Genomic DNA, 54,074 nt, shown 5'->3' on the forward strand with positions numbered 1-54,074 from the left:
AACATCCTACATCCCGCGAACGGCCAGCCGATCATCGTGCCGTCGCAGGACATCGTGCTCGGCCTCTATTACGTGTCGATCATGCGCGAAGGCCTGCCCGGCGAGGGCAAGATCTTCGGCGACATGGCCGAGCTCGAGCATGCGCTGCACTCGAAGGTCATCCACCTCCACACCAAGATCAAGTACCGGTGGGAGGGCATCGACGAGGAAGGCAACATCACCAAGCGCTGGATCGAGACCACCGCGGGCCGCGTCATGCTCGGCACGCTGCTGCCGAAGAACCAGCGGATTTCGTACGACATCATCAACAAGCTGATGACGAAGCGCGAAATCTCCGGCGTGATCGACCAGGTCTACCGTCACTGCGGTCAGAAGGAGACTGTGATCTTCTGCGACCGCATCATGGCGCTCGGCTTCTACAACGCGTTCAAGGCCGGCATCTCGTTCGGCAAGGACGACATGGTGGTCCCGCACTCGAAGTGGAAGATCGTCGAGACCACCCGTACGCTGGCGAAGGATTTCGAGCAGCAGTACAATGACGGCCTGATCACCCATGGCGAGAAGTACAACAAGGTGGTCGACGCCTGGTCGAAGGCCAGCGAAGAGATCGCGAAAGCGATGATGAAGGAGATTTCCGTCACCAAGAAGAATGCCCAGGGTGCGGATGCCGACATCAACTCGATCTACATGATGGCGCATTCGGGCGCGCGCGGTTCGCCGGCCCAGATGCGTCAGCTCGCCGGCATGCGCGGCCTGATGGCCAAGCCGTCGGGCGAGATCATCGAAACGCCGATCATTTCCAACTTCAAGGAAGGTCTGTCGGTGCTCGAATACTTCAACTCGACCCACGGCGCCCGCAAGGGTCTCGCGGACACCGCGTTGAAGACCGCGAACTCCGGTTACCTGACCCGCCGTCTGGTCGACGTGGCGCAGGACTGCATCATCACGCAGGACGATTGCGGCACCAAGCTCGGCATCAAGATGCGCGCCATCGTCGATGCCGGCACGGTCGTCGCATCGCTGGCGTCGCGTATCCTCGGCCGCACCACGGGCGAGGACCTGCGCGATCCCGCGACCAACAAGGTCGTGGTCAAGCGCGGCACGCTGATGGAAGAGGCGCATGTCGACGCCATCCAGCAGGCCGGCATCCAGGAGGTGAAGATCCGCTCGGCGCTGACCTGCGAACTGGTCAACGGCATCTGCGGCAAGTGCTACGGCCGCGATCTGGCCCGCGGCACGCCGGTCAACCACGGCGAGGCGGTCGGCGTCATCGCCGCCCAGTCGATCGGTGAACCCGGCACGCAGCTGACGATGCGTACGTTCCACATCGGCGGCGCGGCGCAGATCAACGAGCAGTCGTTCGTCGAGTCGAATTTCGACGGCAAGGTGACGATCAGGAACAAGGCCATCGCCCGCAACAGCGAAGGCTTCCTGGTCGCGATGGTCCGCAACATGGTCGTTGCGATCGTCGATGCCGACGGAACCGAGCGTGCGACCCACCGCATTCAGTACGGCGCGCGCATGCACGTCGACGAGGGCGATGCGGTCAAGCGTGGCCAACGCATCGCGGAATGGGATCCGTACAGCCGTCCGGTGCTCACCGAAGTCGAAGGCACCATCGGGTTCGAGGACCTGGTCGAAGGCCAGTCGATCTCGGAAACGCTGGACGAATCCACCGGTATCGCCAAGCGCGTCGTCATCGACTGGCGCGCGTCGCGGGGCGGAGCGGATCTGCGCCCGGCGATCGTCGTCAAGGGCAAGGACGGCAAGGTGCTGAAGCTGGCACGTGGCGGCGATGCCCGCTACATGCTGTCGGTCGACGGCATTCTGTCGGTCGACGTCGGCGCCAAGGTCAAGGCCGGCGACATCCTGGCGCGTATCTCGACCGAGAGCGCCAAGACCCGCGACATCACCGGCGGTCTGCCGCGGGTGGCCGAGCTGTTCGAGGCCCGTAAGCCAAAGGACGCGGCGATCATCGCGGAAATCGCGGGCACCATCCGCTTCGGCCGCGACTACAAGAACAAGCGCCGCATCTCGATCGAGCCGATGGACAAGACCGAAGAGACCAGGGAGTACCTGATCCCCAAGGGCAAGCACATCCATCTGCAGGACGGCGACATCGTCGAAAAGGGCGATTTCATCGTCGAAGGCAATCCGGCGCCGCACGACATCCTGGCGATCAAGGGCATCGAGGAACTCGCTGCCTATCTGGTCAACGAAATCCAGGAAGTCTACCGGCTGCAGGGCGTGCTCATCAACGACAAGCACATCGAGGTGATTGTCCGTCAGATGCTGCAGAAGGTCGAAGTCACCGACCAGGGCGACACCGACATGATCTCGGGCGAGCAGGTCGACAAGATCGAGTTCGACGCGCTCAACGTGAAGGCCAAGGAAGAGGGCAAGAAGCCCGCCACGGGAACGCCGGTTCTGCTCGGCATCACCAAGGCGAGCCTGCAGACCCGCTCGTTCTTCTCGGCGGCCTCGTTCCAGGAGACGACCCGCGTGCTCACCGAAGCCGCTGTCAACGGCAAGGTGGACCCGCTGGAAGGCCTCAAGGAGAACGTCATTGTCGGCCGGCTGATCCCGGCAGGCACCGGCGCATCGATGGCCAAGATCCGCGAAGTCGCGGTCAAGCGCGACAAGATGATCCTCGACGAGCGCGAGAAGCAGTCGGCGGCGATCGTGCCGACTGCGCCGGAAGCGGAGCCGCTGGCGCTGCCACCGGCGGAGTAAGGGTTCAGTTTCCGAATCGAAAGAAAAAGCCGGCTGCGAAGCCGGCTTTTGCTTTTTCGGTGGCTGTCCCGCGCTTCACCCATCAGGGTGGACGTGCTACCGAGTTGAGGCGTGCTGCTGACCATGCTGACGGTGCTTTCGATTCCCCATGAACGCATCATTTGATCCCGAGCGCCTGATCGATCGCATCTATGAGGCGGGACTGATTCCCTCGCTCTGGCCGGCGCTGCTGGGCGAGCTCGGCGCAGCGGTCGGCGGCAACGGCGGCTTTCTGTTCGGCGTTCGGGACGGCTACACCAGCGCGGTCAATTCGGCCGAGTACGACGAACTGATGCCGGTTTTCCTGCAGGACAGATGGAGCGAACGCGATCCGACTTTGCCGCGCGCCATCGCGCTCAATCACGCGGGCTTCGTCACCGACCACGACTTGCTCTCGGAGCAGGAGATCGCGACCGACGAAGTCTATTGCAACTTTTTCCGCAGGCACGGCATCGGCTACCGGGCCGGAACGCTGATCCCGATGCCGATCGGCGACTCGATCGCCGTCGTCCTGCCGCGGCATCAGGATCGCGGCCCGGTACCGCGGGAGATCGTCCATCTGCTCGATGGACTGCGGCCGCATCTGGCGCGGGCTTCGCTGGCGGCGAACCGCCTGGGCTTCGAGCGGGCATTGGCCCAGGTCGATGCGTTGCAGGCGCTGGGCCTGCCGGGTGCGATGCTGCGCGGCTCCGGGCGGGTGCTCGCGGCCAATGGCCTGTTCGATGCGCTGATGCCGTCGCTGTTTCAGGATCGCGCCCAGCGCGTGACCATGATGGACGGTGGGGCGGACGCGTTGCTGGCCGAAGCGCTCGGCTCGCTGTCGCTGGCAAACAGCCGGACCGTGAAATCCATTCCGGTTGCCGCCAGCGCGGGTCACGTGCCGATGGTTCTGCATGTCATTCCCGTGCGCGGTTCGGCTCGCGACATTTTCACCCAGGCTTCGGCGCTATTGGTGGTAACGCCGGTCGACCGCGCCGCGGTGCCGGCCGCGGAGGTCCTGCAGGGCCTGTTCGACCTGACGCCGGCGGAGGCGCGGGTGGCGCGGGGCATCGGCCAGGCCGAAACTGTCGACACGCTTGCGGAAGCGACCGGCGTCAACCGGGAGACGGTGCGCAGCCAGCTCAAGGCTGTGCTCTCCAAGACCGGCCTTTCCCGCCAGCAGGAACTGGTCAGCCTGCTGGCTGGCAAGGCGTTCCCCGGCTGAGCGACCGCGCCCAAGGGTTGCGGCGACTGACTCGTTTAAACCTTACGGTGGCCGCATAAGGCTTCCGCAAGAATACGGTGCGAAGACAGCGGGTCGGCGCAAGGCGGCCATTTTGCTGCTTTCTTTCATTGCTGCGTTGCGAGGGCCTGCTTTGTTCATCTTTCCTTCAGAGTGAAAAGCGCTTTTGCTAATGTGGTTTAGACCGGCTGCTTCCCGAAGGCAGGGGGGCCGGGGGGCGACGGAAAAGACATGTTGGACCTTGCAATCGTAGGCGGCGGCCCTGGCGGGCTGATGAGCGCCTGGTATTTGAAGAAAAAACTCGGCGATCTCTGCCGCGTCACCATCTACGAGGCATCCGACCGCGTCGGCGGCAAGATCCTCTCTCGCAAATTCGATTCGGCGCCGGCGCTGTATGAGGCGGGCGTCGCCGAGATCTACGATTATTCGATGACGGGTCCGGATCCGCTTCGGGAACTGATCCAGCATTTCGGCCTGCAAACGATCCCGATGGATGCCGAGCAGGTGCATCTCGACGGTGAACTGCTCGGTGACGTGCCGGGCATGCGCCGCAAGTACGGTGAGAAGACCGCAGCCGCGATCGAGGCGTTCCGCAAGCGCTGTTCCGACCTGGTGTCGCCGATCGAATATTACGAAGGCGTCGGCGCGCACGACAACGAGCATCCTTGGGCCTACATGACCTGCGAGCAAGTGCTCGACCAGGAAGTTTCAGATCCAACGGCGAAGCGCTTCCTCAAGGTGATGGCGCGCTCCGATATCGCGACCGAGGCCCACAACACCAACGGGCTGAATGCGCTGAAGAACTTCGTGATGGATATCGACGGCTATATCGGCCTGTATTCGATCCAGAACGGCAACGAGCAATTGATCGAGTGCCTGCGTTCGGAAGTCGATGCCGATATACAGCTCAATCATCGCGTGCTCAAGGTCGGCAAGACCGACCAGGGCCGCTATCAGCTCAACATGATGAACGGGAAGGGGCCCGAGGTCAGGGATTTCGACCTCGTATTGATGTGCCTGCCGCATTCCTGGCTCGCCACCATGCGCTGGGACGGCGAGGAACTGCGCAAGTCCATGGTCAAGCACGTCGCCTATTTCGACCGGCCGGCGCATTATCTGCGGGTTTCGATCCTGTTCGACGAACCGTTCTGGGGTGACAAGATTCCCGGCGCCTGGTTCATGTCGGAAGCGTTCGGCGGCTGCTGCGTCTACAACGAGGGCGCCCGTCACGACGTCGGCAAGCACGGCGTGCTCAACTGGCTGATCGCAGGCTCCGATGCGCTGGCGTTTGCCAATCTCAGCGACCAGGAACTGATCGACGCCGCGCTGAAATCGCTGCCGGCTGCGTTCGGCAACGCCCGCGACCATTTCATGGAAGGCAAGATCCACCGCTGGCTGTCGTCGGTCAACGCACTGCCCGGCGGCCTGCCGGTGCGCGACGTCATGACCAACCATCGGCCGGAGCCGAAGGAGCATCCCGGGATCGTGGTGGTCGGCGACTATCTGTTCGATTCGACGCTGAACGGTCTGCTCGACTCCTCCGACGCCGCCACGGATATCATCCTCACCGAGATGATCCGGTTGCGCCGCGCCCAGGCGCAAGCGGGCCAGGCGTCGTCCGACAAGATCGACCGCAGCTATTTCGAGAACTACCGTGGCCTTGGCCCCTACAGCGAGGTCTGGAGTCAATTCACCGATCCGGCCTATCTGATGAACCTGATCAAGATCGTCTGGAACCGGGCGAGGGGCTACAAGATGCTGGTGGCCGGTTCCGCCAGCGGCGAACTGGTCGGCGCGCTGCGCGAGCGCGGCATCGACGCCTGGGGCATCGAAAACAACAAGGCGATTCACGCCAAAGCGCCGAAGACGCTGAAGAAGTACAACAAGCTCGGCTCCATCGTCGACATGCCGTTCAAGGACGACGAATTCGATTTCGTGTTCGAGACCAGCCTGTGTCACGTCGCCGAAAAGCAGGTGCCGCGCGCGGTGCGCGAACTCAACCGCGTCGTGAAGACCGGGCTGGTGTTCGGCTCGGTCACCTCGGACATGGCGCCGGCGCTGATCGACCGTTACGACCTGCTGCGGGGCGTGAAGAAGCTCGGCACCTGGTGGGAATGGTCCGAACTGTTCTTCGGCAACGGTTTTGATCTGTCGATGCACCGCCGTGATTGCACCGACGCGGTGTGGGCGGCGACGCTGGCCGCCAACAAGGGGCCGGGACAGTGGTATGCCGACGCCGACAGCCTGCGCTATTCGTTCTTTGACAAGGTCGAAACGGACGATTGAGGTCCGACCTGTTGTATTCAAGGCGCGCACGGCCCTGAACAATCAGGGCCAGCCGCCCAAACGTTTGCCGAATTGATCCCGATCGCCTAAAATCCGCGGCGGCAGCCCCACTGCCGCCTCGATTGCGGTCATGCCGGCCGTGCAAGCATCGGTTGGTTTCATGGCGCCCAAGCCTCCCCCGGATGAGCCAAATTCCGCGCCGGCGGACGACCCCGAGCTTGCGAAGAAACTCGCAGCCGGCACCGCGGCTGCGCCACCGGCGGGCGGCAAGCCGGTCGCGGCAGTTCCCGATAAGGACGACACCGACGACGACGAGGACGAACTGGAACTTGACGACGATGATGATGACGAGGACCTCGTCGTCTTCACCGCCAAGGAAGCCGCCGGTGCGATGGCCACGATCTACGGCTTCGTGCGGCCGCATCTCGGCAATTACCGCAAGCTGATCGCCTTCGTGACCTTCGGCGTCCTGGTCGAGACGCTGTTCAACGTCATCATGCCGCTGAGCCTGAAATTCCTGATCGACGACGCGCTCGGCGAGGAGGATTTTCAGGCACTCTACAAGATCCTCGGCGTGCTCGCGGTCGCGGGCATCATCACCTCGATCATCGCGGTCTGGTACGAGCGCTGGGATGCGCGGCTGGCGGCGAGCATCATTGCCGACGTGCGCGGCCGGCTGTTCGAGCACGTCCAGAACCTGCCGGCCTCGTATTTTGCCCGCACCAAGCGCGGCGAAATCCTCTCGCGCTTCTCCATCGACCTGGCGGCGTTCGAAGGATCGATCAAGACCTTCGCCAACAGCGCCGCCTTGCCTTTCCTGGAATTGATCGCCGGCATCATCCTGATGCTGTTCCTGAACTGGCAGCTCGCGGCCGTCGCCTTGCTGGTATTTCCGATCACGCTGATCGGCCCGCGGATCCTGACGCCGAAGGCGGTCCAGGCGAACTACGAGCAGAAGCTCAACGAATCGGCGCTGCTCGGCACGGTGCAGGAAAACGTGGCGGCGCAGGCGGTGGTCAAGGCGTTCAGCCTGCAGCGCCGCACGCTGGGCTGGTTCACCATGCGCAACCAGGAAGTGCGCATCAAGACCGCGTCCGCCGTATTCCTCTCGACCATGGTGGAGCGCACGGTCACCATTTCGGTGCTGCTGCTGCACCTCGTGGTGCTGGCGATCGGCGCCTATCTTGCTACCAAGGGCCAGATCACGATCGGCACCTTCGTCACCTTCGAGAGCGCGTTCTGGGAGGTGTCCTACAACATCGCCCATCTGATGCATTTCATCCCGGTGTCGATCCAGTCGGCGGCGGCGGTGCGGCACATGCAGGAACTGCTCGACGAGCCGACGCGCGGCGCCGATCGCCCGGGCGCGCCCGAGATGCCGCCGATCGCCAACGACATCGCCTTCGAGCGCGTGACCTTCGCCTATGAAGGCAGCTCGACGCCGGTGCTCGACAATTTCAGCCTCAAGATCGGCGTGGGAAAGCGGATCGCGATCGTCGGTCCCAGCGGCTCGGGCAAGAGCACGCTGCTCAATCTGATCCTGCGGCTTTACGTGCCGGACGAGGGGCGGGTGGCCATCGACGGCGTCGATATCCGCCGCGTGACGCGCGAGTCCCTGCGCCGGGGCATGGCGGTCGTGTTCCAGGAGAACATGCTGTTCAACATGTCGATCCGGGAGAACATCCGGCTCGGCAAGGAGGGTGCCAGCGACGAGGAAGTCGTGGCGGCCGCGCGCAAGGCGGAGATTCACAGCTACATCATGAGCCTGCCGCAGAAATACGACACGCCGGTCGGCGAGCGCGGCGACACGCTGTCGGGCGGCCAGCGCCAGCGCATCGCGATCGCCCGCGCCATCATCCGCAATCCCTCGCTGCTGCTGCTCGACGAGGCGACCTCGGCCCTCGACCAGACCACGGAGGCTGCGATCAACCGGACGCTGCTCAACGTTGCGGAAGGACGCACCATGATCTGGTCGACCCACCGCCTGACCTCGGTGGTGGAGATGGACGAGATCATCGTGATTTCAGGCGGCAAGGCGATCGAGCGCGGCACGCATGCGCAATTGCTTGCGGCGAACGGCGTCTATCGCAAGCTCTGGGACGACCAGGGCCATACGCCGCACAATGCCGCCAGTCAGGCCGACGACCACAATGAAGATGACGACGATGACGAGGATGACGACGAGGAGTGATCCAGAACGCCTCGATCCGCGGAATCTCGGACGGAATTTGCAATGAAGGTTGTGGGGCGGCTTGAGAGCGTTTGGCGTTACCCGGTCAAGAGCATGCCGGGCGAATCGCTGCCCGAGGCCTATGTCAGCTTTGCCGGCGTGCTCGGCGACCGGCTCTACGCCGTCCATCATGCCGGCGCGCCCAAGGCCTTTCCGTTCCTCACCGCGCGAAGCCGGAAGGAAATGCTGTTATTTCGGCCGAAATTCAGTCGCCCCGAACTGACGCTTGCCCCTGGCAATCTGGCCGATGCGGAAACCCGTGGCTCAGGCCTGACACCGCTGTTTCCGTCCAGCGACGATCTGGCGCTGGAGATCGAGACGCCGGACGGAAAAACGCTGTCCGCATCCGACCCGGCGCTGCCCGCCCTGATCGGCGGTGATCAGCTCGACGCGTCCGACCTGACCATCATCCGTTCGGACCGGGCCATGACCGACTGCCGCCCGCTATCGTTGCTCGCCGTCCAGACGATCGACGGAATCGGCAGCGCCGTCGGCCTGACGCTCGACAAGCGCCGCTTTCGCGAAAACCTCTATGTCGATCTCGATGGCGGTGAGAGCTTTGCGGAAGACGCCTTCGTCGGCCGGCGGCTGCGGATCGGGCCGAAACTGACGGTCCATGTTCTGGAACGTGACATCCGGTGTCGCATGATCAGCATCGACCCGGAGACGCTCGAGGAAAATCCCGAGATCTTGCGGCATGTCGCGAAGAATCATGACAACACGGCCGGCGTCTACGCTGCCGTGCTGGTCGAGGGGCTGGTTCGCCCGGGTGACGAGATCGTTCTGCTGGATTAGGTGCCGCCGGTCAGGCCGACGGCGACAATGAAGACGGCGAGGCGTGAGCCCGGCGGCTCGTACCAGCGCCGATCTCGTTTCGCATCCGCCGCAGGGCGCCTTCGCCGAACCGCGCCAGGAAGCGCGCCCAGCGCTGGGCGCGCCAGTACAGCCCGGTCTCGACCGTGACCTTGCGGAAGCTGACGGCCTTGGCCATCGACCAGGCGTCGCAGGCCTGCTTGACCGGATCGTCGTAGAACGAGGCGATCTTTTCCGTGTCCATGCCCTCGGTCCCGAGCCAGGCCGGGATATGGACGTTGCAGAGCTGGGCGACGTCGGTGAATACCTTGTCGGTGCCGGTGCCGGTAACCGGGCAGGTGGCCGCAAAGGCATCGCCGACCAGGACGATTCCAGCCTGGCGATAGCCCGTCGAGACATAGATATCGGCGGGCCGGATCTTGACGTCGCCGGCAACGGCATAGTCGCCGGTGATCCGGCGCAGTCTCGGCAGCGCGGCGTTCATGGTCTCGACCGGATTCTTCCGCATCGCGCGCAGCCAGGGGTCGTCGACCTCGCGGTAGACGAACAAATTGGCCCGCATCCGGTTTCCGATCGGGAACAGCGTCACATAGGCAACCCGTTCACTGGCCCGTTCCGAAAAAGGTCAGCGCCGGAAATTCGAAGGCCGGGCGGCCGACCGGCACCATATCGAACCCGATCGAGATGGAATGGCCGGCGCTCAGGATCTGGCGCTCGATGCCGAGATTGCGGCGCAGCCCGACGCTCAGGCCATTGGCCAGCACCACCAGCCGCGCCGAAATGGTTTCTCCGTTCGACAGCGTGAGCTTCTGCCGGTCCGCGCTGGTCGCGACATCGGCCACCTTGGCGTAAACGATTTCGGCGGGGGCTGCGATTTCGGCGCGCACCGCGCCGATCAGCGCGTCGTACATGATGCCGTATTGGCGGCTCGGCTTCTTGTCGAGCAGGTAGCCGAATCGCGCGATCCAGTTTTCGCCGTCATGGGTGGCCGAGCGCAGCACCGATTCGGCGATTCCGGTCCGGTGGAAGCGCTCGACCTGCTCGTCGCCGCTGATTTTTTCGACGCGGAAGTCGAACGGATAGGTCTGATGCGGGTCGATCACGACCGCTGGAATCTTCGCGCGCCCGAGCATGGCGGCCACCGTGGAGCCGGCGAGGCCGCCGCCGATGATCGCGATATCGGTGTGCTTCATGGGGAATCTCAGCCGGGGTGCGACATTTTGCACCCCGAATGGCAAAGAAAGGCTTAGCTGGAGGGGGCGTATCGGTGCGGATTCCGCCAGAATAGTGTTTCTGGTTGTATTATCCGGGTAAAAATAACCGATGGGGTGGCGCGAAGCTGCGAGTGTCATTATCTCAGCTACGCGCCGCGAATTCACTTCAGCGCTTTCCGGATTCTCGCCAAGCTCTGAATCCACTAGCGCCAAAGGCATTTCCAGCGATGTCGTTTCGCTTGACTTAGCTATCCACCGCTTATAGAAGACGCCCACTTAACGACAGGCGGTGAGCGACGCCAACGTCGGAACGGAACACCCTTCAAATCCTGTTTTGGACTGCGACGGGCACCAACCTCGACGAATGCCGCTCAAACGCTGTCGATATATTGCTAGGCAATGCCAGGACGATTTTAGTTCTCTTGAGCACGTCCTCTTGAGAGTGAACTCGGATGCATGACCTCGGAAGCGGGCCGGGCAGCGAAAGCTGATCGGTCTTCGATCGCGGTCCTCTGTGGCGTCGAAGCGCTTTCCGCTCAGCGATGAGTGGTTGGCGCGATTTCGTTTTGCGTGGAAGTTTTTTCGCGCAAGGCGGGCCGAACGGAACGGCTAGTTCCGAGAAGAATTTGCGAAGGCCTTTTCAGAGGTTTCGCGCGAACTAAAGGGTGAAGGCTGACATGCCGACGATCAACCAGCTGATCGCAAATCCGCGTGCGGTGCAGAAGTCACGCAAGAAGGTGCCGGCGCTGCAGCAGTCGCCGCAGAAGCGCGGTGTCTGTACGCGCGTCTACACCACGACGCCGAAGAAGCCGAACTCGGCGCTTCGTAAGGTCGCCAAGGTGCGTCTGACCAACGGCTTCGAAGTGATCGGCTACATCCCGGGTGAAGGCCATAACCTTCAGGAGCACTCGGTGGTCATGATCCGCGGCGGCCGCGTCAAGGACTTGCCCGGCGTTCGCTACCACATCCTCCGCGGCGTCCTCGATACCCAGGGCGTCAAGAACCGTAAGCAGCGTCGTTCGAAGTACGGCGCGAAGCGTCCGAAGTAAGCGGGAACAGATCAGATGTCTCGTCGCCATTCTGCTGAAAAGCGTGAAGTGAACCCGGATCCGAAGTTCGGGAACATCATCATCACGAAGTTCATGAACTCGATCATGTACGACGGCAAGAAGTCCGCCGCCGAAAGCATCGTGTACGGCGCGCTCGCCATGATCGAAGCCAAGACCAAGCAGGGGCCGCTGCCGGTGTTCGAGCAGGCGCTGGAAAACGTCATGCCGACCATCGAAGTGCGGTCGCGCCGCGTCGGTGGCGCCACCTACCAGGTGCCGGTCGAAGTCCGCTCGGTTCGCCGTCAGGCGCTGGGTATTCGCTGGATCATCACGGCCGCGCGCGATCGCAACGAAAAGACGATGACGGAGCGGCTCTCGGCCGAGTTGCTCGACGCGTCGAATAACCGGGGTAACGCCGTCAAGAAGCGTGAAGACGTGCACCGGATGGCGGAAGCCAACCGTGCCTTCTCGCATTATCGCTGGTAACGGCGAAACACGGATCTAAGGAACAGACAATGCCCCGCGTTCATGCCATTGAGAACTACCGCAATTTCGGCATCATGGCGCATATTGATGCCGGCAAGACCACGACCACGGAGCGCATCCTCTATTACACCGGCAAGAGCCACAAGATCGGCGAAGTGCACGAAGGTGCCGCGACGATGGACTGGATGGAGCAGGAGCAGGAGCGGGGCATCACGATCACCTCGGCTGCGACTACTGCGTTCTGGAACGGCAAGCGCCTGAACATCATCGACACCCCCGGCCACGTCGACTTCACCATCGAAGTCGAGCGTTCGCTGCGCGTGCTCGACGGTGCGGTATGCGTGCTCGATTCCAACCAGGGCGTCGAACCGCAGACCGAGACCGTCTGGCGCCAGGGCGACAAGTACCGGGTTCCGCGCATCGTCTTCGCCAACAAGATGGATAAGACCGGTGCCGACTTCTATAAGTGCATGAAGGACATCGTTGATCGCCTCGGTGCCAAGCCGATTGCGATCCAGCTTCCGATCGGATCCGAGAATAACTTCAAGGGCCTGGTTGATCTCGTCCGCATGAAGGGCGTGATCTGGGAAGAAGAGAAGCTCGACGCCAAGTTCTCAGACGTCGATATCCCCGAGGATATGGTCGAGAAGGCGAAGGAATACCGCGAGAAGCTGCTGGAAGCTGCCGTCGAACTCGACGACGAAGCTCTCGCTGCTTACCTCGATGGCAAGGAGCCGGACGAAGCGACGCTGAAGCGCCTGATCCGCAAGGCCGTGCTGACCGGCGCGTTCTATCCGGTCCTGTGCGGCTCGGCCTTCAAGAACAAGGGCGTGCAGCCGCTGCTCGACGCCGTCGTTGATTACTTGCCGTCACCGGTCGACGTGCCCGCGATCAAGGGCATTGATGACGACGGCAACGAAGTGGTGCGCAAGGCGGACGACAAGGAGCCGCTGGCTCTGCTCGCGTTCAAGATCATGGACGACCCCTTCGTCGGCACCATCACCTTCTGCCGCATCTATTCGGGTGTGCTGCAGAGCGGCACCGGCGTGGTCAATTCGACCCGCGAGAAGAAGGAACGTATCGGCCGCATGCTGCTGATGCATGCGAACAACCGCGAAGACATCAAGGAAGCCTATGCCGGCGACATCGTCGCACTGGCTGGCCTGAAGGAAGCGCGCACCGGTGACACGCTGTGCGATCCCGACAAGCCGGTGATCCTCGAAAAGATGGAATTCCCGGAGCCGGTGATCGAAATCGCGATCGAGCCGAAGTCGAAGGCCGACCAGGAAAAGCTGGGTGTCGCGCTGGCGAAGCTCGCCGCCGAAGATCCGTCGTTCCGGGTGTCGACCGACCAGGAGTCCGGCCAGACCATTCTCAAGGGCATGGGCGAACTCCATCTCGACATCAAGGTCGACATCCTGCGCCGTACCTACAAGGTCGACGCCAACATCGGCGCGCCGCAGGTGGCGTTCCGCGAGCGGGTCACCAAGCGAGCCGAGGTCAAGTACACGCACAAGAAGCAGACCGGTGGTACCGGCCAGTTCGCCGAAGTGTCGATCATCGTCGAGCCGAATGAACCCGGCAAGGGCTACGAGTTCGAATCGAAGATCGTCGGCGGCGCGGTGCCGAAGGAATACATCCCCGGCGTCGAAAAGGGCCTCAACAGCGTGATGGGCTCGGGCGTGGTCGCCGGCTTCCCGGTGGTGGACGTCAAGGTCCAGCTGGTCGACGGCAAGTATCACGACGTCGACTCCTCGGCGCTGGCCTTCGAAATCGCATCGCGCGCGGCGTTCCGCGAAGCGCTGCAGAAGGGCAAGTCCGTTCTGCTCGAGCCGATCATGAAGGTCGAGGTGGTGACCCCGGAAGACTATACCGGTTCGGTCATCGGCGACCTGAATTCCCGGCGCGGCCAGATCCAGGGCCAGGACATGCGCGGCAATGCCAACGTCATCAACGCGATGGTGCCGCTCATGAACATGTTCGGGTACGTGAATAACCTGCGCTCGATGAGCCAGGGACGCGCGACCTTTACGATGCAATTCGATCACTACGCTGAAGCGCCGGCGAACGTGTCGGCAGAAGTCCAGAAGAAGTTTGCCTGATTGTCGTTGGTTCAAAGCTAACGACTGAACGGAGAGTCAAATGGCCAAAGCAAAGTTTGAACGTAATAAACCGCACTGCAACATCGGAACCATCGGTCACGTCGACCATGGCAAGACCTCGCTGACCGCAGCGATCACCAAGGTGCTGGCTGAAACCGGCGGTGCGACGTTCACGGCGTACGATCAGATCGACAAGGCGCCCGAAGAAAAGGCGCGCGGCATCACGATCTCGACCGCCCACGTCGAGTACGAGACCCAGAACCGGCACTATGCCCACGTCGACTGCCCGGGCCACGCCGACTACGTGAAGAACATGATCACCGGCGCAGCCCAGATGGATGGCGCGATCCTGGTGGTATCGGCCGCAGACGGTCCGATGCCGCAGACCCGCGAGCACATCCTGCTCGCCCGTCAGGTCGGCGTTCCCGCGCTGGTCGTGTTCCTGAACAAGTGCGACATGGTCGACGATCCGGAACTGCTCGAGCTCGTCGAGATGGAAGTTCGCGAGCTGCTGTCGAAGTATGATTTCCCCGGCGACGATATTCCGATCATCAAGGGCTCGGCGCTGGCCGCCCTCGAAGACAAGGACAAGGCGCTCGGTCATGACGCCATCCTCGAGCTGATGAAGAACGTCGATTCCTACATTCCGCAGCCGGAGCGTCCGATCGACCAGCCGTTCCTGATGCCGGTCGAAGACGTGTTCTCGATCTCGGGCCGCGGCACCGTCGTCACGGGCCGTGTCGAGCGCGGCATCGTCAAGGTCGGCGAGGAAATCGAAATCGTCGGCCTGCGCGCCACGCAGAAGACCATCGTCACGGGCGTCGAAATGTTCCGCAAGCTGCTCGATCAGGGCCAGGCTGGCGACAACATCGGTGCGCTGCTCCGCGGCACCAAGCGCGAGGAAGTCGAGCGTGGCCAGGTGCTGTGCAAGCCGGGTTCGGTCAAGCCGCACACCAAGTTCAAGGCTGAGGCCTACATCCTGACCAAGGAGGAGGGCGGTCGTCACACCCCGTTCTTCACCAACTACCGGCCCCAGTTCTACTTCCGCACCACCGACGTGACCGGTGTCGTGCATCTGCCCGAAGGCACCGAAATGGTGATGCCGGGCGACAACATCGCGATGGAAGTGCACCTGATCGTGCCGATCGCGATGGAAGAAAAGCTGCGCTTCGCCATCCGCGAAGGCGGCCGCACCGTCGGCGCCGGCGTCGTCGCCTCGATTATCGAATAAGCGAACAGGGAATGGCGAGTAGCGAGTGGATCATATCCATTCGCTATTCGCTGCTCACCAATCGCCCTAAAGCGACAAAGAAAGACAAACGGCAATGAACGGCCAAAATATTCGCATACGTCTCAAGGCGTTCGACCATCGTATCCTCGATACGTCGACCCGCGAGATCGTGAACACGGCGAAACGCACCGGTGCCCAGGTTCGCGGACCCATTCCGCTTCCCACCCGCATCGAGAAGTTCACCGTCAACCGTTCGCCTCACGTCGACAAGAAGAGCCGCGAGCAGTTCGAGATGCGCACCCACAAGCGCCTCCTCGACATCGTCGATCCGACCCCGCAGACCGTCGATGCTCTCATGAAGCTCGACCTGGCCGCCGGTGTCGACGTCGAGATCAAGCTCTAAGATTTTCAGGATCGTCCGCAGTCAGCGGACAGAAAGAACAGGAAGCACGCCGATGCGCTCCGGAGTGATCGCACAAAAGGTCGGGATGACGCGGGTCTTTACGGAGGCCGGCGAACATATCCCTGTGACCGTGCTGAAGCTGGGCAATTGCCAGGTGCTGGGCCACCGCACGACCGAGAAGAACGGTTACGTTGCGCTGCAGCTCGGTTCGGGCACCCGCAAGACCGTCTATCTGCCGAAGGCGGAGCGCGGCCAGTTCGCGGTCGCCAAGGTCGAGCCCAAACGGAAGGTCACCGAGTTCCGCGTGTCGGAGGACGCGCTGATCCCGGTTGGCGCCGAGATTCAGGCGGACCATTTCGTGGTCGGCCAGTTCGTCGACGTCACCGGCACCTCGGTCGGTAAGGGTTTTGCCGGCGGCATGAAGCGCTGGAATTTCGGCGGCCTGCGCGCCACCCACGGCGTGTCGGTCTCGCATCGTTCGATCGGTTCGACCGGCGGACGTCAGGATCCCGGCAAGACCTTCAAGAACAAGAAGATGCCCGGTCACATGGGTGTCGATCGCATCACCACGCTCAATCTGCGTGTGGTGCAGACCGACGTCGAACGCGGCCTGATCCTCGTCGAAGGCGCCGTTCCCGGCTCCAAGGGCGGCTGGATCTCGGTGCGCGACGCCGTCAAGAAGCCGCTGCCGAAGGAAGCTCCGAAGCCCGGCAAGTTCAAGGTTGCCGGCGGCGAGCAAGCTCAGGCTGCGGCCGAGCAGGAGGGCGCGTGAGATGGAACTGAAAGTCACGACCCTTGAAGGCAAGGAAGCCGGTTCGGTCCAGCTCTCGGACGCGATCTTCGGTCTCGAGCCGCGTAGCGACATCATCCAGCGTTGCGTGCAATGGCAGCTCAACAAGCGCCAGGCCGGAACGCACAAGGCCAAGGGCCGCGCCGAGATCTGGCGCACCGGCAAGAAGATGTACAAGCAGAAGGGCACCGGCGGCGCCCGTCACGGCTCGGCCCGCGTGCCGCAGTTCCGCGGCGGTGGCCGTGCGTTCGGTCCGGTCGTTCGTTCTCACGAGACCGACCTGCCGAAGAAGGTGCGCGCGCTGGCGCTCAAGCATGCGCTGTCGGCGAAGGCCAAGGACGGCGGTCTGATCGTGATCGACAATGCGAACCTTGAGGCTGCGAAGACCAAGGCGCTGGTCGGTCATTTTTCGGGTCTCGGCCTGACCAATGCGCTGATCATCGACGGCGCCGAGCTGCACAACGGTTTCGCCATCGCTGCGCGCAACATTCCGAATATCGACGTGCTGCCGATCCAGGGCATCAACGTCTACGACATTCTGCGTCGTCATAAGCTCGTGTTGACGAAGGCGGCAGTCGATGCGCTGGAGGCGCGCTTCAAATGAAGAATATCGATCCGCGCCATTACGATATCATCGTGGCTCCTGTCGTCACCGAAAAGGCGACGGTAGCGTCCGAGCACAACAAGGTCGTGTTCAGGGTCGCAGCCAAGGCGACCAAGCCGCAGATCAAGGAAGCCGTCGAAAAGCTGTTCGACGTCAAGGTGAAGCGCGTCAACACGCTGGTCCGCAAGGGCAAGACCAAGGTGTTCCGCGGCAATTTCGGTTCGCAGTCGGACGTCAAGCGGGCGGTCGTGACCCTCGAAGAGGGCCACCGCATCGACGTCACCACCGGACTATAAGGCGACACAGCGATGGCATTGAAAACCTACAATCCGACGACGCCGGGCCAGCGCCAGCTGGTGATGGTCGACCGTTCGGCGCTCTACAAGGGCAAGCCTGTCAAGGCGCTGACCGAGGGCAAGCTCGGCAATGGCGGTCGTAACAACACCGGCCGCATCACCGTACGTTTCCGCGGCGGCGGCCACAAGAAGTCGTACCGCCTGGTCGATTTCAAGCGCAACAAGGCCGACGTTCCCGCGGTCGTCGAGCGGCTGGAATACGATCCGAACCGCACCGCGTTCATCGCGCTGATCAAGTATCAGGACGGCGAGCAGGCCTATATCCTGGCGCCGCAGCGTCTGGCCGTGGGCGACACCGTGGTCGCCGGCAACTATGTCGACGTGAAGCCCGGCAATGTCATGCCGCTCGGCAACATGCCGGTCGGCACCATCATCCACAATATCGAGATGAAGATCGGGAAGGGCGGCCAGATCGCACGTTCGGCCGGCACCTACGCCCAGATCGTCGGTCGCGACCAGGACTACGTCATCCTGCGTCTGAACTCGGGCGAACAGCGCCTGGTACACGGCCGCTGCCGCGGCACCATCGGCGCGGTGTCGAACCCCGACCACATGAACATCTCGATCGGCAAGGCCGGCCGTACCCGCTGGCTCGGCTGGCGCCCGCACAACCGTGGCGTCGTCATGAACCCGATCGACCATCCGCACGGCGGCGGCGAAGGCCGCACCTCGGGCGGCCGCCACCCGGTTACCCCGTGGGGCAAGCCGACCAAGGGCAAGAAGACCCGTTCGAACAAGTCGACCAATCGATTCATCCTCCTAAGCCGCCACAAGCGGAAGAAGTAAGGAACGCCGGACATGGTACGTTCAGTCTGGAAAGGCCCGTTCGTCGAAGCGTCTCTGCTCAAGAAGGCAGATGCGGCGCGCGCGTCCGGCCGTCACGACGTCATCAAAATCTGGAGCCGCCGCTCGACCATCCTGCCGCAGTTCGTCGGCCTGGTCTTCGGCGTCTACAACGGCCAGAAGCACGTTCCGGTCTCGATCAACGAGGAAATGGTGGGTCACAAGTTCGGCGAGTTCTCGCCGACCCGTACCTTCCATGGCCACTCTGGCGACAAGAAAGCCAAGAAGGCTTGAGGAATAGACGATGAGCAAACCAAAGCGCGAACGTAGCCTCGAGGACAACGAGGCCAAGGCGGTTGCCCGGATGCTGCGCGTCAGCCCGCAGAAGCTCAATCTTGTCGCGCAGCTGATCCGCGGCCGGAAGGCTTCGGCTGCGCTCGCCGACCTGCAGTTCTCGCGCAAGCGGATCGCGGTCGACGTCAAGAAGTGCCTGGAGTCGGCGATCGCCAACGCCGAGAACAACCATGACCTCGAGGTCGACGATCTCGTCGTCGCCGAGGCGCATGTCGGCAACGGCATCGTCATGAAGCGTTTTTCGCCGCGCGGCCGTGGTCGCTCGGGCCGTATCTACAAACCATTCGCGCACCTGACCATCGTGGTTCGTCAGGTCGCGGCCGAGGCAAGCGCTTAAAGCGGCGCAGGAGATAACGATGGGTCAAAAGATCAATCCAATCGGACTGCGTCTCGGCATCAACCGGACGTGGGATTCCCGTTGGTTCGCCGGCAAGAACGAGTACGGCAAGCTGTTGCATGAAGACGTGAAGATTCGCGAGATCCTGCACAAGGAGCTCAAGCAGGCGGCCGTCGCCCGCATCGTGATCGAGCGTCCGCACAAGAAGTGCCGCGTGACGATCCATTCGGCGCGTCCGGGTGTGGTGATCGGCAAGAAGGGCGCCGACATCGACAAGCTGCGCAAGCGGGTTGCCGACATCACGGCTTCCGACGTCGTCATCAACATCGTCGAAATTCGCAAGCCGGAACTCGACGCCACGCTGGTCGCCGAATCGATCGCCCAGCAGCTCGAGCGCCGCGTCGCGTTCCGCCGCGCCATGAAGCGGGCGGTGCAGTCGGCGATGCGCCTCGGCGCCGAAGGCATCCGCATCAACTGTTCGGGCCGTCTCGGCGGCGCCGAAATCGCGCGCATGGAATGGTATCGCGAAGGCCGCGTGCCGTTGCACACGCTGCGCGCCGACATCGACTACGGCGTGGCGACCGCGTTCACCACGTTCGGCACCTGCGGCGTCAAGGTCTGGATCTTCAAGGGCGAGATCCTCGAGCACGATCCGATGGCCCAGGACAAGAAGATGGCCGAAGGCGACAGTGGCGGCAGTTCGCGTCCGCGCCGCGACGCTGCGTGAGAATTATTGTTTGAGCATGGTCCTTTGGAATCATGCTCTAGAGAAGGTTTGAGGGCTTAAAGCCATGATGCAACCAAAGAAGACGAAGTTCCGGAAGGCGCATAAAGGCCGTATCCACGGCGTTGCGACTTCGGGTGCGACGTTGTCGTTCGGTCAATTCGGCCTGAAGGCGATGGCGCCCGAGCGCATCACCGCCCGTCAGATCGAAGCCGCACGCCGCGCGCTGACCCGTCACATGAAGCGCGCCGGCCGGGTCTGGATCCGCGTGTTCCCGGACCTGCCGGTGTCGAAGAAACCGGCCGAAGTCCGCATGGGCTCCGGCAAGGGTACGCCTGAATTGTGGGTGGCGCGGGTCAAGCCGGGCCGCGTGATTTTCGAGATCGACGGCGTCACGGTGCAGACCGCCAAGGAGGCGCTCTCGCTCGCCGCCGCCAAGCTGCCGATCAAGACGCGCTTCGTCGCGCGCATTGCGGAGTAACCGTCATGGCCCAGATGAAAGTCGAAGACATCCGCGCGATGAGCGAAGACCAGAGGGAGGACGCCGTCCTCAATCTGAAGAAGGAACGCTTCAACCTGCGTTTCCAGCGCGCCACCGGGCAGCTGGAGAACACTTCGCGGCTGCGTGAAGCCCGCCGCGACATCGCCCGCATCAAGACCATCGCCGCGCAGACGCGCGCGAAGAAGAAGTAAGAGGCCGCATATGCCGAAACGTACCCTTCAGGGCGTGGTCGTGAGCGACAAGCAAGCCAAGACGGTGGTTGTGCGCGTCGATCGCCGCTTCACCCATCCGATCTACAAGAAGACGATCCGCCGCTCCAAGAACTACCACGCGCACGACGAGGACAATCAGTTCAAACCGGGCGACATGGTGTGGATCGAGGAGAGCAAGCCGATCTCCAAGCTGAAGCGCTGGACAGTGGTCCGGGGCGAACAGAAGAAAACCGCCTGAGTTCGTTCGGCCCAGGCCGGACGATCAATCGGGAAAAATTTTAGGCGCTAATTCGAGCGCATCAGAAAGAGGACGAGGTGCATCAATGATTCAGATGCAGACCAACCTCGACGTGGCCGATAATTCAGGCGCACGCCGTGTCATGTGCATCAAGGTGCTGGGGGGATCCAAGCGCCGTTATGCCACCGTGGGCGACGTTATCGTCGTGTCGATCAAGGAAGCGATTCCGCGCGGCAAGGTGAAGAAGGGCGACGTGATGAAGGCCGTCGTGGTGCGGGTCCGCAAGGACATCCGCCGCGCCGACGGTTCGGTCATCCGCTTCGACCGCAACGCCGCCGTGCTGATCAACAATCAGTCGGAGCCGGTCGGCACCCGTATCTTCGGGCCGGTGCCGCGCGAGCTGCGCGCCAAGAACCACATGAAGATCATTTCGCTTGCGCCGGAGGTGCTGTGATGGCTGCCAAGATCCGGAAAGGTGACAAGGTCATCGTGCTGAACGGTCGCGACAAGGGCCGCACCGGCGAGGTATTCGAGGTCCGCCCCGCCGAGAACAAGGCGCTGGTGCGCGGCATCAACATGGTGAAGCGTCACCAGAAGCAGACCCAGAACCAGGAGGGCGGCATCATCTCCAAGGAGTCGCCGATCCACCTGTCCAACGTCGCCTATGTCGGCAAGGACGGCAAGCCGACCCGCGTGGGCTTCAAGATTCAGGCCGATGGCAAGAAGGTACGCATTGCCAAGAGCTCGGGAGCAGAGATCGATGGCTGATACCGCTTACACGCCGCGCCTGCGCGCGCAGTTCGACAAGGAAATCCGCGGCAAGCTGACCGAGCAGTTCGGCTATGCCAACGTCATGCAGGTGCCGCGCCTGGACAAGATTGTGCTCAACATGGGCGTTGGCGATGCCGTCAACGACAGGAAGAAGGCCGAGACCGCGGCTGGCGAACTGACGCAGATCGCCGGCCAGAAGGCGATCGTGACCTATTCGCGTGTCGCGATCGCGACCTTCAAGCTGCGCGAGAACCAGCCGATCGGCTGCAAGGTCACGCTGCGCAAGGCCAAGATGTACGAGTTCATCGACCGCCTGGTGAACGTGGCGCTGCCGCGCGTGCGCGACTTCCGCGGCCTCAACCCGAAGAGCTTCGACGGCCGCGGCAACTATTCGCTCGGCATCAAGGAGCACATCATTTTCCCCGAAATCGATTTCGACAAGGTTTCGGAAGCCCGCGGCATGGACATCACGGTCTGCACCACGGCCAAGACCGACGACGAGGCGCGCGCCTTGTTGACCGCATTCAATTTCCCGTTCCGGCAGTGAGACGCAGCTAGAAGCCTCTCAAACGCGGAAACCCAGGAGCCAAAGCATGGCAAAGAAGAGTTCGATCGAGAAGAACAACCGGCGCAAGCGGATGACGAAGAACGCCGCCCCGCAGCGTGCGAAGCTGAAGGCGATCATCGCCGACAAGACCCGGCCGATGGAAGAGCGCTTCGCGGCGACGCTGAAGCTCGCCCAGATGCCGCGCAATTCGTCGGCGACCCGGATTCGCAACCGTTGCGAATTGTCCGGCCGGCCGCGCTCGATCTACCGCAAGAACAAGCTGTCCCGCATCGCGCTGCGTGAACTCGGCTCCAAGGGCCTGGTTCCCGGGCTCGTGAAGTCGAGCTGGTAAGGAGGGTCGTCAAGATGTCAACGCACGATCCGATCTCCGATCTCATCACCCGCATCCGCAACGCGCAGATGCGTTCGAAGTCCAAGGTCTCGACCCCAGGCTCCAAGATGCGCGCCAGCGTACTCGAAGTGCTGAAGTCGGAAGGCTACATCCGCGGTTACGCCAGCGTCGAACACGCGTCGGGCCGCAGCGAGCTTGAGATCGAGCTGAAATATTTCGACGGCGAGCCCGTCATTCGCGAGATCGAGCGGGTCTCCAAGCCGGGCCGTCGGGTTTACGCCTCGGTGAAGAACCTGCCGCGCGTGAACAATGGTCTCGGCATTTCGGTGTTGTCGACGCCGAAGGGAATCATGGCTGACCACGACGCGCGCGACGCGAATGTGGGCGGCGAAGTTCTCTTCACGGTGTTCTGAGGAAGGATTCGAGAGCATGTCACGTGTTGGCAAAAAGCCTGTGGCGATCCCGTCCGGTGTGACGGCGAGCGTCGAAGGGCAGACCGTCAAGGTGAAGGGGCCGAAGGGCCAGCTTCAGTTCATCGTGCACGACGACGTCGAAGTGAAGTTCGAGGGCGGCGAGGTCAAGGTCGCGCCGAAGTTCAAGACCAATCGCGCGCAGGCCATGTACGGCACCGCGCGCGCGCAGGTCGCAAACCTGGTCGAAGGCGTCACCAAGGGCTTCGAGAAGAAGCTCGAAATCACCGGCGTCGGCTACCGCGCCGCGATGCAGGGCAAGAACCTGCAGCTCGCGCTCGGCTACAGCCACGACGTCGTCTACGCGATCCCGGAAGGCATCACCATCGCGGTGCCGAAGCCGACCGAGATCACGATCACGGGCAACGATTCCCAGCGTGTCGGCCAGGTCGCCGCGGAAATCCGCGCCTACCGCCCGCCGGAGCCCTACAAGGGCAAGGGCGTGAAGTACGCCAACGAATTCATCTTCCGCAAGGAAGGCAAGAAGAAGTAACGGAGCCGGTCATGTCACTCAAGGTCACGAATGCCCGGCGCAAGCAGCGCGTGCGCAACGCGCTGCGCCGGTCCGCCAATGGACGTCCGCGTCTGTCGGTGTTCCGCTCGTCGAAGCACATCTACGCCCAGGTCATCGACGACCTGAAGGGCGAGACGCTGGCTTCCGCCTCGTCGCTGGAAAAGACCATGCGCGAGGCCGGCAACACCGGCGCCAACATCGACGCGGCCAAGGCCGTCGGCAAGCTGCTGGCGGAACGCGCCGTGAAGAACGGCGTCAAGGAAGTGGTGTTCGACCGCGGCCAGTATCTGTACCACGGGCGCGTCAAGGCGCTCGCGGATGCGGCGCGCGAGAGCGGGCTCAGCTTCTAAACGGTTTTGGAAATTTACGAGGACAGGGGCTTAACTCCCCTAAAGATTGGAAAACACCATGGCAGGTGAACGCGAACGCGGCGGACGCGAACGGAGCAGGGATCGCGAGGAGCGCGACAGCGAGTTCGTCGACAAGCTGGTCCACATCAATCGCGTGGCGAAGGTCGTCAAGGGCGGCAAGCGCTTCGGCTTTGCGGCGCTGGTCGTGATCGGCGACCAGAAGGGCCGGGTCGGTTTCGGCCACGGCAAGGCGCGCGAAGTTCCCGAGGCGATCCGCAAGGCCACCGAGTCGGCCAAGCGCAACCTGACGCGCGTGGCGCTGCGCGAAGGCCGCACGCTGCATCACGACATCGCCGGCCGTCACGGCGCCGGCCGCGTCTACCTGCGCGCCGCGCCGGCCGGTACCGGCATCATCGCCGGCGGTCCGATGCGCGCGGTGTTCGAAACGCTCGGCATCCAGGACGTGGTGGCGAAGTCGATCGGCTCGTCGAATCCGTACAACATGGTTCGCGCCACCTTCGACGCGCTGAAGCATCAGGATTCGCCGCGTTCGGTGGCCGCGCGCCGCAACATCAAGGTGTCCACGCTGCAGTCGCGCCGCGTCGGCGGCGACGCCGAAGTGGTGGCTGAATAACCGGCGCACTGACCGCGCTATTTGGAGTTAAGACGATGGCCAAGGCCGCAAAGACGATCAAGGTCGAGCAGACCGGCAGCGCGATCCGCCGCCACCACTCGCAGCGTTCGACGCTGATCGGCCTCAAGCTCAACAAGATCGGCCGGGTTTCCGAGCTTCAGGACACGCCTGAGGTTCGCGGCATGATCAGCAAGGTTCAACATCTCGTCCGCATCGTCGGCGAGAAGTAATTTCGGAGCGTGGTCCCGGAAATCGGATTCCGGTTTTCGGTCAGATCACGCGAAGGATAAAGGAAGCTAACGATGAAGCTCAGCGATATCGCCGACAACGCCGGCTCGCGCAAGAAGCGCATGCGCGTCGGCCGTGGCATCGGTTCCGGCAAGGGCAAGACCTCGGGCCGCGGCGGCAAGGGCCAGACCGCGCGTTCGGGCGTGCGCATCAAGGGTTTCGAGGGCGGCCAGATGCCGCTGCATCGGCGCCTGCCGAAGCGCGGTTTCAACAACATCTTCCGGCTCGACTTCGCCGAGATCAATCTCGACCGGCTGCAGGAAGCGGTTGACGCCAAGCTGGTCGACGCCAAGGAAACCGTCACCGTGGAATCGCTGGTGAAGGCCGGTGTGATCCGCCGCGCCAAGGACGGCCTGCGGCTGCTCGGCCGCGGCGAACTCAAGGCCAAGCTCGCTATCGAGGTGCACGGCGCTTCCAAGTCCGCGGTGGCGGCGGTCGAGAAGGCCGGCGGCACCGTGAAGATTCTGGCGCCCGCCAAGAAAGAAGAAGGCGAGGCGGCGTAACATCTGCGTCATCGCCTGCCCATGGGCGCGCGATCGGCACGATCGACCAATGGACTTATCGAAGCCGAGCACCAAATAATGTCCGGCGTCTGCCGATAGCCCCGCCCGGGGCTTCGGCTTGGGGGGCGGCGGGAGAAAGCCTGAACATGGTCTCAGCAGCAGAACAACTCGCGGCAAACCTCAATTTCGGCGCCTTGGCGAAAGCCGACGAACTGAAGAAGCGCATCTGGTTCACGCTGGGCGCGCTGCTTGTTTACCGCCTCGGCACCTACATCCCGCTGCCCGGCATCGACCCGGCGGCCTGGGAGCAAGTGTTCAAGTCCCAGGCCGGCGGCATCCTCGGCATGTTCAACATGTTCGCCGGCGGCGGCATCAACCGCATGGCGATCTTCGCGCTGAACATCATGCCGTACATCTCGGCATCGATCATCATCCAGCTCCTGACCACGGTTTCGCCGAAGCTCGAAGCGCTGAAAAAGGAAGGCGAGGCGGGCCGCAAGACGCTGAACCAGTATACGCGCTATCTCACGGTGATCCTGGCTACGTTCCAGGCCTACGGCATCGCGGTCGGCCTGCAGGGCGCCGGCAACGTCGTCAGCGAACCCGGAATGTTCTTCCTGATTTCCACCACGGTCACATTGACCGGCGGCACCATGTTCCTGATGTGGCTCGGCGAGCAGATCACTTCGCGCGGCATCGGCAATGGTATCTCGCTGATCATCCTGGCCGGCATCGTTGCAGAACTGCCGTCGGCTCTCGCCAACATGCTGGAACTCGGCCGCCAGGGCGCGCTCTCGACCGGGCTGATCCTGCTGGTGATCGTGATGGCGGTCGCCGTGATCGCCTTCATCGTGTTCATGGAGCGCGCACAGCGCCGCCTGCTGATCCAGTATCCGAAGCGTCAGGTCGGCAACAAGATGTTCGAGGGCCAGTCCTCGCATCTGCCGCTCAAGCTCAACACTTCGGGTGTGATCCCGCCGATCTTCGCCTCCTCGCTGCTGCTACTGCCGGCCACCGTGGCGAACTTCAATGCCGGCAAGGGGCCCGAATGGTTCCAGTGGCTCAACACGCAGCTCAGCCACGGCCGTCCGCTGTTCCTGGTGCTTTACCTGAGCCTGATCGTGTTCTTCGCGTTCTTCTATACCGCGATCGTGTTCAACCCGACCGAGACCGCCGACAATCTGAAGAAGCATGGCGGCTTCATCCCGGGCATCCGGCCGGGCGAGCGCACCGCCGAATATATCGACTACGTGCTGTCGCGTGTCACGGTGCTGGGCGCGATCTATCTGGCGATCGTCTGTCTGATTCCCGAAATCCTGATTTCCTATGCCTCGGTGCCGTTCTATTTCGGCGGCACCTCGCTCTTGATCGTCGTCAGCGTGACGATGGATACGGTGGCGCAGGTTCAAGGCTATCTGCTGGCGCATCAGTATGAAGGACTGATCAGGAAATCCAAACTGAGGGGCCGCCGCCGCTGATGTCGCGGAAACGCGGCGGTCCGAGTTTCAATAAGAGGGTGTGCGGCGTTTCGCTCACCAAGCCGGGGGGCGAATAGTCATGAGATTGATCCTTTTGGGTCCGCCGGGCGCGGGCAAGGGGACCCAGGCGCAGCGGCTCGTCCAGAAGTACGGCATCATCCAGCTCTCGACCGGCGAGATGCTGCGGGCGGCAGTCGCGGCCCAGACGCCGGTTGGCCTGCAGGCCAAGGACATCATGGCAAGCGGTTCGCTGGTGCCGGATGAGATCGTGATCGGCATCATCTCCGACCGTCTCGACCAGCCCGACATGAAGAACGGCTTCATCCTCGACGGCTTTCCGCGCACGGTGCCGCAGGCGGCAGCCCTCGACGAACTCCTGAAGAAGAAGCACATCCGGCTCGAGGCCGTCATCGAACTGCGCGTCAACGAGAGCGCGCTGCTGAGCCGCGTCGAGACCCGCGTGGCCGAGATGCGCGCCCGCGGCGAGGAAGTGCGTATCGACGATACCCCGGAGGTGCTGTCAAAGCGGCTGGCGAGCTACCGTTCGATGACCGAGCCGCTGATCCACTACTATTCCGAGCGCCGGAAGCTCGCGACCGTCGATGGCATGATGTCCATCGAGCAGGTCACACGGGAGATCAACCGGATCCTGGCCGCCGTCGGCGCCGTGGAACCCAAGGGGGGTGCAAAGGCCGCGGCGCCGGCCCGGAAGGCCCCTGGGGCCGCCAGGAAGACCGCTGGGCGTGCAGGCAAAAAGGCAGCCAAAACAACCAAGAAGGCCGCCAAGCCGGCCGGGAAGGCCGCGAAAGCGTCGTCCAAAGCGGCCAGGAAGGCAGGCCGGAAGGCCGCGCCGCCAGCCAGGGGGCGGGCTGCCGGGAAGGCCAAAAAGACCACCAAAAAGACCGTCCGGAAAGCGACCAAAAAGGTCACTAAAAAGCGAGCTAAGCGATAGAGGCGGTTGACGAAACCGAGTTGAATCCTTTAATAAGCCCGCATCCAAGTCGGATAGTTTTTTGACGATGCCGGGCCCCGAAGCAGATCAGGGGACGGGCGTCGTGTTCGCGTTTGCGGACACCTGCCCGAGATAGCAATAACTTTAAAGCCGCTCCGCGAGGGACCGGCGACAGGAGAGAAGTCCGTGGCCCGTATTGCCGGCGTGAATATCCCGACCAACAAGCGCGTGCTGATCGCGCTCCAGTACATCCATGGCATCGGCCAGAAGAACGCGGCCGAGATCATCGAGAAGGTGAAGATCCCGGAGGATCGTCGCGTCAGCCAGCTGAGCGACCAGGAAGTTCTGCAGATCCGCGAAGTGATCGACCGCGACTATCTCGTCGAAGGCGACCTTCGTCGCGAGACCGGCATCAACATCAAGCGTCTGATGGACCTCGGCTGCTATCGCGGCCTGCGTCATCGTCGCGGTCTGCCGGTGCGCGGCCAGCGCACCCACACCAATGCGCGCACGCGCAAGGGCCCGGCCAAATCGATCGCCGGCAAGAAGAAGTAATTGGCGAGTTGCGAATGGCGAATGGCGGGTGGGGCAGGCCCCTATTCGCTATTTGCCACTCACTATTCGCCCGTCATTAGGTGTAGCCGCTGGCAGTACGGCGGCGTTTGAGATCACAGGAAGGTTTTAGGAATGGGCAAGGAAGCCACCCGCGTACGCCGTCGCGAGCGCAAGAACATCGCTTCGGGTATCGCGCACGTCAATTCGTCGTTCAACAACACGACCATCACCATCACCGACGCGCAGGGCAACACCATTGCCTGGTCCTCGGCCGGCACGATGGGCTTCAAGGGCTCGCGCAAGTCGACCCCCTATGCCGCGCAGGTCGCGGCCGAAGACGTTTCCAAGAAGGCGCAGGAGCACGGCATGCGCACGCTGGAAGTGGAAGTGGCCGGCCCCGGTTCGGGCCGTGAATCGGCGCTTCGCGCGCTGCAGGCGGCGGGCTTCACGGTGACGTCGATCCGTGACGTGACGACGATCCCGCACAATGGTTGCCGTCCGCGCAAGCGTCGGCGCGTTTGATATCCGGTCGCGGGCGGCGGGTGCCGCCTTGCGATTGGTCTTGGAATTTTGACTGCCGCGGACTGATCCGCGGTCTCCAGCGCCGGTGATTTGAAGGCAGATCGACCGGCCGGTCCATTGACCCGAAGGGGTGACACAGTGACGATCCAGAAGAATTGGCAAGAACTCATTCGACCGAACAAGTTGCAGGTAACGCCGGGCTCCGATGCGACCCGGTTTGCCACCGTCGTCGCCGAACCGCTCGAGCGCGGTTTTGGCCAGACGCTCGGTAACGCGCTGCGCCGCATCCTGCTGTCGTCGCTGCAAGGCGCCGCCGTGCAGTCGGTGCACATCGACGGTGTGCTGCACGAGTTTTCCTCGATCGCGGGCGTCCGCGAGGACGTCACCGACATCGTGCTCAACATCAAGGACATCGCGATCAAGATGCAGGGCGAAGGCCCCAAGCGCATGGTCGTGAAGAAGTCCGGTCCGGGCGCCGTCAACGCCGGCGACATCCAGACCGTCGGCGACGTCGTCGTGCTCAATCCCGACCTGCAGCTCTGCACGCTGGATGAGGGCGCGGAAATCCGCATGGAGTTCACGGTCGCTTCCGGCAAGGGCTACGTCGCCGCCGAGCGTAACCGGCCCGAGGACGCGCCGATCGGCCTGATTCCGGTCGACAGCCTGTTCTCGCCCGTGCGCAAGGTCTCCTACAAGGTTGAGAACACCCGCGAGGGCCAGATCCTCGACTACGACAAGCTGACCATGACGATCGAGACCAACGGCGCGATCTCGCCGGAAGACGCGGTGGCCTACGCCGCCCGCATCCTGCAGGATCAGCTCAACGTGTTCGTGAACTTCGAAGAGCCGCGCAAGGAAGTCACGCAGGAGATCATCCCCGATCTCGCGTTCAACCCGGCCTTCCTCAAGAAGGTCGACGAACTCGAACTGTCGGTGCGTTCGGCAAACTGCCTGAAGAACGACAACATCGTCTACATCGGCGACCTCGTGCAGAAGTCGGAAGCGGAAATGCTCCGCACCCCGAACTTCGGCCGCAAGTCGCTGAACGAGATCAAGGAAGTGCTGGCCCAGATGGGACTGCATCTCGGCATGGAAGTGCCGGGCTGGCCGCCCGAGAACATCGACGAGCTGGCCAAGCGCTTCGAAGATCACTACTGAGTCGACAATTACCGTGGTGGCCGGGTAATCCCGGCCATCGCGTTACCGGGCGAACGCAGGCAGCCCACCTGAGCAACATGTCCGACGAACCGTCGCGACGAAGACAAGGAATAGTTCAATGCGTCACGGCAAGGTTCATCGCAAGCTCAACCGCACCGCCGAGCATCGCAAGGCGATGTTCGCCAACATGTGCGCCGCGCTGATCAAGCACGAACAGATCGTCACCACGCTGCCGAAGGCCAAGGAGCTGCGGCCGATCGTCGAGAAGCTGGTCACCCTCGGCAAGAAGGGCGGGTTGGCCCTGCGCCGCCAGGCGATCTCGGAGATGCGCGACAAGGATCAGGTCAAGAAGCTGTTCGACGTGCTGGCGCCCCGCTACAAGGATCGTCAGGGCGGCTACACCCGCATCATCAAGGCCGGCTTCCGCTACGGCGACAACGCGCCGATGGCCGTGATCGAGTTCGTCGACCGCGACGTCGATGCCAAGGGTCTCGATTCGGGTCCGGTGCAGGAAAAGCAATCCGAGGCGGCGTAAGTAAGCTTTGCTATTTCACGAAATTCAAAAGCGGCGCCTTTGAGCGCCGCTTTTTTGTGGGGAGCGCGCTGCGCTTTTTCCGAGACCAAAAACAAAGGGCCGCCCCTCGGGGCGGCCCTTTCATTTGGTGGTTCACCAGTGCCGATAGTAGCTGCGATGGTATCGCGGACCATAGTAGCGCGGGCCGCCATAATAGGAATATGCCGGACGATAGACGCGACGGACATAGGGACCGCCGTAGTAACCGCCATAGTAGGCCGGCGCATATCCGACACCATAGTAGCCGCCGTAGTAGGCCGGCGCGTAGCCGCCGCGGTAATAACCGTAACCCGGGCCATATCCGTATCCCGGACCGTAGGCGTATGCGTTCGAGGCCAATCCGCCGATCACCGCACCCGCGATCAGGCCGCCGGCCAAGCCCGGGCCCCAGCCGCCGCCGCGCCAATGAGCTTCCGCGGGCGCGGGTGCTGCTATCGCCGTCAAACCCAGGACCGCTGCTGCGGCCAGAACCAAAGGTGCCTTCCTCATGGACCACTCCTTTCCGTAAACAGGCCCCCGATCAACACGAACGAGTGCCATTTGTTGCTTTGATTGCGAGTTCTAAACCTCTTCATCCCGCAGATTTAACATTCATGAATGGTTGTTCAGGACGGCGCTGAAGAGGCTTCCCGCCGCTTGCGTGAGAGGATCGTCAATTTCTTCCTGCTTTGGAACTCAATGCTCCGTGAGCGTTTGCCTTGCGGGACGTGACACGACCGCGCAGCCCGTGCGGGAACGCCGGGGGAACTTTCGGCGGCCTCATGCGTTGATCAGCATGGAAAATTTCGAGCATCGAGAGAAGCCGCCGATCACGAAGGAAGAGCGTGAGGCGAAAAAGGAACGGGCGCGACAGGAAGCCGAAATAGCGATTGCCGCGCGCAAGAAGCAGGATGAGGCTTTCCGCGCCAATTTCCAGCGGCTCAAGGAAGAGCGACTGGCCCGCGAGGCGGCGGAAGCGAAGTGACGGCGCAGCGATGCGCTTCGGTGGTGTCACGAGGGTGGCCATCTCCCTCGTGACCGAAAAGGCTCCCGGCTCAAGCGTGGGGGCCTTTTTGCGTTACGTTATTCTTCGCGGACGCAGTTGCTCTGCTACCACCCCTCCAGCACGATCTTGCCGCGCGATTTACCGCTTTCCAGCAATGCATGCGCACGTTTCAGATTGGCCGCGTTGATCGTTCCAAACGTCTGGTCGAGTGTGGTGCGCAGCACGCCCTTGTCGATGAGGTCCGCCACGTCGTTGAGCAGGTGATGCTGGGCGATCATGTCCGGCGTCTGGAACGAGGAGCGCGTGAACATCGATTCCCAATGCACCGAGATGGCCTTGCCCTTGAACGCGCTCATGGTGAACTCCGGCGGATCGTCGATCAGGCCGAATTTGCCCTGCGGCGCCATCAGATCCGCGATCGCCTTGTAGTGCTGGTCGGTGAATGTGAGGCTTGCGACCAGCACCACCGGCGGCAGCTTCAGCTTTTCGATCTGCGGCTTCATCGGTTGGGAATGGTCGATCACGGCATGCGCGCCGAGGTCGAGACACCATTTTTGCGACTCCGGCCGCGTTGCGGTGGCGACCACCGTCAGGTCGGTCAGGCGGCGCGCCAACTGGATCAAGATCGAGCCGACGCCACCGGCACCGCCGGTGATCAGCAGGGTGCCGTCGTCCCGCAGGTGGTAGAGATCGTGCATCATCTGCAAGCGGGGGTTTGATGTGAGCAGCGGCACTTCTGCATGGGGTATGGCGCCGAGCCGGTCGAACAGCAATTCCCAGGCGGTGATCGAGGTCAGCGGCAGCGCCGCGGCCTGCGCGAACGACAGCGATTTCGGCTTGCGGCCGACGATCCGCTCGTCGACCAGATGGAATTCAGCGTTGGTGCCCTGACGCAGGATCGAGCCGGCGTAGAACACCTCATCGCCGGGTTTGAACAGGGTCACGTCCGGCCCAACGGCATCGACGATGCCCGCGGCGTCATAGCCCAGGATCTTGGTCTCGCCCTCGGGCGGGGCGGCGCGCTTGCGGACCTTGTAGTCGACGGGGTTGGCGGAGATCGCCTTGACCGCCACCCGGATGTCGCGGCCCTTCGGCTCCGGCTTGGCAGCCTCGAAATCGAACAGCGAATCCGCATCCTCGATGGGAAGTGATTTTTTGTAGCCGACGGCCTTCATGCCCGTGTCTCCTGGCTGGCTGAATTGTTGACCGACTAACTGTCGCGCTGGCTTCGAAATGGCAAGTACTGTAAATATGGGGAACTAGTCCCTGTTTGGATACTATTGGGCAACATTCGGGAAACTGTCATGAAACGGCGAAATTTTGCCCATAGGCCCGGCTGCGCGGTCGAGGCGACGTTGGACCTGATCGACGGCAAGTGGAAGGGCGTCATTCTGTTTCACCTGCAGGCCGGCACCCAGCGCTTTGGCGAGTTGCGGCGGCGGATGCCGGGAATTACCCAACGCATGCTGACCAAGCAGCTCCGCGCGCTCGAGGACGACAAGCTCGTAATCCGCAAGGTCTACGCCGAGGTCCCGCCGCGGGTCGAATACACTCTGTCCGAGATCGGCGAGAGCCTGCGGCCGGTGATCGAGACGCTGCGGGCGTGGGGCGAGGGCCACCAGGAACGGCTGTCCGGTGCGCCCGCGCCCGACGCCGTCACAGCGCCTGATCGCGCGGCCTGACTGCCGCCGGTATTGTGTCCATTTTGTCTTCTATCGTTGCAGCCGCGCGACTATATGTGTCGCGCCAAATTCCGGGATTTCGCATGAATTCGATCCGCTCCTTCGCCCTGCTGCTGGTTTCCGCCGTCGTCGCAACGCCCGTCCTGGCGCAGGAACGGCGTGTGCCGGCCTCGGGCACCGAGCTGCGGCTGTCCTACGCGCCGATCGTGCAGCGCGCGCAGCCGGCGGTGGTGAACGTCTATGCTGCCAAGACCGTCCAGAACCGCAATCCGCTGCTGGACGACCCGGTCTTTCGCCGCTTCTTCGGCGTGCCGGGAATGCAGCCCGAGCAGATGCAGCGTTCGCTCGGCTCCGGCGTGATGGTCGATGCATCCGGGCTTGTCGTCACCAACAACCACGTCATCGAGGGCGCCGATCAGGTCAAGATTTCGCTCGCCGACAAGCGCGAGTTCGAGGCCGAGATCGTGCTCAAGGACAGCCGCACGGATCTGGCCGTGCTGCGGGTGAAGGATGGGCGGGAGAAATTCGCGACGCTCGACTTTGCCAATTCCGACGAGCTGCTGGTGGGCGACCTCGTGCTCGCGATCGGCAATCCGTTCGGCGTCGGCCAGACCGTCACGCACGGCATCGTCTCGGCGCTGGCGCGGACGCAGGTCGGCATCACCGACTATCAGTTCTTCATCCAGACCGATGCCGCGATCAATCCCGGCAATTCCGGCGGCGCGCTGGTCGACATGACTGGCAAGCTCGCCGGCATCAACACCGCGATCTTCTCGCGCTCCGGCGGCTCGCAGGGCATCGGCTTTGCGATTCCCGCCAACATGGTGCGCGTCGTGGTGGCGTCCGCCAAGAGCGGCGGCAAGGCGGTCAAGCGGCCGTGGCTCGGTGCAAAACTGCAGGCGGTGACGCCCGAGATTGCCGAGACCCTCGGATTGAAACTGCCGAATGGCGCCTTGATCGCCAATGTCGCGCCGAACAGTCCGGCCGCCCGCGCCGGTCTCAAGCCGTCCGACCTGATTGTTGCGATCGAAGGGCAGACGATCGATGACCCCAACGCGTTCGACTATCGCTTCGCCACGCGGCAGCTCGGCGGCTCGGCGCAGATCGACGTGCAGCGTTCCGGCAAGACCATGAAACTGACGGTGCCGCTGGAGACCGCGCCCGACACCAACCGCGACGAAATCGTCCTTTCCGGACGCTCGCCGTTCCAGGGCGCCAAGGTCGCCAATATTTCGCCGGCGATCGCCGACGAGTTGCGTCTGGATTCGCAGACCGAGGGCGTCGTGGTGATCGAACTCGCCGATGGCGGCACCGCCGCCAGCGTCGGCTTTCAGAAGGGCGACATCATCCTGGCTGTCAACAATCAGAAGATCGGCAAGACCAGCGATCTCGACAAAGCGTCCAAAGCGGGAGCCAGGCTGTGGCGTATCGTCGTGGTACGCGGCGGCCAGCAGATCAACGTGACGCTGGGCGGATGAGCCCCAAGCAGCCCCGCGAGGCAGCCAACCTCTTCGCCGCGGCGGGGATGGCGGAGGATGCGCCGCGTCCGCTGCCCGACCGGCTGCGGCCGCGCTCGCTCGCCGATGTCGTCGGCCAGGATCACATCCTGGGCCCCGACGGCGCGCTGACGCGCATGCTGGAGACGCGCACGCTGGGCTCGCTGGTGTTCTGGGGACCGCCCGGCACCGGCAAGACGACGGTGGCGCGGCTGCTGGCGGACGCCACCGAACTGCATTTCGAACAGATTTCCGCGGTGTTTTCCGGCGTCGCCGACCTCAAGAAAGTGTTCGACGCGGCGCGCGCCCGGCGCGAGATGGGCAAGGGCACGTTGCTGTTCGTCGACGAGGTGCACCGCTTCAACCGCGCCCAGCAGGATTCGTTTCTGCCCGTGATGGAGGACGGCACGGTGGTGCTGGTCGGTGCCACCACGGAAAACCCGTCGTTCGAACTCAACGCCGCGCTGTTGTCACGGGCGCGCGTGCTGGTGTTTCACTCGCTCGATGCCGCCGCGATCGAAAAATTGTTCGCGCACGCCGAGAAGGCCGAGGGCAGAAAACTGCCGCTCGATGCGGAGGCGCGCGCGGCGCTGGTGCGGATGGCCGACGGCGACGGCCGCGCCTCGCTGACACTGGCCGAGGAGGTCTGGCGCGCGGCCCGCAAGGGCGAAATCTTCAACGCCGCGCAGTTGCAGGAAATCTTGCAGCGCCGGGCGCCGATCTACGACAAATCCGCCGACGGCCATTACAATCTGATCTCGGCGTTGCACAAATCGGTGCGCGGCTCCGATCCGGATGCGGCGCTGTATTATCTCGCGCGCATGCTGGACGCCGGCGAGGATCCGCTGTTTCTGGCACGGCGCGTGGTGCGGATGGCGGTCGAGGACATCGGCCTTGCCGATCCGCAGGCGCTCGCCGTCTGCAATGCCGCCAAGGATGCCTACGATTTTCTCGGGTCTCCCGAGGGCGAACTGGCGATCGCGCAGGCCGTGATCTATCTCGCCACCGCGCCGAAATCCAACGCCGCCTACAAGGCCTTTGGCGCGGCGATGCGCACGGCAAAGGAAGGCGGCTCGCTGCTGCCGCCAAAGCATATTCTGAATTCGCCGACCAAGCTGATGAAGTCGGAAGGCTATGGTTCCGGCTACGAATACGACCATGACGCGCCCGACGCCTTCTCCGGGCAGGACTACTTTCCGGAAGCATTGGGGCGGCAAACCTTCTACGATCCGCCCGACCGCGGTTTTGAGCGCGAAATTCGCAAGCGGCTGGATTACTGGACGAAGTTGCGTAGGGAGCGTGAGCGCGAATGAAAAGTTTTCGGAGCTATCTTGCACAGGCCATCCGGGCTGCCGCTTTCGTGACGCTGGCGTGCACGTTCCCAGCGGCCGCGGAAACCGTCGAGGTCGCGCCCGGTGTGCAGGTGACAAAGCGAAGCTTCACGGCGCCGATGAACGAACAGCCGTTCTTTGGATTCGCGGCCAAGACCGCGGAGCAGAAGGCGGAGGACGAGAAGTTCGTTACCGCCATCATCGGCGCCTCCGGGTCCCGCGAAAAGGCCTTTGGGGAAATCACCAAGCGCGCCTGGATTGCGATCCAGGCCGGCAAGGTGCGTGAGGCTGCGGTGCGCTTCAACCAGGCCTTTCTCGTCTCGCCCGAACAGAGCAGCATCTATCACGGCTTTGCGGTGATCGCGCAGGCGCGCTTCAGCGATTTCGACGCCGCCGACGAGTTGTTCAAGATCGCACTCAAGCAGCCCAATCCGGTGAAAGCGCTGAAGGCCGACTACGGCCGCCTGCTGCTGATCGCCAAGCGGCCGCGCGATGCGCAGGAGGTGCTGGACCAGGCGGTCAAGGAGACACCTGATTTCAGCGATGCCTGGACCAATCTCGCCTGGGCGAGATTCCAGAACGGCGACCCGGCGGCCGCCTGCGCTGCAGCGGAGGAGGCTGCCAAGAGGCGGCCGTCGAACAATTCCATCAGCGACCTGACGGCGGTGCGGAACGTCGCGCAGTGCAAATAGCCCGGCGCCGCCCCGGATACGGCGCGACCCGGTAGCACGCTGTTCGCCGCAACGCCGCCGGCGTCAAGCCGACCTTATTTCGTAGACCCGGATACTCGAAATATACGGGTTGCCCTCGGCCAGCTTCTCGGCGTCGTCGAGGCTCGCCGCATTGACGATCGTGAAGCCGGTGATCGAGTCGGGTCCAAGCGGCAGATCTTTCGTTCCGTTCCTGGAGATTTCGCGACCACTGCCGAATCCGCCCATATCGACGGTATGGGGCTTGGTTGTTTCGAACCACTTGCCCCACGCGGTCATGATTTCCGGAGTGGGCTTCTCAAATCCGTAATGCAGCAACACAAATTTTTTCACGTGCGTTTCCTTTCATCGATCTGGGTATGAGGGTTGGTGCGCCTTCGATCGGCGAGATCGAACAGAAGGGGAAGTTTGCGGACCGGTGACATGGCGCCGCTGACACTTACGCGTTTCGTGTCGATCGCATCCTGCAGCGATACGCTCTTGCCGATGATCTGCAGCACCGCGTCGAAGGGAGCTTCCAGCGTTCCCCTGCAATCGGTAAGACCTTTCTGAATCGTCGTTCCGGAATCGCTGCCGGCCACGGTAAAGCCAGCTGATTTCTTACCGTAGGTAACCACCAGCCCGACCCTGATTTCCGGCGCCGGTGAGCGCTTGGCGATGGCATCGAGGCCGAGCAGCACCCAATCCGGCTCGAACGTGTCGCCCAACACGGGCGGGAACAAGAACCGGCCGCCCCAGCGGATCAGCTCCCGGATCGCGGGTTGAATCTCCCGGCCGGTCTCCGTCAACTCGTACACCTGTGCATTGACCGGAGGCGGCAGGGCGGTTCGCCGCACCATATTGGATTCGATCAGGGCGGTGAGGCGCGTGGTCAGCAATGTGGGGCTCATGCCGTCAAGATGATCCAGCAGATCGCCAAATCGCTTCGGACCGAGAAGAAGCTCCCGGATGATCAGCAGGGTCCATCGCTCGCCGATGATTTCCGCCGCGCGGGCAAGTGCGCAGAACTGCGGGTAGTGGAGGTTGCTCATGTTTCCAGGCTGATTTCGTCCGCATCATCTTCGGTAGGCAAGCGCGATCAACGGGCCGACGATCGCAAATTGCAGAATCGTGAACGCGGTTTCGAGCAGCACGAAATCCGGCACGGAAGCCATCACATTCTTGGCTCCAACCGCGAGCGTGGTGAATGACCACGATAGCAGGCCCGCGCCGAGACCATACAACAGCCCGTCTTTCACGAATGAATCGCTGCCTCGGTTGAATACGCGCGGGAACAACCACGAGAAGATCGCGCCCTGGATGATCATTGAACCAAGTCCGAAGGCGATGATCGGCTCATCCCGGTAGATATGGAGCGCGCGGTACTTCTGCTCGAACAGGACGAGATGCCAGATGAACGCGATCGGAAAGGTCGGCAGCAGATAGGCGGCGAATCCCAGCCAGAAGTCCCGTGAGCCCGTTGAGCGGGCAATGTCGGATGTCGCTGACATCGGAAAAGCTCCAGGTTACTACATTTATTATAGTAAGTAGTACAAAATCTGGAGTCAAGCGACACTGCGCAAGCAGGGCTGCAACGAGGGCGAGCAGCGACGTCATCCGCACCATCCGCTGAGCAATCAGCGGAAGCCGGATTTCTGCCTGATATCGATAGATTTACACTTTACGTAAGTCGTAAATCTTGCTACCTTTCCGGGCGATGATCGTGAGCTATCGGGATAGGCGCACCGAGCGGTTTGCTTCCGGTCAGCGTGTCAAGGAGTTCTCGGGTTTCGCACGGCAGGCCGAGATGCGTCTTGATCGGCTGGATGCTGCGACGAGCCTCGCTGACTTGGCAGGATTGCCGGGCAATCGCCTGGAAGCGCTCAAGGGCGATCGTGCTGGGCCGTTTTCAATTCGGATAAGCGATCAATGGCATATCTGCTTCGCATGGCCCGACGGGATGCCCGGGCCTGTCGAGGTAGAGATCGTCGACTATCATTGAGGAAAGACCATCGTGCCTCGTACACCAATCCATCCCGGCGAACATCTTGCCGAAGAGTTGCGCGAGCTCGGCCTGAGTGCTGCGGAGCTTTCGCGTCAGATTGATGTGCCGGTGAACCGCATCACCGGGATCATCCACGGCCAGCGTGGCATCACGGCCGATACGGCGCTGCGTCTGGGGCACTGGTTTGGCACCAGCCCGCAATTCTGGATGAACCTGCAGCAGAATTACGAGCTGCGTCTCGCCGAAAGCCAGGTCGGCGCGAAGATTGCGGTGTTACCACGCCGTGCCACCCGTCCTACCACTCGAAAACTTGGAAAATCGGCATGAGCCGTCGCGTCAAAAAACCTCTCCGCCCGGCCGGCGATCGCCCCAAGGGCGCGCGTCCGTATCGGGGCTCGGCGGCCGAGCGGCCGCAGTCGTTTCGTCCGGGCGGCAAGCCGCCGGCGCGATTTCCGGCTGCGCCGCCCCGTGCAGCAAAGCCCTTTGTGCCTGAGCCGGAGAAGGTCGCGCCGGAGCTGCCGCCGCTGCCGACCAAGGTTCAGACCGTTGTCGTCACCGCCGATGAGAACAACATGCGCGTCGACCGCTTCCTCGAGGCGCGCTTTCCGGGCCTGTCGTTCTCCCATATCCAGCGCATCGTTCGCAAAGGCGAGTTGCGGGTCAACGGCAAGCGCGCCGACAGCAAGGACCGGCTGGAAGAAGGCCAGAGCGTGCGCATCCCGCCGCTCAAGCTCGATACGCCAAAAGGCGTTGGGCAGCTTTCGGAGGCTGCGACCAAGACGCTGCAGGCGCTCAAGGACATGATTCTGTTCGAGGACGCCGACGTCATGGTGCTGAACAAACCTGCAGGGCTAGCCGTGCAGGGCGGCTCCGGCATCACGCGCAACGTCGACGACATGCTGGAAGTGATGCGCGACGCCAAGGGGCAGAAACCGCGGCTGGTGCACCGGCTGGACCGGGAAACCTCGGGCTGTCTGTTGATCGCCAAAACCCGCTTTGCCGCCACCGCATTGACCGGTTCGTTCCGCCACCGCTCGGCGCGAAAAATCTATTGGGCGCTGGTGGCCGGCGTGCCGAAACCGAAGCAGGGCCGCATCTCGACCTATCTGGCCAAGGAGGAGAGCGAGGACGACAGCATCATGCGGGTGGCAAAGCATGGCGACGAGGGCGCCAGCCACGCGGTGACCTACTATGCCGTGGTCGAGACCTCCGCGCAAAAGCTCGCCTGGGTCTCGCTGAAGCCGGTGACCGGCCGCACCCATCAATTGCGCGCGCACATGGCCCATATCGACCACGCCATCGTCGGCGATCCCAAATATTTCAACAAGGAGAACTGGCAGTTGCCGGGTGGACTGCAGAACCGCCTGCATCTGCTGGCGCGGCGGATCGTGATCCCGCATCCGCGCGGTGGCTTCATCGATGCCAGCGCGCCGCTGCCGCCGCACATGCTGCAATCCTGGAACCTGCTCGGGCTCGAGCATGACCGGTTCGACCCAATCGAAAACGCGCCGGAGGAATAGCCGGGCCTTCAAATCATGATTGCATTCAGCCGAGTCGATTCCAGCGAGTGAATGATGTGCTCTGACAGGAGTTGGGCCGCCGGGGACAGCGCTCCGGGAGCGTGGTACAGCGCGATCTCGGCATCGGGCATCTGGGGCATGTCATGTTCGGTTCCCAGCAGCATCAGGCCTTCCGGCACCATGTCCTTGGACATCACCGTGACGCCGAGACCCGCGCGCACCGCAGCCTGCAGGCCCTCGCTGCTCGGGCTGGTGTAGGCGATGCGCCATGCTCGCTTGTTGGCCTCCAGACCTGCAAGTGCTCGCTTGCGATAGACGTCGGGTGCTGGTGCCAGCACCAGCGGAAGGGGCTGATTGGAGTCCAGCACAAGCTTTGGTCCGGTGACCCAGACCAGCACGTCGCGCCAGACCGCGATGCCGCCTGCCGGGCCTTGGGGCTCGCGCTTGACCATGATCAGGTCGTACTCCCCCCTGGAAAAGCCTTCGAGCAGGCTGAAGCTGAACGTGCAGTTGACCTCGAGCGCGACGCGCGGATGCGCGCGCGCAAAGCGGGCCAGAATGTCCGGCAGGTAGACGGTGGCGAAGTCCTCGGGCGTGCCAAGTCGAACGCTGCCTTCGATGTCGGGCTCCAGGATGCGGGAACGGGCTTCATCGGCCAGATGCAGCAACTGCCTGGCGTAGTTGAGCAGGATCTCGCCGTCGGGAGTAAGCAGGAAATCGCGGCCGTCCCGCTCGAAGACACGGCGACCGAGACCTTCTTCGAGCTTCTTGATTTGCAGGCTGACGGTGGATTGCGTGCGCCCGACTCGTTCCGCGGCCCGCGTGAAGCTGGCGTTGTCGACGACCGCCACGAATGTCCGCAGCAAATCGAAATCGAAGGGGGGTAAGGGCGTGCTCAAATTGAAACCTGTCTGCCGTTCCTCCCTGAACCGTACCATCGAAGTCAACCGTTTCACAGATGCCCGACGTCGGGCGCGGTGAGCTCGCCCGATGGCGGCCTGACAGGATCGGTCCGACGAACCGGTGCGGCAGGCCCCGGCTCCTGGCAAGCTACTTGGCCGCCTTCCGACGGTAGCGAAACGTCGGCATGACGCTGCGGCTCGTTCAGCCGGCGCCGCTCGGCCCTGGGAAGGGCGAGCCGGTCGTAGAGGACCGGAACGAGCAAGAGTGTAAGCGCGGTTGCGGTAATGAGGCCGCCGATCAGCACGATCGCGAGCGGCCGCTGGATTTCCGCGCCCGGTCCGTCGGCGAACAGGAACGGCACCAGCCCAAGCGCCGCGATCGAGGCGGTGAGGGTAACCGGTCGTAGCCGGCGTCTTGCGCCTTCCATGACCGCCTCGCGGAACGGCAATTTGCTGCGCCCACAAACTTCGTTGATGTAGGATATCAGCACGACGCCATTGAGCACCGCGATGCCCATCAAGGCGATGAAGCCGACCGAGGCGGGGACCGACAGGAACTCGCCCGACGCCCAGAGAGCGATCACGCCGCCGATGGTGGCGAACGGAACGTTGCAGAAGACGAGCAACGCCTGCCGCATCGATCCAAACGTCATGTAGAGCAGCAGGAATATGGCGCCCAGCGCAACCGGCACGACGATCGACAGACGCGCCGCGGCCCGCTGCTGGTTTTCGAACTGCCCGCCCCATACCAGAGAATAGCCGTTCGGAAGGTCAATTCGCGATGCCGCCGCCTTGGCGTCGTCGACGAAGCCGACCAAGTCGCGCCCGCGCACGTTGGCCAGAATGGTGGCGAAGCGCTGGCCTTCTTCGCGAATAACCTGTATCGGACCGTCCTCGACGCGGATACTGGCGACTTGACCCAGCTCGACGGTGCCGCCACCGGGCAGCACGATCGGCACCCGTCCAAGATCGGATGCGGAGGCGCGCTGACGCTCTTCGCCGCGGACCACCAGGGGCGTGCGCACCTGGCCTTCGAGCACGATGCCGAGCCGGCGGCCGTCGACCCAGACTCTCAGCGCTTCCTGGACTTCCTCGGCATTCAGCCCAAAGCGGCCGGCTTGGGCCCGATCGACCGCCACCGTGAAATAGCGCATCCCGGCGTTACGAAGCGCAAAAACGTCGATCGCTCCCGGGACTGTCTTGATCGCGGCGGCGATGTCGCGCGCCACCCGGTTCAAGGTCGCGATGTCGTCGCCGAACACCTTGACGACGACGTCGCCGCGCGCGCCGATGATCATTTCCTGGACCCGCATGTCGATCGGCTGAGTCAGCGCATAGTTGATGCCCGGGATACCGTCGAGCACGCGGCGCAGTTCGCCGAGGAACCAGCGCATGTCACGGCCGCGCCATTCGTTGCGCGGGGCCAGGGTCATGAACATGTCTGTCTCGTTGAGACCGACCGGATCGATGCCGAGTTCGTCAGCGCCGGCCCGCGCGATGATCCGCTTGATCTCGGGAATCTCCTGCTTGAGTGCCTGCTGAATGCGCCGATCCGTCTGCGTCGCTTCGTCGATCGAAATGGTTGGGTGCTTGCGTATCGTGATCACGGGCGTACCTTCGTCCATGATAGGCATGAAGGTGCTGCCGATGCGCGGAAACACCACGGCGGTCGCCGCAATGCCGATCGCGACCGCCACGAACAGGCCGGCGGGTCGCCGCATCACATAAGCAAGCAGCGGATCGTAGCCGGCGTGCAGCTTGCGCACCAACCAAGGCTCGGCATGCGCGCCGGCCCGCAGCAGATGGGCGGAAAGGGCCGGCACCACCGTGAGCGAGAGCGCCAGCGCGGCGACCAGCGCCACCACGATTGTCAGTGCGACCGGGCTGAACAGCCGGCCTTCCAGACCTTGCAGGGCCAGCAGCGGCATGAACACCAGGATGATGATGGCGACGCCCGACACCAGCGGCGCAGCGACTTCGCGGGTCGCCTCCAGCGTGAGACGCAGGCGCGTTGGGAGATCGGGCTTCTCGGCCGTGGAAAGACGGTGCTCGACGTTTTCAACCACCACCACCGCGCAATCGACCAGAAGGCCGATCGCGATCGCAAGGCCGCCGAGCGACATGATGTTGGCCGACCAGCCGAGCATGCGCATCACGCCGAAGGTCGTCAGCACCGCCAGCGGCAGGATCAGCGATACCACAAGCGCCGAACGCAGGTTTCCCAGGAACAGCAGCAGCAGGATGATGACGAACACGATCGCCTCCAGCAGCACCTTCTGCACCGTCCAGACCGCCTTGCCGATCAATTCGCTGCGGTCATAAAAAATCACGATGCGGGCGCCCTGGGGCAACTGCGGCGCGAGGGAGTCAAAGCGCGCCTTGACGCCGTCCACCACGGTGCGCGCATTGGCGCCGCGCAGACCGAGCACCATGCCCCAGACTGCCTCGCCGGCCGCTTCGGCGGTTACCACGCCGTTGCGGGCGAGCGAGCCGAATCTGACATCGGCGACGTCGCTGACCCGTACGATCACGCCGTTGCGTGTCGCCACCACGGTGTTGCGGATGTCGTCCAGTGTCTGGATGCGTCCTTCGGACCGCACCAGCAATGCTTCCTCGCCACTGCGGATGCGTCCAGCCCCGTCATTGCGGTTGTTGACCTCGACGGCCTTCTCGAGCATCTGGGTGGTGATGCCGCGCGCCGCCATGGCGGAGGCCGAAGGGATCACCTCGAAGGTGCGCACGTGGCCGCCCAGCACATTGACATCGGCGACCCCCGGCAGGCTGCGCAGCGCCGGCCGGATCGTCCAGTCGAGCAGCGAGCGCTTCTCCTGCGTCGACAGCGACGGGGATTCGATGGTGAACATCACCATCTCGGCGAGCGGCGTCACGATTGGGGCCAGGCCGCCGTCGCTGCCGGCCGGAAGCTGGTCGCGCACCTCCTGCAGTCGCTCGTTCACCTGCGCGCGAGCCCAGAAGATGTCGGTCCCATCGGCGAACTCGAACGTCAGGAGCGCGACCGCGTATCGGGTCGTCGAGCGCATGCGCACCAGGTTCGGGATGCCGCGCGCGGCAAGCTCGATCGGTGTCGTCACTCGGCTCTCCAGCTCCTCGGGGGTGAGGCCGGGCGCCTGCATCGAAACCAGCACCTGGATCGGCGCAACGTCCGGGAATGCGTCGATCGAAAGCTTCTGGTAGGCGAGTGCGCCCCACACGGCCAGCGAGAGCGCCCCGATGAACACGATGAGACGCTGCTTGAGCGCGAGATCCACTAATCCGGAAAACATGGCCTATTCCTTGTCCGCGGCGGCGAGTTCCGACAGCAGTGTGATGACGCCGCGATCGGCGACCTCATCGGTGGCGGCAAGCGCGCCGCGGACCGAAGCGCTGCGCGCGTTTTCCGAAATGACCTGGACGGGCCGCGCCAGGAAGCCCCGCGGGCCCTTCACGAAGATCCAGCTCCGGTCGCGATGGCGCACCACCGACGTCGCCGGCACCGACCACTGTGGTGCGCCGTTCTGGCTGATGCGAATCGTCGCGAGCACGGCGAGGCCGGCGCGGATCGCGCCGTTGGCCGAACCGATTTCGGCGACCGCGACGGCTGACTGCGTCGAGGCATCGACGGTGCGGCCGATCCGGACGACACGTCCCTGCACGCCATAGGCCGGGATCACGACGGCCTGGCCCACCGTGATCGCCGGAAGGCGCGACGCCGGCACCTGGATATTGATCCAGAGCGGATCCAGCTCGGCGATCGAGACCACCGGCGCCGCGGCCTCGACCCGCTGGCCGGGACTGGCCTCGCGGCGCACCACCGTGCCGGATATCGGTGCGTGCACGGTGACCGAGCTGAGGATCCGCCGCGAGTTCCGCAGCGTGTCGATGTCAGCCTCGGACATTTCCATCAGGCCCAGGATCTGGGCGCGTTCGTCGAGTCGCGACTTGGCGTTGGCGGATTCCGTCTCGACGACGCGTAGTTCGCGTTCCGGCGTCACCCGGTTTTCCCATAGAAAGCGGGTGCGGCGCAGGCGGTCGGCGGACAATGCCTCGTCGGAAAGAGCGGCGAGATACTGCCGCTGCGCTTCGACCAGATCTGGCGAGCGCAGTCGCGCGATCGGCTGCCCTGCGACGACGTTTTCGTCGGTAGCGACCAGCACCGCCTCGAGCAGGCCGTTCGCCGGCGCGGCGACCACGCGAAGCTGCGAGGGCGGGATGGCCACTGTCCCCGGCAGCGACAATTCGGTTTCGCCGCGCTCCGGCGAAACCGGGGACGTTACGATTCCCGCGGTGCGAATCTCGTGTTCGTCCATCGGGATTGCGACGTCCGCGGGTTCGGCCGCGAGAGGCGATGTCAGGGGCGGGAAGGCCGCGGCGATGGCGAACCCGACCAACGCAGCCAGGTTGCGCGGCAGGAAAGCCAGCCGCAGCCTGTTGCTTGATCGGCAGCCATTCGCGGAGGCTCGGCGGGCCGGGCAGGCGCAGGTGGTGGTATGGCTTGTCATGGTATTTCTCGTGTGGTCCGTGGAGTGATGTCAGCGTGAGGCGGAAGCGTCCGCGGCCCGATCTGGCGGCGAGCGGGCAAAGGCCGGATCGGCAGTCGCTTTCTGCGCGGCCTCGTCCTTCCCTGCCTTCCAGATCGAGAAGATCACGCTGCCCGCCAGCAGCGCGAAGGTCACGCCTAACGAGATCAACGGATCGAATTTTCCGAAGATCTGGTTCCAGAAGATCTTGAGGCCGATGAAGATCAGAACCAGCGACAGCGCGCGTTTCAGGTAGCGGAAGCGGTGCACGCTGGCGGCCAGCGCGAAATACAGCGCGCGCAGCCCGAGGATCGCGAAGATGTTCGACGTATAGACGATGTAGGGATCGGTAGTGATCGCCCAGATCGCCGGCAGGCTGTCGACCGCGAACACGAGATCGGCGAACTCGATCATGACCAGCGCGAGGAATAGCGGCGTGACGTGAAGCAGTGAGCCGGTGCCGGCAGGATTTGGCAGGCGTACCAGGAAAGCGTCGCCGTGCAGCGCCTTGGTTACTCGCAGACGTTGCTGCATGAACCGCATCAGGCGGTTGTCGACCCAGGCGGACGGATTTTCGGCAACGACCAGGATTTTCACGCCGGTGGCCACCAGGATCCCGCCAAACACCAGCAGCAACCAGCCGAATTGCAGGATCAGTGCGGTTCCGAAAGCGATCATGATGGCGCGCATCACCACCACGCCGAGGATACCGTAGAACAGAACCCGGTGCTGGAGATGCGGCGGGATGGCAAGCGTAGAGAAAATCAGCGAGATCACGAACACGTTGTCGAGCGCGAGCGTCTTCTCGACGAAGAAGCCGGTGAGATATGCCGCACCGCTCTCGCCGCCCATGTCCACCCAGACCCAAGCGCCGAAGACGAGCGCGATACCGATATAGGCGGTGGACAGCAGCAGGCTTTCGCGGACCCCGATTTCGCGCACCTTTCTGTGCAGGACGCCAAGGTCGAACGCCAGCAGGATGGCGACGATACCGCAGAACAGCAGCCACGCCCAAAGCGGCTTGCCCAGATAATCGAGCCCAAGGATGTCGAAAGGCATGCGGCCCTCTAGATGCCGGTGTCAGGCAGAGGACGCGGCCGACGTCCGATGTTGCGCGTTTTGCCAGCGACGAAGAAGGCGGTTGAGCCCACTGTCACGACCGTGTCGTCCGAACGCAGCGCAGCCCGGCGGGTATCGTTGTTCTGGGCCATTGCCATGTGGGTAAGCGATCAGGCTCGGGGTGCGGGGGGGTATTTTTCAGCCGTCCGTCGATTGTGTCGCGTTGTCGGAGCGCGTGGCGTTCGGAACGTACAGCTCTTTCCGGACGACGATCGCGCGAGCGGGAGACGCCGTGCCAGCGCGCGCCGGGATTTCATATTGCCTGAGGTCGTCTCTCAGAAACGGCGACTGCACGTCCATTGGCCGCATGCCGGTCTTCATGGCTAGCTCTCCTTTCGAACTGGCCGAGTTATGTCCGGCCCGGGAGAATTTTTGAAATGAGTTCTACGGCTGCTTCCCATTGAAGAATTCAATGGACCTTCCGTCGCGCCATGGTGTTTGCAGCGGGGATTTCGCGCTTGCGGTGCGCCGCATTGCCTCGAGCGAGCCCGGACCGCGAGTCCGCAGATCCCCAATGGACGCCATTGGACAATCCAATTGGCGTCCTTGGAGCGTAGCCGATACCAACGAAGGCGAACCCGGACGGGTGACGAAGAGAGAGGAAGGCCATGACGTTGTCTTTGAAGGCGATCGACCCTAATGATTGCGAATACGACACCCCAGAGGGGGAAATCGCTCGTCGGAACGTGCTTTTCGGACTTTGGGCTGGCCAACGGATGGGCCTGGAAGGCGATGCGATTGAGGCCTATGCATGGTCCGTCCATTTGGCCGATAGCGATCGTCCCGGTCATGACGACGTGATTGCGAAGGTCGCCACCGACCTGTCTTCCCGCGGCAGGCCGCTCAGCGACCGTCAGTTGCGCAGCTATTTTCAAGAGGTGGCGATGCGGGTCAGCCTTGGTCTTGCGCAGAGCTATCCGGTGGCCATCATGGGCCGTCGCGGATAGCAGGAACCGCTCTGTTGGCATCGACCGATGCCGTATTGCGCACCCAGACTATTTTCGGAGGCTGGAGGAGCGGTGAGACCCACCCTGACGCCGCACATGCTGTATTCTGGACTTGCGCGGACCTGAGCACGAGCGGTTCGATCGATCGAGAACGCGCCGGCAGAAAGAGTTGAGTCGGGTTGCTCGCGTCACCATGAAGTGAGAAGTGGAACGCCGGCGAGAGCCTGGTGGAAAAGCCATAGCGTCAGCGCGATCCAGCCGACCGCGACCGGCCATACGACAAAGATGGCCGCCTGGGTTGGGAGCGCGCGATTCACAACCAGGCCGGAAAGCGGCAGCGCCTGCATCATGTGTGTCGCAAAGAAGTGCGGCACGCGCAGATCGCCGACCGATATGGGCCACCCGGTGAGCGGAAAGCGTGCGGCGCCGGCGGGCTCTACCCCCACATGGTGGTTGAGCGCACCGCCCATCCGGAACGCGATCAGCAGCGTCAATAGCGTACCGCCGATCAGTCCCGTCGCGACAGCTACTCTGGTCGCGGGTGCAAGCTTCGCCAATGATCTGGCGAAACGCACGCGCAGCGACGACCCTTACAGGGATCTCGGCCACCTCGGGCAATCCTATCTGGATTATGCGCGCAAGCATCCGCTGCATTACCAGTTGATGTTCGGCACGCCATTGCCGAACCCGGCCGATCATCCGGAGATGATGTCGCAGGCCCGGCAGGCCTTCGCGATGCTGCGGGAGGCGATCGGAAAACTACCCGGTCGCTCCGCGCATTCGGACGTCGACCAGGACGCGATGTTTGCCTGGTCGGTGGTCCATGGCCTTGCAAGCATCCAGCAAACCCATGCCGCGGAGCAGGTCGGATTCGGCAAGGCAACGATCGGCAAGGCGATGGGGCATACGCTGTCACTCATCGGCGCCGCTCTCGGGGGGCCGGCCCGCAAGGCCTGAGCGCGGCCGTCCACACGGCAGGAAGCCGATCGGACACGCCGGAATACAGCCGGTCACCCGGCCTCATCGGCTTTATTTGCATCCCCCGATATCGTATTGTCAGAGCTGGGTTATCACCGACGATTGGCTGCCGCATGCGTGAACTATTCGATGAAGTTGCCGGCCATTCGCCGCTCGATCCGGAGGAGGCGGTGCGCCGTGCCACGCGCATCCCGCAACGCAAGCGGTTCTACAAGCAGTCCGGCCACGCCGCCGCCGAGGGCGGGTATTTCGTCACGCTCGACGGCAAGCCGATCCGCACGCCCTCGGGCCGCCACGTCGTGGCGCCGGCCAGCGCCATCGCGGAAGCGATCGCTGCCGAGTGGAATGCGCAAGGCGAAACCATCGATCCCCTGACCATGCCGCTGACGCGGTTCGCCAACAGCATCGCCGAGGTCGAGGAACGCGTCGATGCCGTCGCCGACGATATCGCAAAATACCTCGGCTCGGATTTGCTGTTCTATCGGGCCGCCCATCCCGAGGCGCTGGTCGCGCGCGAAGCTTCGCACTGGGACCCCGTGCTGTCCTGGGCCGCGAACGACCTCGGCGCCCACTTCATCCTGTCCGAGGGCATCGTGCACGCCGCCCAGCCGCCGCAGGCGATCACGGCGGCCCGCAGTGTGTTTCCGGCAGACCCATGGGCGGTGGCCGCCCTGCATGTGGTGACGACGCTGACCGGCTCGGCGTTGCTCGCGCTGGCGCTGCTGCACGGCGTCCGCGACCCCGACCAGGTCTGGGCGGCCGCCCATGTCGATGAGGACTGGAACGCCGAAAAATGGGGCGTGGACGAGGAGGTCGCCGCCCGCCGGGCCGCCCGGCTGGTCGATTTCCGGGCCGCGGTGCGCATTCTCGAGGCCCTGAAAGCCTGAGCGGCCTTGCCGGTTAACGAGAGGTTTACGCCGCTGGGGTAGCCTGCAGGCTTGGCCGAGACCTCAGGACATGGCGATATCGATCAATCCCGTTCTCCCGGTGCTTGCTGCCCAAGAGGCTGGCGGCATTGCGCCCGAGCTCGTGTTGCAGCCGGGCAGCGTGGTCAACGCGCAGGTCCTGAAAGTGCTGTCCGCCGATCTGGTGCGGATCGCGATTGCAAGCCTCTCACTCGATGTGTCCACCGAAGTTCCGTTGCAGCAGGGCCAGAACCTGCAGCTCGCGGTCACGCAGACCAAAGATGGTATCCGCCTCGCCATGGTTGGCGGCGACGCCGCCGGATCGCTGGGCGACGCCATCACCCTGTCACCTGATGCGCTAGCCGAGGCAGCTATCAACCGGCCCGCCATTCTGTCGCCGAAGAGCGTGCTGACGCCGCTGGAACGCGCCGCCGTCTCCGCCGCCGCGCAAGCCGCAGCAACCGAGCAGGACAGCCTGGCGCCGCTGTTCGCCAATCTGGGTGCTGCGGTTTCCGCCAGCAACCTGCCGCCAAAACTGCAGGCAGCGATCGCGCAGGTGCTGGCGCAACAGACCAGCCTCGATCAAAATCTCGGCGGCGGCGACATCAAGACGGCGTTCCAGAAATCCGGGATTTTTCTCGAAGCGTCACTGGCGGCAGGCTCGGTGCCGGCCAGCGGCGTTCCCGACCTCAAGGCCGCGCTGATCGTGCTTCGTCAGACCTTGCAGTCGGCGCTCGGCGCGAATGCGCCGGCCACGGCCCCGGCAGTCCCGACGACGCCTGCTGGCACCCCGCAGACGGCGCCGTCCCAGGCTACCACTGCAAGCCTCACACCGTCGCCGTCGATCAACCCGGGCGTCCATGAAATCCTGCTGCCTCATGCGCGGCTGCCGGTCGCGGAAAACCTCGCGCTATCCGGCCAGGCCGCGGCCGCCCGCAACCCGCTGGCAGCGGCGCTCGACGCCGGACCCTCGGCCGGTGCGACCTTGAACCTGTTGCAGGAAGCACTGCAGGAGCTTGGCAACCCGGCGCGAATGGCCCCCTCGAAAGACGGTCGCGGCGCCGATGCGAGCCTTCACACCAACTTGCCACCGCCACCGGTCCGCGGCGCGCCACCGACCGCCCAACCCATCGCATCACCGACGATCGCGCCGCAGGGTCCGCTCGAGGCGACCGCGCATCATCTGCTCGACGACACCGACGCCGCCATCGCGCGGCAGACCCTGCTGCAGGTCGCCTCGCTGCCGGACCGTATCGACAATTCGGCGCCGAAGGCCGACATGAATGTGCCGCGCTGGAATTTCGAAATTCCGTTCGCGACGCCGCAGGGCACGGCGATGGCGCAATTCGAGATTTCGCGTGACGGCGCCGAGCAGGAAGTCGAAGCTGCCAAGCGGATGTGGCGTGCGCGGTTTTCGCTCGACGTCGAACCGGCCGGGCCGGTTCACGCGCTGATCTCGCTGCAGGGCGACAAGACCTCGGTACGGATCTGGGCGGAACGGTTTTCCACGGCGGAGCAACTGCGCGCCGGCGCCGCCGAACTGAGCCAGGCGCTGAGCCGCGCCGAACTCCAGCCCGGCGACATCGTGATCCGCGACGGCGCGCCGCCGCAGGCCGCCGCTCCGGTCGCCCGTGCCGGCCACTTCCTGGACCGCGCACTATGAGCGTCGACGTCAAGAACAAGCTTGCCGTCGCGCTGCACTATGACAAGTCCGGTGCACCGCGGGTCGTCGCCAAGGGCAAGGGAACCATCGGCGCGAAGATCGTCGAACTCGCCCGGGAACACGACATCCCGATCGAGGAGAACGAGGTGCTGGCGGGCGCCCTGTCACATGTCGAGATCGGCGACGAAATTCCGCCGGACCTCTACAAGGCGGTCGCCGAAGTGCTGATCTTCGTGCTGCGGCTGTCGGGCCGGGTGCGATAGCTCGCGCGAAACCAAATCAGTCGAGGTCCCATGTGCGCGGCTGCAGCAGTTCAGCCGGTGGCTTGACTTCGTCGATCGCGACCGGGCGTCGGACCATGCGCGTTGCGGTCCATGTGCTGTGTCGGGCGCCCCTGGAAAAGTGTTCTTCCTTGAGCATGATGCCGTCATCTGTGAAACATGCATCCGTGCCGCCGTCGTTCATTCCAGGAGTCATGTCGGACCAGCGGCAGCGTTCGCCGAGGACGGTATCGTAACGATCGCTGGGAACAGGCTGGAATGCTTTCGGCTCCGGCTGCGCGGGATCAGGATCGGGCCTCGCGATGGTGAGTTCCTCTTCCACGTCGCGCCTGCCGCGCTCATACGTCAGGCGCATCCGGATTGAATCATGGGAGATCTCGATCCGCCGCCGTGTGCCTGCGATCACCTCCTTGAACAGCCACGGGCCGGACCGGCGCGTGGTACGAATGGTGGGCGGAGCCGGGTTTGATCCATCCGGAAGTATCCTTCCTTCCGAAAGCTCCATGACCGTCTCATGCTCAGCCGCCGTTGCGGTTGCGGGGTCCTTGCGGTCCCACCAGTTCAGCTCCAGCAGCGCGCGCGGCAGTCGGGCCTCCTGTGCTGCAACCGCGCGGCGCTCGATGCGGATCGCCTCGGCCGACCAACTAATGCCTTTGACGCCGAACCCTCGGCGCCACAACTCGATTCCGTCATCTGTAAAGCAGCTGAGACTGGTGAAGCTTTGGCCGGAGGGGCTGTCGGATTTGCTCCGCGCCGTTTCCCACACCGTGCAACTTTCACCGAGATGCGTCCGTCGCTCGCCGGTGTTGCGAGCTTGGTCATCGTATTCGAGATGGTCCTTGCGCCGAAAGTGGGTGATCCATCCATTGTCAATAACATAGGCATTGCTGCCTTGCCGATAATAGGTGGTCTGGGGCGGGGTTGTGTAGGTGCTGTCGCGGCGGGTCCATTCGCCATGGCGGATCACGACCTGAGAGGAGCTCCCTTTGCGATCAAAGAATGTCAGTTCCATCGTCACGACGTGGTCGGGCGGGGTGACGTCAGGCGGCACGAAGGGTGCGGCGGCGGCCGGACCGGCCGCCAGGCAAAACAGGAGTATCAAGCGCATTGCGTGCTCCAGAGCGCGTTCGTGTAGCACAATCGAAGGACGAAAATAAATCCGAACTATGATCCAGGCGTGTGCGCTGGCATTTTGGTTATCAATGTTTTACCACGATGGCATCAGCATCGTCGTTTGAGGTCTCGTCCGTGATCAATCGTCGCCACGCCCTCGGCCTTCTCGCCACCGCGAGCATTTTTCCCAACCGCAGTTTCGCCAGCGTCTCCTACCAGCGCAGCGAGTTTCGCGACGATCTCTCGAAGCGGTTTTTCGCGCTCGGCACCATGGGCACTTTCGTCGCCTACAAGGTCGACGACTACCTGATCATCGCCAGCGACAAGGTACGCTCGGGAGAGGGCAGGCTGCCGGCCTCGACCTTCAAGATTCCGAACTCGATCATCGCGCTGGAGACCGGCGTGGTCGAGGACCCGGACAAGGACGTCTTCAAGTGGGACGGGGTGACCCGCAGCATCGAGCCCTGGAACAAGGATCACACGCTGCGCTCGGCGATCGCGGTCTCCGCCGTGCCGGTCTATCAGGAAATCGCGCGCCGCATCGGGCAAGAGCGCATGCAGAAATATGTCGACCTGATGGATTACGGCAACCGCGACATCGGCGGCGGCATCGACCAGTTCTGGCTGACCGGCAATCTACGCATCGATCCGATCCAGCAGATCGATTTCGTCGACCGGATGCGCCGCGGCGTGCTGCCGGTATCGAAGCGCAGCCAGGAACTGACGCGCGATATTCTGCCGGTAACCAAGGTCGGCGATGCCACCATCCGCGCCAAGAGCGGGTTGCTCGGCGCCGAGGCTGGCAAGCCATCGCTGGGCTGGATGGTCGGCTGGGTGGAGAAGGGGTCTTCCGCCACCGTGTTCGCCATGAACATGGACTGCAAGGAGCCAAGCCACATCGCCGCCCGCATGACGGTGGTGCAGCAGTGCCTCGGCGATATCGTGGCGTATTGACTGGATGTCCATTCGTCCTGCTCGGCCTTGTGCCGGGCGTCCGCGTCTTCCCGGTCATCGGAATCAAAGTAAGACGTGGATGGCGGGGACAAGCCCGGCTGTGACGGCGAACGCCAGGCTATGACGTGCGGACTATCCCAGCTTGAGCAACGCCTGCAGGAATTCGCTCACCGCTTTGCGCGCTTCCTGAGCGGTCGCCGGATTGCCGCCGACATGCGGATTGAGCGCGATACAGGCGTCCTGGTAGGTGAAGGGTTTTTTGGTCTCGTCGTTCATCAACACGCCGCCTTCGCCTTCCTTGAGACGGCAATTCCGCGCCGACTGGGCATTGGCCGAAACCGCGACCGTGCTGAGGCCGAGCAGGCCGGCATCGAAGCCATGGGCGGAGTCCGGATACTCGGTCAGCGCTACATCGCGTTTGGCTTCCTGCAGGCGGGTGAGATAGGCCTTGCAGCTTGCGACGGGATTGTAGTCGTCGGGCGTACCGTGAAAAATCCGGATCGGGCGCGCCACTGTCTCGGTATCGGTGGCATAGCTGGTCGAGCAGTCCGGATAGAACGGAATATAGGCAGCGAATTGCACGCCTGACTTGTTCCAGAGTTTTTGGAAGC

63 protein-coding genes and 1 pseudogene (2 of these 64 cut by a window edge) are annotated in these 54,074 nt (G+C 63.4%); 49 read left to right on the forward strand and 15 right to left on the reverse strand.

The features are described 5' to 3' along the window. The 5 genes from rpoC to QUH67_RS13940 all read left to right on the forward strand — a co-directional run. Positions 1–2,733 carry the 3' portion of a DNA-directed RNA polymerase subunit beta' gene (gene rpoC, locus QUH67_RS13920; protein WP_300947260.1) on the forward strand. 1,470 nt of this gene lie to the left of the window's left edge, so only the last 2,733 of its 4,203 coding nucleotides appear in the window; the start codon falls outside the window, past its left edge; it ends in the stop codon at positions 2,731–2,733. Between the two features lie 148 nt (positions 2,734–2,881). Next, positions 2,882–3,976 carry a helix-turn-helix transcriptional regulator gene (locus QUH67_RS13925; RefSeq protein WP_300947262.1) on the forward strand — a complete coding sequence of 365 codons (1,095 nt, stop codon included), beginning with the start codon at positions 2,882–2,884 and terminating at the stop codon, positions 3,974–3,976. A gap of 249 nt (positions 3,977–4,225) precedes the next feature. After that, on the forward strand, positions 4,226–6,280 hold the full coding sequence (locus QUH67_RS13930) for an FAD-dependent oxidoreductase (RefSeq protein WP_300947263.1): 2,055 nt from the start codon (positions 4,226–4,228) through the stop codon (positions 6,278–6,280). Positions 6,281–6,440: 160 nt separating this feature from the next. Then, entirely contained in the window at positions 6,441–8,471 is a 2,031-nt protein-coding gene (locus QUH67_RS13935; protein ID WP_300947264.1) for an ABC transporter ATP-binding protein, read from the forward strand. 42 nt (positions 8,472–8,513) lie between these two features. Further along, positions 8,514–9,305, forward strand: a complete 792-nt coding sequence (locus tag QUH67_RS13940) for an MOSC domain-containing protein (RefSeq protein ID WP_300947265.1) — start codon at positions 8,514–8,516, stop codon at positions 9,303–9,305. Between the two features lie 10 nt (positions 9,306–9,315). Here the strand turns inward: QUH67_RS13940 and QUH67_RS13945 are convergent. After that, a pseudogene (locus QUH67_RS13945) lies at positions 9,316–10,516 on the reverse strand (FAD-dependent oxidoreductase). 698 nt (positions 10,517–11,214) lie between these two features. On the opposite strand from QUH67_RS13945, the gene rpsL reads away from it, so the two are divergent. The 31 genes from rpsL (at position 11,215) to rplQ (ending at position 30,337) form a co-directional block, all read left to right on the forward strand. Further along, the gene (gene rpsL, locus QUH67_RS13950; RefSeq protein ID WP_025588683.1) at positions 11,215–11,586 is read left to right on the forward strand and encodes a 30S ribosomal protein S12; all 372 of its coding nucleotides are present in this window, start codon (positions 11,215–11,217) and stop codon (positions 11,584–11,586) included. Positions 11,587–11,601: 15 nt separating this feature from the next. Next, a complete protein-coding gene (gene rpsG / locus QUH67_RS13955; protein ID WP_192733871.1) occupies positions 11,602–12,072 on the forward strand; it encodes a 30S ribosomal protein S7 in 471 nt (156 codons plus the stop codon). A 29-nt stretch (positions 12,073–12,101) separates the two neighbouring features. Next, positions 12,102–14,174 carry an elongation factor G gene (gene fusA, locus QUH67_RS13960; protein ID WP_300947268.1) on the forward strand — a complete coding sequence of 691 codons (2,073 nt, stop codon included), beginning with the start codon at positions 12,102–12,104 and terminating at the stop codon, positions 14,172–14,174. A gap of 40 nt (positions 14,175–14,214) precedes the next feature. Then, entirely contained in the window at positions 14,215–15,405 is a 1,191-nt protein-coding gene (gene tuf, locus QUH67_RS13965; protein ID WP_300947269.1) for an elongation factor Tu, read from the forward strand. 94 nt (positions 15,406–15,499) lie between these two features. Further along, on the forward strand, positions 15,500–15,808 hold the full coding sequence (gene rpsJ, locus QUH67_RS13970) for a 30S ribosomal protein S10 (RefSeq protein ID WP_002712302.1): 309 nt from the start codon (positions 15,500–15,502) through the stop codon (positions 15,806–15,808). 52 nt (positions 15,809–15,860) lie between these two features. Further along, the gene (rplC, locus tag QUH67_RS13975) at positions 15,861–16,580 is read left to right on the forward strand and encodes a 50S ribosomal protein L3 (protein WP_300947270.1); all 720 of its coding nucleotides are present in this window, start codon (positions 15,861–15,863) and stop codon (positions 16,578–16,580) included. Between the two features lies 1 nt (position 16,581). Further along, positions 16,582–17,202, forward strand: a complete 621-nt coding sequence (gene rplD, locus QUH67_RS13980; protein WP_300947271.1) for a 50S ribosomal protein L4 — start codon at positions 16,582–16,584, stop codon at positions 17,200–17,202. Continuing rightward, positions 17,199–17,498 (forward strand): 50S ribosomal protein L23, encoded by a 300-nt coding sequence (locus QUH67_RS13985; RefSeq protein ID WP_300947272.1) that lies wholly within the window; start codon positions 17,199–17,201, stop codon positions 17,496–17,498. Before rplD ends, QUH67_RS13985 begins: the two co-directional genes overlap by 4 nt. A gap of 12 nt (positions 17,499–17,510) precedes the next feature. Beyond that, complete coding sequence (rplB, locus tag QUH67_RS13990) at positions 17,511–18,344, forward strand: 50S ribosomal protein L2 (protein WP_300947274.1); 834 nt, start codon at positions 17,511–17,513, stop codon at positions 18,342–18,344. Positions 18,345–18,356: 12 nt separating this feature from the next. After that, the gene (gene rpsS / locus QUH67_RS13995) at positions 18,357–18,635 is read left to right on the forward strand and encodes a 30S ribosomal protein S19 (protein ID WP_108518089.1); all 279 of its coding nucleotides are present in this window, start codon (positions 18,357–18,359) and stop codon (positions 18,633–18,635) included. A gap of 10 nt (positions 18,636–18,645) precedes the next feature. Then, complete coding sequence (rplV, locus tag QUH67_RS14000; protein WP_300947276.1) at positions 18,646–19,032, forward strand: 50S ribosomal protein L22; 387 nt, start codon at positions 18,646–18,648, stop codon at positions 19,030–19,032. 19 nt (positions 19,033–19,051) lie between these two features. Then, positions 19,052–19,759 (forward strand): 30S ribosomal protein S3, encoded by a 708-nt coding sequence (gene rpsC, locus QUH67_RS14005; protein ID WP_300947277.1) that lies wholly within the window; start codon positions 19,052–19,054, stop codon positions 19,757–19,759. 64 nt (positions 19,760–19,823) lie between these two features. Further along, entirely contained in the window at positions 19,824–20,237 is a 414-nt protein-coding gene (rplP, locus tag QUH67_RS14010; protein WP_025588649.1) for a 50S ribosomal protein L16, read from the forward strand. Positions 20,238–20,242: 5 nt separating this feature from the next. Continuing rightward, the gene (gene rpmC / locus QUH67_RS14015) at positions 20,243–20,449 is read left to right on the forward strand and encodes a 50S ribosomal protein L29 (RefSeq protein WP_300947278.1); all 207 of its coding nucleotides are present in this window, start codon (positions 20,243–20,245) and stop codon (positions 20,447–20,449) included. Positions 20,450–20,459: 10 nt separating this feature from the next. After that, positions 20,460–20,708: a 30S ribosomal protein S17 gene (gene rpsQ, locus QUH67_RS14020; protein WP_296516268.1), complete on the forward strand. Its 249-nt coding sequence runs from the start codon at positions 20,460–20,462 to the stop codon at positions 20,706–20,708. Positions 20,709–20,793: 85 nt separating this feature from the next. Continuing rightward, positions 20,794–21,162 (forward strand): 50S ribosomal protein L14, encoded by a 369-nt coding sequence (gene rplN, locus QUH67_RS14025; protein WP_011473865.1) that lies wholly within the window; start codon positions 20,794–20,796, stop codon positions 21,160–21,162. Further along, on the forward strand, positions 21,162–21,476 hold the full coding sequence (rplX, locus tag QUH67_RS14030; RefSeq protein WP_300947279.1) for a 50S ribosomal protein L24: 315 nt from the start codon (positions 21,162–21,164) through the stop codon (positions 21,474–21,476). The genes rplN and rplX overlap by 1 nt, the downstream gene beginning before the upstream one ends. Further along, positions 21,469–22,026: a 50S ribosomal protein L5 gene (rplE, locus tag QUH67_RS14035; RefSeq protein ID WP_300947280.1), complete on the forward strand. Its 558-nt coding sequence runs from the start codon at positions 21,469–21,471 to the stop codon at positions 22,024–22,026. Before rplX ends, rplE begins: the two co-directional genes overlap by 8 nt. A gap of 46 nt (positions 22,027–22,072) precedes the next feature. Then, on the forward strand, positions 22,073–22,378 hold the full coding sequence (gene rpsN / locus QUH67_RS14040; protein ID WP_291844357.1) for a 30S ribosomal protein S14: 306 nt from the start codon (positions 22,073–22,075) through the stop codon (positions 22,376–22,378). A 14-nt stretch (positions 22,379–22,392) separates the two neighbouring features. Further along, positions 22,393–22,791, forward strand: coding sequence for a 30S ribosomal protein S8 (gene rpsH, locus QUH67_RS14045; protein WP_025588638.1), 399 nt, complete (start codon positions 22,393–22,395; stop codon positions 22,789–22,791). A gap of 16 nt (positions 22,792–22,807) precedes the next feature. Continuing rightward, positions 22,808–23,341, forward strand: a complete 534-nt coding sequence (gene rplF / locus QUH67_RS14050) for a 50S ribosomal protein L6 (protein WP_300947281.1) — start codon at positions 22,808–22,810, stop codon at positions 23,339–23,341. An 11-nt stretch (positions 23,342–23,352) separates the two neighbouring features. After that, positions 23,353–23,712, forward strand: coding sequence for a 50S ribosomal protein L18 (gene rplR, locus QUH67_RS14055; protein ID WP_300947282.1), 360 nt, complete (start codon positions 23,353–23,355; stop codon positions 23,710–23,712). A gap of 58 nt (positions 23,713–23,770) precedes the next feature. Then, positions 23,771–24,346 carry a 30S ribosomal protein S5 gene (gene rpsE / locus QUH67_RS14060; protein ID WP_028349043.1) on the forward strand — a complete coding sequence of 192 codons (576 nt, stop codon included), beginning with the start codon at positions 23,771–23,773 and terminating at the stop codon, positions 24,344–24,346. Between the two features lie 35 nt (positions 24,347–24,381). Further along, positions 24,382–24,576, forward strand: a complete 195-nt coding sequence (gene rpmD / locus QUH67_RS14065) for a 50S ribosomal protein L30 (RefSeq protein WP_300947283.1) — start codon at positions 24,382–24,384, stop codon at positions 24,574–24,576. 72 nt (positions 24,577–24,648) lie between these two features. Then, on the forward strand, positions 24,649–25,137 hold the full coding sequence (gene rplO / locus QUH67_RS14070; protein ID WP_300947284.1) for a 50S ribosomal protein L15: 489 nt from the start codon (positions 24,649–24,651) through the stop codon (positions 25,135–25,137). 146 nt (positions 25,138–25,283) lie between these two features. Beyond that, entirely contained in the window at positions 25,284–26,615 is a 1,332-nt protein-coding gene (gene secY / locus QUH67_RS14075; RefSeq protein WP_300947285.1) for a preprotein translocase subunit SecY, read from the forward strand. A gap of 79 nt (positions 26,616–26,694) precedes the next feature. Next, positions 26,695–27,567 carry an adenylate kinase gene (locus QUH67_RS14080; protein ID WP_300947286.1) on the forward strand — a complete coding sequence of 291 codons (873 nt, stop codon included), beginning with the start codon at positions 26,695–26,697 and terminating at the stop codon, positions 27,565–27,567. 186 nt (positions 27,568–27,753) lie between these two features. Further along, on the forward strand, positions 27,754–28,122 hold the full coding sequence (rpsM, locus tag QUH67_RS14085; RefSeq protein WP_161855307.1) for a 30S ribosomal protein S13: 369 nt from the start codon (positions 27,754–27,756) through the stop codon (positions 28,120–28,122). A 132-nt stretch (positions 28,123–28,254) separates the two neighbouring features. Further along, positions 28,255–28,644, forward strand: coding sequence for a 30S ribosomal protein S11 (rpsK, locus tag QUH67_RS14090; RefSeq protein WP_006021048.1), 390 nt, complete (start codon positions 28,255–28,257; stop codon positions 28,642–28,644). Between the two features lie 117 nt (positions 28,645–28,761). Beyond that, positions 28,762–29,802 (forward strand): DNA-directed RNA polymerase subunit alpha, encoded by a 1,041-nt coding sequence (locus tag QUH67_RS14095; protein WP_300947287.1) that lies wholly within the window; start codon positions 28,762–28,764, stop codon positions 29,800–29,802. A 118-nt stretch (positions 29,803–29,920) separates the two neighbouring features. Beyond that, a complete protein-coding gene (gene rplQ / locus QUH67_RS14100) occupies positions 29,921–30,337 on the forward strand; it encodes a 50S ribosomal protein L17 (RefSeq protein WP_300947288.1) in 417 nt (138 codons plus the stop codon). Positions 30,338–30,469: 132 nt separating this feature from the next. Here rplQ and QUH67_RS14105 read toward each other — a convergent pair whose 3' ends face one another. From QUH67_RS14105 to QUH67_RS14115, 3 genes are all read right to left on the reverse strand, one after another. Further along, the gene (locus QUH67_RS14105) at positions 30,470–30,865 is read right to left on the reverse strand and encodes a hypothetical protein (RefSeq protein WP_300947289.1); all 396 of its coding nucleotides are present in this window, start codon (positions 30,863–30,865) and stop codon (positions 30,470–30,472) included. A 163-nt stretch (positions 30,866–31,028) separates the two neighbouring features. After that, a complete protein-coding gene (locus QUH67_RS14110) occupies positions 31,029–31,382 on the reverse strand; it encodes a hypothetical protein (RefSeq protein WP_300947290.1) in 354 nt (117 codons plus the stop codon). A gap of 83 nt (positions 31,383–31,465) precedes the next feature. Then, positions 31,466–32,536 carry a zinc-binding alcohol dehydrogenase family protein gene (locus QUH67_RS14115; protein WP_300947291.1) on the reverse strand — a complete coding sequence of 357 codons (1,071 nt, stop codon included), beginning with the start codon at positions 32,534–32,536 and terminating at the stop codon, positions 31,466–31,468. A 129-nt stretch (positions 32,537–32,665) separates the two neighbouring features. On the opposite strand from QUH67_RS14115, the gene QUH67_RS14120 reads away from it, so the two are divergent. The 4 genes from QUH67_RS14120 to QUH67_RS14135 all read left to right on the forward strand — a co-directional run bounded on the left by QUH67_RS14120 (position 32,666) and on the right by QUH67_RS14135 (position 36,562). After that, on the forward strand, positions 32,666–33,043 hold the full coding sequence (locus QUH67_RS14120) for a winged helix-turn-helix transcriptional regulator (protein ID WP_300947292.1): 378 nt from the start codon (positions 32,666–32,668) through the stop codon (positions 33,041–33,043). A gap of 83 nt (positions 33,044–33,126) precedes the next feature. Next, the gene (locus QUH67_RS14125) at positions 33,127–34,521 is read left to right on the forward strand and encodes a DegQ family serine endoprotease (RefSeq protein WP_300947293.1); all 1,395 of its coding nucleotides are present in this window, start codon (positions 33,127–33,129) and stop codon (positions 34,519–34,521) included. Next, entirely contained in the window at positions 34,518–35,852 is a 1,335-nt protein-coding gene (locus QUH67_RS14130; protein WP_300947294.1) for a replication-associated recombination protein A, read from the forward strand. Before QUH67_RS14125 ends, QUH67_RS14130 begins: the two co-directional genes overlap by 4 nt. Then, positions 35,849–36,562 (forward strand): tetratricopeptide repeat protein, encoded by a 714-nt coding sequence (locus tag QUH67_RS14135; RefSeq protein ID WP_300947295.1) that lies wholly within the window; start codon positions 35,849–35,851, stop codon positions 36,560–36,562. The genes QUH67_RS14130 and QUH67_RS14135 overlap by 4 nt, the downstream gene beginning before the upstream one ends. Before the next feature lie 63 nt (positions 36,563–36,625). Here the strand turns inward: QUH67_RS14135 and QUH67_RS14140 are convergent, their stop codons facing one another. From QUH67_RS14140 to QUH67_RS14150, 3 genes are read right to left on the reverse strand one after another with little or no spacing between them, the layout of a single operon-like run. Next, on the reverse strand, positions 36,626–36,913 hold the full coding sequence (locus tag QUH67_RS14140) for a hypothetical protein (protein ID WP_300947296.1): 288 nt from the start codon (positions 36,911–36,913) through the stop codon (positions 36,626–36,628). Next, complete coding sequence (locus QUH67_RS14145) at positions 36,910–37,611, reverse strand: winged helix-turn-helix transcriptional regulator (protein WP_300947298.1); 702 nt, start codon at positions 37,609–37,611, stop codon at positions 36,910–36,912. The genes QUH67_RS14140 and QUH67_RS14145 overlap by 4 nt, the downstream gene beginning before the upstream one ends. A 24-nt stretch (positions 37,612–37,635) precedes the next feature. After that, positions 37,636–38,070 carry a hypothetical protein gene (locus QUH67_RS14150; protein ID WP_300947299.1) on the reverse strand — a complete coding sequence of 145 codons (435 nt, stop codon included), beginning with the start codon at positions 38,068–38,070 and terminating at the stop codon, positions 37,636–37,638. A gap of 206 nt (positions 38,071–38,276) precedes the next feature. On the opposite strand from QUH67_RS14150, the gene QUH67_RS14155 reads away from it, so the two are divergent. The 3 genes from QUH67_RS14155 to QUH67_RS14165 are packed head-to-tail and all read left to right on the forward strand — an operon-like array spanning position 38,277 to position 40,084. Next, positions 38,277–38,561 carry a type II toxin-antitoxin system RelE/ParE family toxin gene (locus QUH67_RS14155; protein ID WP_300947300.1) on the forward strand — a complete coding sequence of 95 codons (285 nt, stop codon included), beginning with the start codon at positions 38,277–38,279 and terminating at the stop codon, positions 38,559–38,561. A 12-nt stretch (positions 38,562–38,573) separates the two neighbouring features. Then, a complete protein-coding gene (locus tag QUH67_RS14160; RefSeq protein ID WP_300947301.1) occupies positions 38,574–38,891 on the forward strand; it encodes a HigA family addiction module antitoxin in 318 nt (105 codons plus the stop codon). Beyond that, positions 38,888–40,084, forward strand: a complete 1,197-nt coding sequence (locus QUH67_RS14165) for an RluA family pseudouridine synthase (RefSeq protein WP_300947302.1) — start codon at positions 38,888–38,890, stop codon at positions 40,082–40,084. The genes QUH67_RS14160 and QUH67_RS14165 overlap by 4 nt, the downstream gene beginning before the upstream one ends. An 8-nt stretch (positions 40,085–40,092) precedes the next feature. Here QUH67_RS14165 and QUH67_RS14170 read toward each other — a convergent pair whose 3' ends face one another. The 5 genes from QUH67_RS14170 to QUH67_RS14190 form a co-directional block, all read right to left on the reverse strand. Beyond that, positions 40,093–41,022, reverse strand: a complete 930-nt coding sequence (locus QUH67_RS14170) for a LysR substrate-binding domain-containing protein (protein WP_300947303.1) — start codon at positions 41,020–41,022, stop codon at positions 40,093–40,095. Between the two features lie 14 nt (positions 41,023–41,036). After that, positions 41,037–44,270, reverse strand: coding sequence for an efflux RND transporter permease subunit (locus QUH67_RS14175; RefSeq protein WP_300947304.1), 3,234 nt, complete (start codon positions 44,268–44,270; stop codon positions 41,037–41,039). A gap of 3 nt (positions 44,271–44,273) precedes the next feature. Then, positions 44,274–45,485, reverse strand: coding sequence for an efflux RND transporter periplasmic adaptor subunit (locus QUH67_RS14180; RefSeq protein WP_300947305.1), 1,212 nt, complete (start codon positions 45,483–45,485; stop codon positions 44,274–44,276). A 30-nt stretch (positions 45,486–45,515) separates the two neighbouring features. After that, positions 45,516–46,562, reverse strand: a complete 1,047-nt coding sequence (locus QUH67_RS14185) for a TerC family protein (protein WP_300947306.1) — start codon at positions 46,560–46,562, stop codon at positions 45,516–45,518. A gap of 198 nt (positions 46,563–46,760) precedes the next feature. Continuing rightward, positions 46,761–46,943, reverse strand: a complete 183-nt coding sequence (locus QUH67_RS14190) for a hypothetical protein (protein WP_300947307.1) — start codon at positions 46,941–46,943, stop codon at positions 46,761–46,763. A 287-nt stretch (positions 46,944–47,230) separates the two neighbouring features. Here QUH67_RS14190 and QUH67_RS14195 point away from each other — a divergent pair, with 287 nt between their 5' ends. Beyond that, the gene (locus tag QUH67_RS14195; protein ID WP_300947308.1) at positions 47,231–47,569 is read left to right on the forward strand and encodes an ATPase inhibitor subunit zeta; all 339 of its coding nucleotides are present in this window, start codon (positions 47,231–47,233) and stop codon (positions 47,567–47,569) included. 188 nt (positions 47,570–47,757) lie between these two features. Here QUH67_RS14195 and QUH67_RS14200 read toward each other — a convergent pair whose 3' ends face one another. Beyond that, positions 47,758–48,063: a hypothetical protein gene (locus tag QUH67_RS14200; protein ID WP_300947309.1), complete on the reverse strand. Its 306-nt coding sequence runs from the start codon at positions 48,061–48,063 to the stop codon at positions 47,758–47,760. Between QUH67_RS14200 and QUH67_RS14205 the strand changes: the two genes are divergently transcribed. The 4 genes from QUH67_RS14205 (at position 48,023) to QUH67_RS14220 (ending at position 51,378) form a co-directional block, all read left to right on the forward strand. Next, positions 48,023–48,526: a TetR-like C-terminal domain-containing protein gene (locus QUH67_RS14205; RefSeq protein WP_300947310.1), complete on the forward strand. Its 504-nt coding sequence runs from the start codon at positions 48,023–48,025 to the stop codon at positions 48,524–48,526. The genes QUH67_RS14200 and QUH67_RS14205 overlap by 41 nt on opposite strands. Before the next feature lie 134 nt (positions 48,527–48,660). Next, the gene (locus QUH67_RS14210) at positions 48,661–49,434 is read left to right on the forward strand and encodes an ATP12 family chaperone protein (RefSeq protein ID WP_300947311.1); all 774 of its coding nucleotides are present in this window, start codon (positions 48,661–48,663) and stop codon (positions 49,432–49,434) included. Between the two features lie 70 nt (positions 49,435–49,504). Next, entirely contained in the window at positions 49,505–51,115 is a 1,611-nt protein-coding gene (fliK, locus tag QUH67_RS14215) for a flagellar hook-length control protein FliK (protein ID WP_300947312.1), read from the forward strand. Continuing rightward, the gene (locus tag QUH67_RS14220; RefSeq protein ID WP_300947313.1) at positions 51,112–51,378 is read left to right on the forward strand and encodes an EscU/YscU/HrcU family type III secretion system export apparatus switch protein; all 267 of its coding nucleotides are present in this window, start codon (positions 51,112–51,114) and stop codon (positions 51,376–51,378) included. The genes fliK and QUH67_RS14220 overlap by 4 nt, the downstream gene beginning before the upstream one ends. Before the next feature lie 16 nt (positions 51,379–51,394). On the opposite strand, the gene QUH67_RS14225 is transcribed toward QUH67_RS14220, so the two are convergent. After that, a complete protein-coding gene (locus tag QUH67_RS14225) occupies positions 51,395–52,504 on the reverse strand; it encodes a hypothetical protein (protein WP_300947314.1) in 1,110 nt (369 codons plus the stop codon). A gap of 107 nt (positions 52,505–52,611) precedes the next feature. On the opposite strand from QUH67_RS14225, the gene QUH67_RS14230 reads away from it, so the two are divergent. Next, positions 52,612–53,463 (forward strand): penicillin-binding transpeptidase domain-containing protein, encoded by an 852-nt coding sequence (locus QUH67_RS14230; RefSeq protein WP_407080430.1) that lies wholly within the window; start codon positions 52,612–52,614, stop codon positions 53,461–53,463. A 132-nt stretch (positions 53,464–53,595) separates the two neighbouring features. On the opposite strand, the gene QUH67_RS14235 is transcribed toward QUH67_RS14230, so the two are convergent. Then, positions 53,596–54,074, reverse strand: the 3' portion of a protein-coding gene (locus tag QUH67_RS14235) for a dienelactone hydrolase family protein (protein WP_300947316.1). The gene runs 523 nt beyond the window's last position; 479 of the gene's 1,002 nt are visible here — the last part of the coding sequence; its start codon lies beyond the right edge, outside the window; it ends in the stop codon at positions 53,596–53,598.

The organism is Bradyrhizobium roseum, from assembly GCF_030413175.1.
GTDB lineage: Bacteria > Pseudomonadota > Alphaproteobacteria > Rhizobiales > Xanthobacteraceae > Bradyrhizobium > Bradyrhizobium roseum.

What these genes read in the sequence shown, in the direction of transcription:
- QUH67_RS13925 (WP_300947262.1), top strand. Translation starts at nt 2,882, where the DNA reads ATGAACGCATCATTTGATCCCGAGCGCCTGATCGATCGCATCTATGAG.
- QUH67_RS13930 (WP_300947263.1), top strand. Translation starts at nt 4,226, where the DNA reads ATGTTGGACCTTGCAATCGTAGGCGGCGGCCCTGGCGGGCTGATGAGC.
- QUH67_RS13935 (WP_300947264.1), top strand. Translation starts at nt 6,441, where the DNA reads ATGGCGCCCAAGCCTCCCCCGGATGAGCCAAATTCCGCGCCGGCGGAC.
- QUH67_RS13940 (WP_300947265.1), top strand. Translation starts at nt 8,514, where the DNA reads ATGAAGGTTGTGGGGCGGCTTGAGAGCGTTTGGCGTTACCCGGTCAAG.
- rpsL (WP_025588683.1), top strand. Translation starts at nt 11,215, where the DNA reads ATGCCGACGATCAACCAGCTGATCGCAAATCCGCGTGCGGTGCAGAAG.
- rpsG (WP_192733871.1), top strand. Translation starts at nt 11,602, where the DNA reads ATGTCTCGTCGCCATTCTGCTGAAAAGCGTGAAGTGAACCCGGATCCG.
- fusA (WP_300947268.1), top strand. Translation starts at nt 12,102, where the DNA reads ATGCCCCGCGTTCATGCCATTGAGAACTACCGCAATTTCGGCATCATG.
- tuf (WP_300947269.1), top strand. Translation starts at nt 14,215, where the DNA reads ATGGCCAAAGCAAAGTTTGAACGTAATAAACCGCACTGCAACATCGGA.
- rpsJ (WP_002712302.1), top strand. Translation starts at nt 15,500, where the DNA reads ATGAACGGCCAAAATATTCGCATACGTCTCAAGGCGTTCGACCATCGT.
- rplC (WP_300947270.1), top strand. Translation starts at nt 15,861, where the DNA reads ATGCGCTCCGGAGTGATCGCACAAAAGGTCGGGATGACGCGGGTCTTT.
- rplD (WP_300947271.1), top strand. Translation starts at nt 16,582, where the DNA reads ATGGAACTGAAAGTCACGACCCTTGAAGGCAAGGAAGCCGGTTCGGTC.
- QUH67_RS13985 (WP_300947272.1), top strand. Translation starts at nt 17,199, where the DNA reads ATGAAGAATATCGATCCGCGCCATTACGATATCATCGTGGCTCCTGTC.
- rplB (WP_300947274.1), top strand. Translation starts at nt 17,511, where the DNA reads ATGGCATTGAAAACCTACAATCCGACGACGCCGGGCCAGCGCCAGCTG.
- rpsS (WP_108518089.1), top strand. Translation starts at nt 18,357, where the DNA reads ATGGTACGTTCAGTCTGGAAAGGCCCGTTCGTCGAAGCGTCTCTGCTC.
- rplV (WP_300947276.1), top strand. Translation starts at nt 18,646, where the DNA reads ATGAGCAAACCAAAGCGCGAACGTAGCCTCGAGGACAACGAGGCCAAG.
- rpsC (WP_300947277.1), top strand. Translation starts at nt 19,052, where the DNA reads ATGGGTCAAAAGATCAATCCAATCGGACTGCGTCTCGGCATCAACCGG.
- rplP (WP_025588649.1), top strand. Translation starts at nt 19,824, where the DNA reads ATGATGCAACCAAAGAAGACGAAGTTCCGGAAGGCGCATAAAGGCCGT.
- rpmC (WP_300947278.1), top strand. Translation starts at nt 20,243, where the DNA reads ATGGCCCAGATGAAAGTCGAAGACATCCGCGCGATGAGCGAAGACCAG.
- rpsQ (WP_296516268.1), top strand. Translation starts at nt 20,460, where the DNA reads ATGCCGAAACGTACCCTTCAGGGCGTGGTCGTGAGCGACAAGCAAGCC.
- rplN (WP_011473865.1), top strand. Translation starts at nt 20,794, where the DNA reads ATGATTCAGATGCAGACCAACCTCGACGTGGCCGATAATTCAGGCGCA.
- rplX (WP_300947279.1), top strand. Translation starts at nt 21,162, where the DNA reads ATGGCTGCCAAGATCCGGAAAGGTGACAAGGTCATCGTGCTGAACGGT.
- rplE (WP_300947280.1), top strand. Translation starts at nt 21,469, where the DNA reads ATGGCTGATACCGCTTACACGCCGCGCCTGCGCGCGCAGTTCGACAAG.
- rpsN (WP_291844357.1), top strand. Translation starts at nt 22,073, where the DNA reads ATGGCAAAGAAGAGTTCGATCGAGAAGAACAACCGGCGCAAGCGGATG.
- rpsH (WP_025588638.1), top strand. Translation starts at nt 22,393, where the DNA reads ATGTCAACGCACGATCCGATCTCCGATCTCATCACCCGCATCCGCAAC.
- rplF (WP_300947281.1), top strand. Translation starts at nt 22,808, where the DNA reads ATGTCACGTGTTGGCAAAAAGCCTGTGGCGATCCCGTCCGGTGTGACG.
- rplR (WP_300947282.1), top strand. Translation starts at nt 23,353, where the DNA reads ATGTCACTCAAGGTCACGAATGCCCGGCGCAAGCAGCGCGTGCGCAAC.
- rpsE (WP_028349043.1), top strand. Translation starts at nt 23,771, where the DNA reads ATGGCAGGTGAACGCGAACGCGGCGGACGCGAACGGAGCAGGGATCGC.
- rpmD (WP_300947283.1), top strand. Translation starts at nt 24,382, where the DNA reads ATGGCCAAGGCCGCAAAGACGATCAAGGTCGAGCAGACCGGCAGCGCG.
- rplO (WP_300947284.1), top strand. Translation starts at nt 24,649, where the DNA reads ATGAAGCTCAGCGATATCGCCGACAACGCCGGCTCGCGCAAGAAGCGC.
- secY (WP_300947285.1), top strand. Translation starts at nt 25,284, where the DNA reads ATGGTCTCAGCAGCAGAACAACTCGCGGCAAACCTCAATTTCGGCGCC.
- QUH67_RS14080 (WP_300947286.1), top strand. Translation starts at nt 26,695, where the DNA reads ATGAGATTGATCCTTTTGGGTCCGCCGGGCGCGGGCAAGGGGACCCAG.
- rpsK (WP_006021048.1), top strand. Translation starts at nt 28,255, where the DNA reads ATGGGCAAGGAAGCCACCCGCGTACGCCGTCGCGAGCGCAAGAACATC.
- rplQ (WP_300947288.1), top strand. Translation starts at nt 29,921, where the DNA reads ATGCGTCACGGCAAGGTTCATCGCAAGCTCAACCGCACCGCCGAGCAT.
- QUH67_RS14105 (WP_300947289.1), bottom strand. Translation starts at nt 30,865, where the DNA reads ATGAGGAAGGCACCTTTGGTTCTGGCCGCAGCAGCGGTCCTGGGTTTG.
- QUH67_RS14110 (WP_300947290.1), bottom strand. Translation starts at nt 31,382, where the DNA reads ATGGCCACCCTCGTGACACCACCGAAGCGCATCGCTGCGCCGTCACTT.
- QUH67_RS14115 (WP_300947291.1), bottom strand. Translation starts at nt 32,536, where the DNA reads ATGAAGGCCGTCGGCTACAAAAAATCACTTCCCATCGAGGATGCGGAT.
- QUH67_RS14120 (WP_300947292.1), top strand. Translation starts at nt 32,666, where the DNA reads ATGAAACGGCGAAATTTTGCCCATAGGCCCGGCTGCGCGGTCGAGGCG.
- QUH67_RS14125 (WP_300947293.1), top strand. Translation starts at nt 33,127, where the DNA reads ATGAATTCGATCCGCTCCTTCGCCCTGCTGCTGGTTTCCGCCGTCGTC.
- QUH67_RS14130 (WP_300947294.1), top strand. Translation starts at nt 34,518, where the DNA reads ATGAGCCCCAAGCAGCCCCGCGAGGCAGCCAACCTCTTCGCCGCGGCG.
- QUH67_RS14135 (WP_300947295.1), top strand. Translation starts at nt 35,849, where the DNA reads ATGAAAAGTTTTCGGAGCTATCTTGCACAGGCCATCCGGGCTGCCGCT.
- QUH67_RS14145 (WP_300947298.1), bottom strand. Translation starts at nt 37,611, where the DNA reads ATGAGCAACCTCCACTACCCGCAGTTCTGCGCACTTGCCCGCGCGGCG.
- QUH67_RS14150 (WP_300947299.1), bottom strand. Translation starts at nt 38,070, where the DNA reads ATGTCAGCGACATCCGACATTGCCCGCTCAACGGGCTCACGGGACTTC.
- QUH67_RS14155 (WP_300947300.1), top strand. Translation starts at nt 38,277, where the DNA reads ATGATCGTGAGCTATCGGGATAGGCGCACCGAGCGGTTTGCTTCCGGT.
- QUH67_RS14165 (WP_300947302.1), top strand. Translation starts at nt 38,888, where the DNA reads ATGAGCCGTCGCGTCAAAAAACCTCTCCGCCCGGCCGGCGATCGCCCC.
- QUH67_RS14170 (WP_300947303.1), bottom strand. Translation starts at nt 41,022, where the DNA reads ATGGTACGGTTCAGGGAGGAACGGCAGACAGGTTTCAATTTGAGCACG.
- QUH67_RS14175 (WP_300947304.1), bottom strand. Translation starts at nt 44,270, where the DNA reads ATGTTTTCCGGATTAGTGGATCTCGCGCTCAAGCAGCGTCTCATCGTG.
- QUH67_RS14180 (WP_300947305.1), bottom strand. Translation starts at nt 45,485, where the DNA reads ATGACAAGCCATACCACCACCTGCGCCTGCCCGGCCCGCCGAGCCTCC.
- QUH67_RS14185 (WP_300947306.1), bottom strand. Translation starts at nt 46,562, where the DNA reads ATGCCTTTCGACATCCTTGGGCTCGATTATCTGGGCAAGCCGCTTTGG.
- QUH67_RS14190 (WP_300947307.1), bottom strand. Translation starts at nt 46,943, where the DNA reads ATGAAGACCGGCATGCGGCCAATGGACGTGCAGTCGCCGTTTCTGAGA.
- QUH67_RS14195 (WP_300947308.1), top strand. Translation starts at nt 47,231, where the DNA reads ATGACGTTGTCTTTGAAGGCGATCGACCCTAATGATTGCGAATACGAC.
- QUH67_RS14210 (WP_300947311.1), top strand. Translation starts at nt 48,661, where the DNA reads ATGCGTGAACTATTCGATGAAGTTGCCGGCCATTCGCCGCTCGATCCG.
- fliK (WP_300947312.1), top strand. Translation starts at nt 49,505, where the DNA reads ATGGCGATATCGATCAATCCCGTTCTCCCGGTGCTTGCTGCCCAAGAG.
- QUH67_RS14220 (WP_300947313.1), top strand. Translation starts at nt 51,112, where the DNA reads ATGAGCGTCGACGTCAAGAACAAGCTTGCCGTCGCGCTGCACTATGAC.
- QUH67_RS14225 (WP_300947314.1), bottom strand. Translation starts at nt 52,504, where the DNA reads ATGCGCTTGATACTCCTGTTTTGCCTGGCGGCCGGTCCGGCCGCCGCC.
- QUH67_RS14230 (WP_407080430.1), top strand. Translation starts at nt 52,612, where the DNA reads ATGGCATCAGCATCGTCGTTTGAGGTCTCGTCCGTGATCAATCGTCGC.